Origin of the sequence: Pseudomonas sp. DD1 (genome assembly GCF_044510355.1) — a bacterium.
Classification (GTDB): domain Bacteria; phylum Pseudomonadota; class Gammaproteobacteria; order Pseudomonadales; family Pseudomonadaceae; genus Aquipseudomonas; species Aquipseudomonas shahriarae.
In genome coordinates this window covers 575,971-622,100 of the sequence record NZ_MSAJ01000029.1, presented here as the reverse complement: position 1 = coordinate 622,100, position 46,130 = coordinate 575,971, and the positions used below count along the sequence as shown (strand labels likewise).

The following is a 46,130-nucleotide window of genomic DNA, read 5'->3' as shown; positions in this document are numbered from 1 at the left end:
AGCGTTACACGCTGCTGTCAACACCTCTTTTTCTCCGCTTTCGACCGAGAGGATCGAAACGTTAATAGAGCCAAACAACACTGCTCTACCAACTCCTTCTGGGCTTCGATGAACTGAAGCAACTCGCTGTCGAATTCTGCGTAACTCTTTGTTTACCAAGGAGTTTTCCGTTTCGACTGCGCCGGAAGTGGGGCAAATTATAGACTTCCAGAATCTGCCGTCAACCCCTATTTTCACAATTCTGTCATATCGGTCAAAAAAGCCCCGAAAACGCGAAAGCCGGCCCCCAAGGGCCGGCTTTCTATTCATGCAACCTTACAAACTAGGGAACGCGAACTGCGACGCTTCATGGCTGGCACGCTGCGGCCAACGCTGAGTGATCGCCTTGCGACGGGTATAGAACCGCACCCCATCCGGCCCGTAGGCGTGCAAGTCGCCAAACAGCGAACGCTTCCAGCCACCAAAGCTGTGATACGCCACCGGCACCGGCAATGGAACGTTGACCCCCACCATGCCCACTTCAATCTCGTCACAGAACAACCGCGCCGCTTCACCGTCACGGGTAAAGATGCAGGTGCCGTTGCCATATTCATGGTCATTGATCAGTTGCATCGCCGCTTCCAGGCTATTCACCCGGACGATGCACAGCACTGGGCCAAAGATCTCTTCTTTATAGATGCGCATTTCAGGCGTCACGCGATCAAACAGGCAGCCACCGAGGAAGAAACCGTCCTCATGACCACTGACGCTCAGGCCACGCCCATCGACCACCAGCTCAGCACCCGAAGACACACCGTCTTCTATATAGCCACTGACCTTGTCCCGCGCCTGCGCAGAAACCAGCGGCCCCATGTCCAGGCCACAGGAAGTACCCGCACCAATTTTCAGCGCCTTGACCTGCGGCACCAGCTTGGCGATCAGAGCATCCGCCACCTGGTCACCCACACACACTGCCACCGAGATCGCCATGCAACGCTCGCCGCAGGAACCGTAGGCTGCGCCCATCAAGGCACTGACCGCGTTATCCAGATCCGCATCCGGCATCAGCACCGCGTGGTTTTTCGCCCCGCCCAGCGCCTGTACACGCTTGCCGCGCTTAGTCGCTTCGGAATAGATGTACTCGGCAATCGGCGTCGAACCGACAAAACTCAAGGCCTTGACCTCAGGCGCCTCGATCAGCGCATCCACCGCACCCTTATCACCATGCACCACGCTCAGTACGCCTTTGGGCAAACCGGCTTCCTGCAGCAACTGGGCGATCAGCAGCGTCGAGCTTGGGTCGCGCTCTGATGGCTTGAGGATGAAGCAGTTACCGCAGACGATGGCCAGCGGATACATCCACAGCGGCACCATGGCCGGGAAGTTGAACGGCGTAATACCTGCCACCACGCCCAACGGCTGGAAATCGGACCATGCATCAATGTTCGGGCCGACGTTGCGGCTGTATTCGCCCTTGAGGATTTCCGGTGCCGAGCACGCGTACTCGACGTTCTCAATCCCGCGCTTCAGTTCGCCGGCAGCGTCTTCCAGGGTCTTGCCATGCTCTTCGCTGATCAACTGGGAGATGCGTGCTTCGTTCTGCTCCAGCAATTGCTTGAAACGAAACATCACCTGGGCACGCTTGGCCGGTGGTGTGTTGCGCCAGGCCGGGAACGCCGCCTTGGCCGAGTCGATGGCTTGTTGAATGGTTTCACGGCTGGCCAATGGCACCTGGTGAATCACCTGGCCGGTGGACGGGTTGTACACATCGGCACTACGACCGCTGTCGTTGACCAATTCGCCGTTGATCAAATGCTGGATAAGGCTCATGCAAGGCTCCTGAAAAGTTGTCCACAGGCGCGACACGTGTCGCGCCCGACAGTTGTTCTATATAGAAGAAGAAATCAGTCGATCTTGTTCAGCACTTCGCCGACCGCATCGAACAAGCGATCCAGGTCCTGCGGCTTGCTGTTGAAGGTTGGGCCGAACTGCAGGGTGTCGCCGCCAAAGCGCACATAGAACCCCGCCTTCCACAACGCCATGCCCGCCTCGAATGGACGCACGATGGCATCCCCATCACGCGGTGCAATCTGGATCGCACCGGCCAGGCCGTAGTTACGGATGTCGATTACGTTCTTGCTGCCCTTGAGGCCATGCAGCGCATTCTCAAAGTGCGGCGCGACTTCAGCCACGCTCTGCACCAGGTTTTCCTTCTGCAACAGATCCAATGCCGCCAGCCCCGCTGCGCACGCTACCGGGTGCGCCGAGTAGGTATAGCCGTGTGGGAATTCCACCGCATACTCAGGCGTCGCCTGGTTCATGAAGGTCTGATAAATCTCGCTGCTGGCAATCACTGCCCCCATCGGGATCGCACCGTTGGTGACTTGCTTGGCGATGCACATCAGGTCTGGGGTCACGCCGAAGCTGTCTGCGCCGAACATCGAGCCGGTACGACCAAAGCCGGTAATCACTTCGTCGAACACCAGCAGGATATTGTGCTGATCACAAATTTCACGCAGGCGCTTGAGATAACCCTGCGGCGGCACGAGCACGCCAGCGGAGCCCGCCATCGGCTCAACGAACACCGCAGCGATATTCGACGCATCATGCAACTCGATCAGCTTGAGCAACTCGTCAGCCAAGGCAATACCGCCCTGCTCCGGCATACCGCGGGAGAAGGCATTGCTCGCCAGCAGGGTGTGCGGCAGGTGATCGACATCCATCATCGCCTGGCCAAAAATCTTGCGGTTACCGTTGACGCCGCCCAGGCTGGTGCCGGCGATGTTTACCCCGTGATACCCACGGGCACGACCAATCATCTTGGTCTTGGTCGCCTGGCCCTTTAGGCGCCAGTACGCACGCACCATCTTCACCGCCGTATCGGCGCACTCGGAGCCGGAGTCGGTGAAGAACACGTGATTCAGGTTACCTGGGGTCAGGTCGGTAATCTTTTCTGCCAACTGGAAGGACAAAGGATGACCGTATTGGAAGCCCGGCGAGTAGTCCAGGGTGCCCAATTGCTTGGCGACCGCTTCCTGGATTTCCTTGCGCGTGTGCCCTGCGCCGCAGGTCCACAGGCCCGACAACGAGTCATAGACCCGGCGCCCCTTGTCATCGATCAACCAACTGCCTTCGGCCCCCACGATCAGGCGCGGGTCGCGCTGGAAGTTACGGTTGGCGGTGTAAGGCATCCAGTGGGCATCCAGTTTCAATTGGCTGGCCAGGGTGGATGGGGCGTTTTCGGGCATGTTCATCAGCAAAACCTCGCAGGGCAAAAGGCAGCGTCGGGATTGAAAAGCGTTGTTGCAGCTAAATTGCCACGGAGATAAAGTCTAAGAAATGCAACTCTTCTAACCTTCAGTCAGGCCTTTACTAAACTATGAGCAGCCGCCGACCCGATCCACTGGCACAAGTCAGCGACTTCGATATCCGTTTGCTGCGCATCTTCCGCAGCGTGGTGGAGTGCGGCGGCTTCTCGGCGGCAGAAACCGTGCTGGGCATCGGCCGTTCCGCCATCAGCCAGCAAATGAGCGACCTGGAACAACGCCTGGGCCTGCGCCTGTGCCAACGCGGGCGCGCCGGCTTCTCCCTGACGGAAGAAGGCCGCGAGGTCTACCAATCGGCACTGCAACTATTAAGCGCGCTGGAAAGTTTCCGCACCGAGGTCAACGGCCTGCACCAACACCTGCGCGGCGAACTGACCATCGGCCTGACCGATAACCTGGTGACCCTGCCCCATATGCGCATCACCCATGCATTGGCGCAGTTGAAAGAGCGCGGTCCCGACGTGCAGATCCAGATCCGCATGATCGCCCCCAACGAAGTGGAACAAGGCGTGCTCGATGGGCGCCTGCATGTCGGCGTGGTGCCCCAGGCCAGCGCGCTGTCGGGCCTGGAATACCAACCGCTGTATAGCGAGCGCTCGCTGCTCTACTGCGCGGTGGGTCATCCGCTGTTCTACGCCGAAAACAAACAACTGGACGACCTGCGCATCAATAGCCAGGACGCCATCGCGCCGACCTTCCGCCTGCCCGCCGATATCCAGGCCCACTATCAAGCGCTCAACTGCACCGCCAGCGCTTCCGACCGCGAAGGCATGGCCTTCCTGATCCTCACCGGGCGCTTCATCGGCTACCTGCCCGACCACTACGCCAGCCTATGGGTGCAACAAGGCCGACTACGCGCGCTGAAACCGGCTACACGCTTTTACGATTTAAGCCTGGCTTCGGTCACGCGCAAAGGCCGTCGCCCTCATTTGGTGCTGGAAAGCTTCCTCGAAAGCCTGGCAGCGACCCGCTGATACGGGCCCCATACAAAACCTGAGCAAGTGGACAGCTTTTTGCAAGGCACAGGGACCATGAACCGTCAGCCCTGAGTCCACATGCCATGCCACCAGAATCCTCCAGCGCCAGCGACCTGATCTACGGCCTCAACGACCGCCCCAAACCATTGCCCGCCCTGCTTGCCGCCCTGCAACATGTACTCGCCAGCTTCGTCGGCATCATCACCCCGCCGCTGATCATCGGTTCGACCCTGGGCCTGGCCGCCCACTTGCCCTACTTGATCAGCATGGCGCTGATGGTTTCCGGTGTCGGTACCTTCATCCAGGCCCGTAGGCCATTTGGGATTGGCGCAGGGATGATCTGCCTGCAAGGCACCAGCTTTGCCTTTCTCGGCGCGGTGTTGTCGGCGGGCTTCCTGGTCAAGCAGCGTGGCGGCAGCCCGGAAGACATTCTGGCAATGATCTTCGGCGTGTGTTTTTTCGGCGCGTTGGTGCAGGTCGTGTTGAGCCGGTTTATCGGCCAGTTACGCCGGGTCATCACGCCGCTGGTAACCGGGATTGTCATTACCCTGATTGGCATCAGCCTGATCAAGGTAGGTATCACCGACCTGGGCGGCGGCTTCAATGCGCCGGACTTTGGCGCGCCGACCAACCTGGCCCTGGGCCTGTTCGTGGTGCTGACGATTATCCTGCTCAACCGCTCGAACACGCCGTGGGTACGCCTGAGCGCGATCATCATCGGCCTGCTGCTGGGCAGCGTCGCCGCCTGGTTCAGCGGCAAGCTGGTGCCCCAGCTCCTGCCCGACCTGCCCTTGATCAGCCTGCCGACGCCATTCCATTTTGGTTTCAGTTTCGATTGGAGCGCCTTCCTACCGGTAGCGCTGATTTATCTGATCAGCAGTATCGAAACCGTAGGCGACCTCACTGCCAACTGCATGATCGCCCGCCAGCCCATCAGCGGCCCTTCCTATATAAGCCGGCTCAAGGGCGGCGTGCTCGGAGATGGCGTCAGTTGCATGATCGCTGCCACCTTCAGTGCCTTCCCCAACACCACCTTTGCCCAGAACAACGGGGTGATCCAGTTGACCGGCGTTGCCAGCCGCTATGTGGGCCTGTACATCGGCGTGGTGCTGTTCTGTCTCGGATTGTTTCCACTGATTGGTGCAGTCTTGCAGCAAATCCCCAAACCCGTGCTGGGTGGCGCGACCCTGGTAATGTTCGGCAGTGTTGCCGCCGCCGGCGTGCGCATCCTGGCCCAGGCCCCGCTGGATCGGCGCAGCATGCTGATCATCGCCACCTCGTTCGGGGTCGGCCTGGGCATCGCGGCGCAACCGAACCTGTTGCACCTGATGCCAACCCTGGTGCAGAACCTGTTCGATTCGGCCATCACCAGCGGCGGGCTGACGGCAATCGTGTTGTGCCTGCTCCTGCCGGAATCCAAGGCCGCAACACCTGCCGCAAATCCAGCCCTGGAAAGCGATACGCTGGAACCGCTTTGACGCTTTTATCGTATCGGGACTTGTCTGAGGCTTGAGGGTGGGTTATCTGTGCAGCAATCGCATTCATCGATCTGCACGGAAACCTCCATGAGCCTCGAAGTTCCTGCCCACAACAGCCACGCCGGAAAACCCGCCAGCCGCATTCGGCAAAAGAACGAACAAGCGATCATCCAGGCCGCCGAAGACGAATTCGCCCGGCATGGCTACAAAGGCACCAGCATGAACACCATCGCCGCGAGCGCCGGGCTGCCGAAGGCCAACCTGCATTACTACTTCACCAATAAGCTGGGGCTGTATATCGCGGTACTGAGCAATATCCTCGAGCTGTGGGACAGCACCTTCAACACCCTGACCGCCGAGGATGATCCCGCCGAAGCACTGACCCGCTACATCCGCACCAAGATGGAATACTCGCGACGCCAGCCACAGGCCTCGCGGATCTTCGCCATGGAGATCATCAGCGGCGGCGAATGCCTTACCGAATATTTCAGCCAGGACTACCGCACCTGGTTCAGCGGCCGCGCCGCCGTGTTCCAGGCCTGGATAGATGCCGGCAAGATGGACCCTGTCGATCCGGTACACTTGATCTTCCTGCTGTGGGGCAGCACCCAGCATTACGCTGACTTTGCCACCCAGATCTGCCGCGTGACCGGCCGCACCAAGCTGACCAAGCAGGATATGGAAGACGCGGGTAACAACCTTATCCACATTATTCTCAAAGGCTGTGGCATCAAGCCGGCCCTCTGAACGAAGCGACTCAATGCCTTTCACCCTTACGGGCTTTTGCGAATTTCGCGAAGAAATCCGCAAAAGCCGCTTCATCACCTATGCCGCGCCGATTAGCAGCCCGCAAGACGCCCAGGGGTTTATCGAGCAGCACAGCGACCTCAACGCCACACATAACTGCTGGGCCTGGAAACTCGGTGGGCAATACCGCAGCAACGACGACGGCGAACCCGGCGGCACTGCTGGGCGACCGATCCTGGCTGCCATCGAGGCCCAGGGGTTCGATCAGGTCGTGGTGCTGGTGGTCCGCTGGTACGGCGGCATCCAACTGGGTACCGGCGGCCTGGCCCGGGCGTATGGCGGTGGCGCGAATAAATGCCTGCAAAACGCCGAGCGTATCGAGCTGATCAGCCGTGTGCCGTTGAGCTGCGCCTGCGGCTTTGCTGAACTGCCCCTGGTCAAGCTGCGTGTCGCCGAACTGGGCGGCCTGGTGGTAGAAGAAACCTTCACCGCCAATGGCGTGGAGCTACAACTGGCACTCGGCGAAGCCCATATCGACACCTTGCAAACCCAGTTGGCCGACCTGAGCCGCGGACGAATCCTGCTGCAACGCTGAACCTGATAAGGTTGTTCACTGAACCTCGATGCCATAGGAAGCCTTCATGTCTACGCCAAAAACCGCATTGATCATCGGCGCCTCGCGCGGGCTGGGCCTTGGCCTGGTCAAGCAATTGCTGGCTGACGGCTGGCAAGTCACCGCCACCGTGCGCAACCCGCAAAAAGCCGACGCCCTCAAAGCCCTCGGCCCGGTACAGATCGAGCAACTGGACATGGACGACCAACAGGCCGTCATCGCCTTGAACCAGCGCCTGAAAGCCCAGACCTTCGACCTGCTGTTCGTCAACGCCGGCGTCAAGGGCCCGGCCAACCAGACCCCGGGCCATGCCACCCAGGCCGAAGTCGGCCAACTGTTTTTCACCAATGCTGTGGCACCGATCAACCTGGCCCAGCGCTTTGCCCCGCAGATTCGCCAGGGCAGCGGCGTGCTGGCGTTCATGAGTTCGGTACTGGGCAGTGTGACCATGCCCGATGCGCCGGACCTTGCGCTGTACAAGGCCAGCAAGGCCGCGCTGAACTCCATGACCAACAGCTTCGTGACGCAACTGGGCGAGCAGAAGCTGACCGTATTGTCGCTGCATCCGGGCTGGGTCAAGACCGATATGGGCGGCGAAGGGGCCGACCTGGACGTGGAAACCAGCGTGCGCGGCCTGATCGCCCAGGTGAACGCCTACACCGGCAAGGGCGGCCATCACTTCGTCAACTACAAGGGCCAGACCATTCCCTGGTAAGCCAGCAGATAAGCGGTGGATAGACCCCACCGCTCACTCCACGTAAACTTCCCACCTCGCCCTTACCGGCGACCCTGGATCAGCAGACAGGGCAACACTGAGCTGGCAAACCTGAACCCATCATTCAGAGGAGCCGGCCAATGCCTGCGACCCGTATCTGGTTAAAAAACCCTCTCGCGACTTTCACTGCCAACACCCTGGACGCCCGTGGCGGCCTGGTGCTGCAAGACGGTGTGATCGTCGAAGTGCTCGCCCTCGGCCAGCAACCGAGCATCGCCTGCGAACAAACCTTCGACGCCCGCGAGCACGTGGTGCTTCCCGGCCTGATCAACACCCATCATCACTTCTACCAAACCCTGACCCGCGCCTGGGCGCCGGTGGTCAACCAGCCGTTGTTCCCCTGGCTGAAAACCCTGTACCCGGTGTGGGCGCGCCTGACCCCGGAAAAACTCGCGCTGGCCAGCAAAGTCGCCCTCGCCGAGCTGCTGCTCTCCGGCTGCACCACCGCGGCCGATCACCACTACCTGTTTCCCAATGGCCTGGAACAGGCGATCGACGTGCAAGTCGACAGCGTGCGCGAACTGGGCATGCGCGCCATGCTCACCCGCGGTTCCATGAGCCTGGGCGAAGCCGACGGCGGGCTGCCACCGCAGCAGACCGTGCAGCAGGGCGAAGTGATCCTTGAAGACAGCCAGCGTCTGATCCAGCGCTACCACGAGCGCGGCGACGGTGCGCAGATCCAGATTGCCCTGGCGCCTTGCTCGCCATTTTCGGTCACCCCCGAAATCATGAGCGCCAGCGCCGAACTGGCCAACCAACTCGATGTGCGCCTGCACACCCACCTGGCCGAAACCCTCGACGAAGAAGACTTCTGCCTGCAGCGCTTCGGCCTGCGCACCGTGGACTACCTCGACAGCGTCGGCTGGCTCGGCCCCCGCACCTGGCTGGCCCATGGCATTCACTTCAACCCGGATGAAATCGCCCGCCTGGGCGCGGCCGGCACCGGTATCTGCCATTGCCCAAGCTCCAATATGCGCCTGGCCTCCGGCATCTGTCCGACCCTGGACCTGATCGCCGCCGGCGCGCCGATTGGCCTGGGCGTGGACGGTTCGGCCTCCAACGATGCGTCCAACATGATTCTCGAAGCGCGCCAGGCTTTGTACATCCAACGCCTGCGTTATGGCGCGGAGAAAATCACCCCTGAAGGCGTACTCGGCTGGGCCACCAAAGGCTCCGCCAAACTGCTGGGCCGCAGCGACATTGGCGAGCTGGCGGTGGGCAAACAGGCCGACCTGGCCCTGTTCAAGCTCGATGAGCTGCGTTTCTCCGGCAGCCACGACCCACTGTCGGCCCTGCTGCTATGCGGCGCGGACCGGGCGGACCGGGTGATGGTGGGCGGTAAGTGGCGGGTGATCGACGGGCAAATCGAGGGCATGGACCTCAAGGCCTTGATCGCCGATCACAGCCAGGCGGCGCGGCAGTTGATCAACGCGTCCTAAGACGGGCCCGGGCCCGAGCTCGAATGCCAAAGCAGCGACCTGGGTCGCTGCTTTGGCACTTGCACAAAACGCAGGGAAAACAGCGCTCTGGTTACAGGTCTTTATGTTTAAGTTTGTCCGGCAACATAAACATCAGGATCAGGCACGCCAACAAGCTGGTGGCGCTGATCACATACAACGCGGGCGTCGCACTCCCCGTAAACTCGATGATCTGACTGACCATCAATGGGCTGACGATTCCACCGAACTGCCCCAACGTGTTGATCAATGCGATACCTCCCGCCGCGGCCGCTCCCGATAGAATCATCGGCGGCAATGCCCAGAATGCGGGGATGGAGGCAATCACGCCACCGCCCAATACGCCCAGGGCAATCACCAGCAACGTCGTATCGTCATCGAAAAAGCCCGCTAACAGAAATCCGATAGACGCCAGCAACAACAGGCCTGCCACGAATTTTCGGCGCTCGCCTGAACGGTCTGACAGGCGTCCAACGGTAATCATCGCAATTGCCCCACAGACGTAAGGCACCGCAGTCAAAAGCCCCAATGTGCCTGACGACTCCACCCCAGTGGAACGAATCAAATGCGGCGCCCAGAAATTAAGGCCATGGGACCCAAGCTGAATGAGAAAGTAGAGAAACCCCAACAACAGAAGAATCGGCGATTTCAATGCGCTTCGAAAGGAGTGCTCTACAGAAGACGATTGGTTCTTTTCCGATATTTTTTGCGCCAACCATGATTTTTCGGCCCGCGTCAGCCATTTAGCGTCCTCCAAACGATCACAGAGTACATTCAAGACAACGATCCCCAGCACAACGCAGGGAACACCTCCGAATAGAAACAGCCAATGCCACCCGGGAAGACCAAGCACGTTATCCATATGCTCTAACAGGAGCCCCGCCAAGGGTGCGCCTATCAGTCCTGAAAATGCCGAAGCGAGGAACAAGTGCGACGTCGCTCGACCTCGAAATGCAGAAGGAAACCAAAGCGTCAGATAAAATACGACCCCCGGCCCAAAACCCGCTTCCATTGCGCCGATCAGGAAGCGCAGCACATAAAACTGCCATTCGGTCTGGACAAAGACCATGGCACAAGTAGCAATCCCCCAGGACATCATGATCCTGGCAATCCACCTGCGCGCCCCCACCTTGTAGAGCATCAAGTTACTGGGCACTTCGAAAATCACATACCCGACAACAAATAAACTGGCCCCCAGCCCATACACCGAATTACCGAACCCTAACTCGCTTTCCAGCTGAAACTTTACAAAACTGATATTGATCCGATCAAAAAATGCAAAAAAAAAGCAAATTATAATTAATGGCATCAAGCGCCAGGTTATTTTTCTTATCAGTGCCTGGCCCTGAACATCATCCGAGACACTGTCTTGCGCCAACTCTGCCTTTGCAGCCTGCATACTTCCCCCCATTGAGAGATGTAAACCCTCTCAAATTATTATTTTTATTATTCAACGTTTCAAGCAAGACTAACCAACCACTCATCAATCATTCCGGCCACTTGATTGCTGTTAGCATCCATCATCAACATATGACTGTTACCCGACACTCCGACCGTCGGCAACTCCAAGACCCGGGAATCTACCGATTTATTTTGCAGTTGCTCAAAGTACGCCTCACATCCGTGAAGGTAGCTCTCCCACATGACACTTTTATCGCGAATGAAATCCCCCCAAATGGCTAGATGCGGAGGAAGCGTCAGTGCACTTTTGGATAGTTCGGGAACTGCCGATGGCTCGATAGCAACCACCCCTTTCACCGTTCCTGCAAACTCCTGCGCCAGTTGCAGGGCGTAGTAAGCGCCCTGGCTATGCCCGATCAATACACAAGGTCCAATTTTTTCCAGCAAGGCTCTATAGCCGGCAAGTGCCCGGTGATCGGTACCTGCCCAGCGAGGCACGAACTGTTGGCCAAAAACATCCAGGTGCTCCACCGGGAACTGCTGCCCGGGGTAAGCCTGCTCTTCACGGGCCTCAGCGCAGTAACTGGACGCCGGACCGAAGCGGAAATGATGCCATACCGCATCCAGCGTCCGGTGTTCAGGCTTGCCTGCGAGGATCTCGGGATAGGCAGGCCAGGATGCACGTCCACGCTCAAACGCATCGCATAAGCAGGCGTCGTATCGGGCCTTCAGAAAAAACGTCAACCACCCCGGCCGGCCATCCGGTGTGTTTTCCCAACAGGCGCCCGTCAGGCCGCCGCCATGCAGGAAAACCAGTGGATAGGGGGAGCGCGGGTTGCTTTGTGTATACCGCTGGCAATACATCTGGCCAACCATGTGATGCCCATTCATGGACACCCGGATAGGCGCGGCGCCGGGAACCTTGGTCATCAGTTGTTCCGGAAAGCCGTCCATATACACGCGCTCTCCGCCAACATGAAAACCCTCGATAGACTTCAATGCAATGTCCTGGATCGTCATTGTGATTACCTCTGCTTTTTTTAATACACAGCTTGTTTAATCACTTGAGATTGATCCTACTCAGGCTATATTGGAAATACCGTTTTTTGATTGACCCATATATAAGATATATACCCCATGACAGGCTAACCCATGAAAAATGCCCGAAAGCTTGATATAGGCAGGCTCATTGCATTTGTGACTGTATGCGAAGAAGGCAGTGTGACGGCCGCATCGCGCAAACTGGGCATTGCACAACCTGCTCTTACTGTAACGTTGACCAAACTCGAACAAGCTATTGGTGTGCAATTGTTAACGAGAGATGCCAGAGGGGCTTCGCCGACTGCATTGGGCCAACGTTTTTTAAGCAGCGCTTATGAACTACTGGGCATGGCCGAAATGGCCTACAAAAAAATACATGAAGATTCTGATTTTCCCGAAGGAGAAGTCGTCATAGGCGTGCCCTACTCTTGCGCCAATGTATTGGTCGTCCCACTCCTGACCCGACTGGCAGCCGCCTACCCGGGAATCCGCTTGCGCGTCGTAGAGTCCCCGTCCGCTTATCTTTGGGATTGGCTGAGCGACGGGAAACTGGACATCGCGCTGCTGTTCGACCGCAAATCCTCCACCGAGGTGGTCTGCGAAGACTTCGCCCAGGAAGATCTCTACTTGGTGGGCAGTCACAGCCTGCTCAATCTGCAGGAGATCAACGTCAAAAGACTCTCGGAGTTTCCGCTGGTCATGGCCTCGCGCCTCAACCGTATTCGCACCCTGTTGGACAATCATTTGGCGGGCCACGACCTCACCCTCAATGTGAGCATTGAAATAGATTCCGGCGAATTCCAGGTGCGCTTGATAGAAACCGGCAACTGGTTCGGTATCCAGGCCGCCAGTTCCGTTGCGGAAAAACTACGCACCCGGCAATTGCAGGCCGCGCTGATAGTCCCTCGGGTTACCCGCACCATCTGCATCGCCCGCCACCGGGGAAAGTTGACGGACCCTTGCGTCGCACGTGTGATTACCGAGTTGAAACAGGAAAGCGAGAGGATGTTTGAAAACGGGCTCTGGCCCGCGCGCAAAATCACCTAGCCAGGCCTATACCCCCAGCAGCGACAGCATGATAAAGGTCGCAAACAATACAAAATGGGTCATCCCTTCGATGGCGTTGGTTTCGCCATCGTTGAGGTTGATCGCACTGACAATCAGCGTGATAAACACCATCACCGTTTGCACCGGGGTCATCGCCATCTGAAACGGCTGGCCGGTGTACAGCGCCATGGCTTCCATCACCGGCACCGTCAGAATCACCGTCGACAACGAAGCCCCCAGCGCGATGTTGACCACCGACTGCATGCGGTTGGCCAAGGCTGCGCGCAAGGCGGTCAGAATCTCCGGGGCGGCGGAAATCGCCGCCACCAGGATCGCCGTGATCACCGGCGGCGCCCCCGTGCCCTCCAGGCCAAGGTCCAGGGTCTTGGACATCACCTCGGCCAATGCGCCAATCACCACCACACCAAACACCAGGGTCGCGATGGAGAACGTCAGGTTGACCGGCGAGGCGTGCTCTTGCGGCGATGGCTTGCGACGTTTTTCCGGATAGCTGTAGCTGAAGAAGTAACTGTGTGGCCCCACCTGCATACGCAGGAACAAGGCATACAACACCACCATCGCACCGATGGTGAAGGCCGAGTAGATTTTCCAGTCGGCCTCGGGGATAAATTCCGGCACCACCATGGACACGCCCATGGCAGTCAAGATCATCACGCTGTAGGTCCGCGCCGAATCATCATTGTAGGACTGCTCCCCATGCTTGATGCCGCCCATCAACGCAGCCAGGCCAAGGATGCCGTTGATATCCAGCATTACGGCTGAGTAGATCGTGTCACGCACCAGGGTCGGCGATGCCTCGTTGCTCATCATGATCGCCAGGATCACCACTTCCACCAGCACCGCCGCCAGGGTCAGGATCATGGTGCCGTAGGGGTCGCCGACCTTTTCGGCGAGCAGCTCGGCATGGTGGGCCACGCGCATCGAGGCCATGACGATAAAACCGATCAGCACCAGGCCGCCGAGCAGGGCCGTCATCTGTCCACTGTGCAACAGCCAGTGCTCCAGAGGGTAGGCTGCGAGGGCGGCGATCAGCGCCAGCCACATGAACTTTTCTTGCTTGAGGGATGCGAGCATTACGGGCCTTTTCGAGCGGCAAATCAGTCATTGATGGGGTACAGACTGCGGCGTATCGCTAACGTTTCGTTACACCTTAGTTCATTCGCCCATTGCCGCAGGCACGAACAATGCTTACCGCTCGGTCAGGTTTTACCGATTATTTGCGCCCTGGCCTGTAGAATGCCGCCATTGCACCTGATGAGAACGCACCCATGTACGACTGGCTCAATGCCCTGCCCAAGGCCGAACTGCACCTGCACCTGGAGGGCTCGCTGGAGCCCGAGTTGCTGTTCGCCCTGGCCGAACGCAACAAAATCGCGCTGCCGTGGAACGACGTCGAAACCCTGCGCAAGGCCTACGCCTTCAATAACCTGCAGGAGTTTCTCGACCTCTACTACAAGGGCGCCGATGTATTGCGCACCTCCCAGGATTTCTACGACCTGACCTGGGCCTACCTGCTGCGTTGCAAGGCGCAGAACGTGATCCATACCGAACCGTTCTTCGACCCGCAGACCCACACCGACCGGGGGATCCCGTTTGAAGTGGTGCTCAACGGCATCGCCAGCGCGCTCAAAGATGGCGAGCAGCAACTGGGCATCACCAGCGGCCTGATCCTCAGCTTCCTGCGCCACCTGAGCGAAGAGCAAGCGCAAAAAACCCTCGACCAGGCGCTGCCGTTCCGGGACGCGTTTGTCGCCGTAGGCCTGGACAGCTCGGAAATGGGCCACCCGCCAAGCAAGTTCCAGCGCGTATTCGATCGCGCCCGTGGCGAAGGTTTCCTGACCGTCGCCCATGCCGGTGAGGAAGGCCCGCCGGAGTACATCTGGGAAGCCCTCGACCTGCTGAAGATCCAGCGTATCGACCATGGTGTGCGCGCCATTGAAGACGAGCGCCTGATGCAGCGGATCATCGATGAGCAGATCCCGCTGACCGTGTGCCCGCTGTCCAACACCAAGCTGTGCGTGTTCGACGACATGGCCCAGCACAACATCCTCGACATGCTCGAGCGTGGGGTGAAGGTCACGGTGAACTCGGATGACCCGGCGTACTTCGGCGGTTATGTCACCGAGAACTTCCACGCGCTGCACACCTCGCTGGGCATGACCCAGGACCAGGCCCGCCGCCTGGCGCAAAACAGCCTGGATGCACGCCTGGTCAAGCCCTGACCAAACCCTGTAGGGGCCGGTTTTCCGGCTCCTACAAGGCCGCCATCCGGGCAATTTCCAGGCGCCCGGTCTCGGTGACCTGCAGTACGCTCGACTCATTGAGCACCGTCAGCCAGCGTGACTGCATGAACAACTGCAACAATCCCGCCCCCAATGCCCCGCCCAGATGCGGCTGCTGCTCGCTCCAGTCAAAACAATCGCAAGCCATCGTCGAGTAACTGTGTTGCGCCAGGGCCTGGGTGTAAATGCCACGCTCGGCCAATTGGCGTGCGCCCAACGGCGTCACGTGAAGCCGCTGTTCGAAGCGTTCAACCCACCTCGCCAACACCATGCGTTGATAGAGTGCTGCCGCCATTTCACCCCCCAGATGGTCATGACAAAGCCGCGCCTGACGCAACGACGACGGTGCCAGCAAGGCCGCCACCGGCAGGCCGACTACACTGCGCGCCACACTGGCCATGGTGGTACTGGCCAGCGCATCGACTGCCGCGCTCACATCGGCCGCCGCCATGCGAAAGAAGCGTTTGCGCCCCCGGGCTTCAATGCGCAGCAATCCACCCGCCGCCAATCGCGCCAGATGCGCATTGGCCGATGACGCGGATAACCCTGCCAGCATCGCCAGTTCTTCGGACGGCTTGGCCGAGCCGTCCATCAACGCCCAGATCATCGCGGCGCGTTTGGGGTCGGCCAGCAAGGTGGCGATCTGGCTGATGCAAGGTGCCTGTTCCATGTATTCACTCCCTGTAGATTCGTTGGTCTGCTCCATTTCGCGGAAAAGTATAAGTGTGTAAGCAGCAGATTCCGTGGCGTCTTACAGCCAAATCAGCGACAGCATTTGCCTGAAGTTTCCTGAATTCCCTGGGGTTATTACGTAGTCCCTTGCTGTTCAGGCAACTGCGCACTCAACTTCCCACAACGTGCCACGAGCATTTCACGCAGGAGGTTGATCGGCTTACTCAACTGCGCGCGATGGGCGCACAGCAGATTGAGCGGTGTGCGCTCACCCTGCAGCTCCGGCAAGAGCAACCGCAGGCGGCCTGCCAGTACGTCGGCACTGACATCCAGCCAGGACTTGTAGGCAATCCCCACCCCGGCCACGGCCCAGCGCCGCACCACGTCGGCATCGTCACTGAAGCGGTCACCGGTAACCGTCAGACTGATTTCCCGTTTGCCATCCTGAAAGCTCCAATGGTCATGCACGCGGCTACCGAGCATGTACAGCAGGCAGTTGTGCTGGGCCAGTTCCTCCAGGTGGCGCGGCTCGCCATGCCGGGCCAGGTAGCTGGGCGCGGCGCACAGCACCCGGCGATTGTCCGGCGCGACCGGCAAGGCCACCAGGCTCGAATCCTCGGGTTCGCCATAGCGCAAGGCGATATCCACCGGCTGGCGGAACAGGTCGGCAATCCGGTCGCCCAGTAGCAGGCGCACACTTAATTGCGGGTGCTCGCGCTGAAATTCGTCCAGCCACGGCAACAGCAGGTTGCGGCCGAAGTCCGAAGGCGCCGACAGTTGCAAAACACCACTGACATGGTCCTGGCTGCTGGCCAGCAGGCGCCGGCCTTCATCCAGTTGGCTCAAGGCACCGCGGGCGTATTGCAAGAAACCCTCGCCCTCGGCAGTCAGGCGCAGGCTGCGAGTGGAACGTGCCAGCAAGCGCGCGCCCAATTGTTGCTCAATGCGTTTCAACGCTGCGCTGGCCACCGCCGCCGACATATCCATGACCCGTGCGGCGGCCGACAAACTCCCCAAATCCGCCGCACGTACGAACAACTGCAAATCATCAAAACGCAGCATGACCACCGCCCCGAGGGATTATCAAAAAACCATTGAAAGAGACTGCTCTTTTAGCGGGTTTTATCTGCAAGAGAAATAGCTAATGATCTAACCATCCCATTCCGCCCTTCCTGGAACTTGCCATGAAAGCCATCGCCTACTACGCCGCATTGCCGATCAACGACCCAAAGTCCCTGCAGGATATCCAGTTGCCTGAGCCGGTGGCCGGTCCGCGCGACCTGCTGGTAGAAGTCAAAGCCATCTCGGTCAACCCGGTGGATACCAAGATCCGCCAGAACGTCACCCCGGAAAACGGCGCGGCCAAAGTGCTGGGCTGGGACGTGGCCGGTGTGGTCAAGGCCGTGGGCAGTGAAGTGACGCTGTTCAAGGCCGGCGACAAAGTGTTTTATGCGGGCTCCCTGACCCGCCCGGGTGGCAACAGCGAACTGCACACCGTCGATGAGCGCATCGTCGGCCATATGCCCAAGAGCCTGGGGTTTGCCGAAGCTGCCGCCCTGCCGCTGACTGCCATCACCGCCTGGGAACTGCTGTTCGAGCGCTTGCAAGTGCCTGAAGGCAAGACCGATCAAGGCCAGAGCCTGCTGATTGTCGGCGCTGCCGGTGGCGTAGGTTCGATCCTCACCCAATTGGCGGCGCAACTCACCGCACTCAAGGTGATCGGCAGCGCCTCGCGCCCGCAAACCCAGGCCTGGGCCAAGGACCTGGGCGCTGACCTGGTAGTCGACCACAGCCAGCCACTGAGCGAAGAGCTCAAGCGCGTAGGCCACCCACAGGTGACCCACGTCGCCAGCCTGACCCAGACCGACCAGCACCTGGACCAGTTGGTCGAAGCGCTCGCGCCCCAAGGCAAACTGGCACTGATTGATGACCCCAAGTCGCTGGATGTGCTCAAGCTCAAGCGCAAGAGCCTGTCGCTGCACTGGGAATTCATGTACACCCGCTCGATGTTCGAGACTGCCGACATGATCGAGCAACACAACCTGCTCAATCGAGTGGCCGAGCTGATCGATGCCGGCACCCTGAAAACCACGGTGGGCGAGCACTTCGGCGTGATCAACGCAGAGAACCTGCGCCGCGCCCATGCTTTGCTGGAAAGCGGCAAGGCCAAGGGCAAGATTGTGCTGGAAGGCTTCTAAGAAGCGGGCTCTGTCAGTGTCGTCCGTTCCACCTGTGGGCAACGGACGGCACCGCTAGTCAGACACTTGATCCTTGTCATATTTTTGAGCGTCTTCGGGTTTATATTGGCCGCCTTTGCCACGCAATCTTTTACGTGAGGAAGTCAGCAATGAAGATCCTGATAAAAGCGTTAGCAAAATCCCAAGGCAACAAATGGCAGGTCCGCCTGGACCAGGACGCCTTTACCTTCCGCAGTGAAGCCGAGGCCCGCGCCTTCGCCAACACCCTGCAAAACCGGATCCAGGCGCCCCACCGGTTTCCCGAAAACCAGCAGCGCGCTACGGGCTGAAAAGACTGTCAGACCTGCGCTTGCAAGGCTCGCTGCCGCTGCAGGCGCTGGGTCCACATGGCCACCACTACCGCCAACACCCCGCACAGGCTGATGACGATCGACATCGGCATGGCCGTGCCGTCGTGCAATGCGCCGACCAACGATGCCGCACCCGCTGCCACACCAAACTGGATGCAGCCCAGCAGTGCCGAGGCGCTGCCGGCCCGCGCGCCCTGGCCGTTCATGGCGCACGCCGAGGTATTGGGCATGATGCAGCCCAGGCTGGCGATACACAGGAACAGCGGCACCAGCAGCGGCCACAGTGCTTCGGTATGCAAGGCACTGACGGCCAACAACGCCAGCGCTGCCGCGAGGTAAACCCATACCGTACGGGTCAGGAGAAAGGCCGGCCCGCGCTTGGACAGCAGCCGCGCATTGACCTGCGCCACCAGGATAAAGCCCGCGGCATTGGTGCCGAACAGCCAGCCATAATGCTCAGCCGGCACGCCGTACAGCTTGATAAAGACGAAAGGCGAACCGGCAATGTAGGCAAACATCCCGCCAATCGCGATGCCGCCGGTCACGGCATACCCCAGGTATACGCGGTCGGCCAGCAGGCGCCCGTACTGGCGCAACGCTCCGGACAGCGGCTGCCGAGGTTGATGGGCCGGAAAACTCTCCGGCAGACCGACAGCCACTGCCACACCCGCACCGACGCTGAACAGGGTCAACGCCAGGAAGATCGACTGCCAGCCCCACAGGCTGACCATCACCCCACCGAGCATCGGCGCCAGGATCGGCGCCAGCCCGACCACCAGCATCAACTGCGAAAAGACCTTGGCCGAACCCACCGCGTCGCACTTGTCGCTGACCACCGCCCGGGAAATCACCATGCCCGCACACCCGCCCAGGGCCTGGACGAAGCGCGCACCGATCAGCCACTCCAGGGACGGCGCATAGGCGCACGCCAGGGAGGCCAAGGTGAACAGGGTGACACCACTCAATAGCGGGACGCGCCGGCCAAAACGATCCGCCAGCGGCCCATAGATCAATTGACCGACCGCAAGCCCGGTGAAGTACACCGCCAGGGTCAACTGGATATGTTTTTCGTCGGTGCCGAACGCCACCGCCATGGCCGGGAAGCCCGGCAGATAAAAGTCGATGGCCAGCGGCGCAAATGCGCTCAAGGCCCCCAGAATGAGGAGTATGCGAAGGTTCATCAGGCACCCAAAAGAGTCGGCAGCCCGACAGTCTAGCCGCGCTTGGATGCCTTGAACATTACGATAGCTCGCTAACTATTAAATAATCAGGCGAGCTTGGCGCTGTAGCCTTCATCGGTAATCACGCGGATCACTTCTTCCGGCAACAAACGACTTTCCACCCCCACTTCCTTGGCGCCCAGATCGACCTTCACACTGGCTGCCGGGTCCAGGGCCTGAACGGCTTGGGTAACGGCACGAACGCAGTGGCCGCAGGTCATTCCTTCAACGCTGAATATTTGCATGACATGACTCCTTAAGTGAGGTTGCACCCAGTTTCATCCTTGCCACGATGGCAAGGTCAAGCGCCGAAAACAACAGCCGGGCTGGTATTCCCTGGCGGCGTCGGCCAAGCTGCAACCATCCACGATTTGAAACCCGGAGAATTCACCATGCGCTGGTCGCTTTTTGGCCTTGTGAGCCTGTTGAGCCTGTTCGCCGCCGCCCCCCAGGCCAGCGCGGCCGAGGATTATGCGGTGCTGATCATTTCCAGGGAGCGCCTGGAAGTCCCCACCAATTGCGAGATTGGCCTGTACGTCAATGACCAGTTGGCCGGGCGGCTGTTCCAGGAGCAATCCACCTCGTTCAACTTCCCCGCAGGCCCGGTCTCGCTGCGCCTCAAGCTACTACCAGGCCAAGCCCCAGGCTGCCTGCCGGGATTGCTGGCGCCCAAGGCACAACACATCGAGTTGAAGGCAGGCGATGTGCGCAAACTGCGCATTGCCCAGGGTGCGGACGGCATGTACCTCAAGGCGGCAAAGCTGGGCTATTAATCCACGCCAGGCAAACAATGGAGCTTGACCTTCCCCTAAGGTCAAGGTTGATCCTACCGCTAACATTTCCCGGAAGACTGCCGCAAAGCGCAACCGCCGGCCGCGAGATCTGCGCAAAATTGGGCAGCATCCATTCGGGGCTGTTGTGTCCAACTGGTTCGGCCTGCTCGACCCGCTACGGACCCTGTCCAGCGAGGACGTGGTGAGCAATGCGCTGCTGTTGAAACCTGGAAACCCAAGGATCTGGAGGATCACCGCCCATGAACATCGGTCTGGCAGCCCGGCAAAGCGGCTTGAGCGCCAAGATGATTCGCTATTACGAATCCATCAACCTGCTTAAACCGGCCAATCGCAGCGACAGCGGCTATCGCCTATATGGCCACGACGACCTGCACACCCTGGCATTCATCAAGCGTTCGAGGGATCTGGGGTTTTCCCTGGAGGAGGTCGGCAAGTTGCTGGAACTGTGGCAGGACCGGCAACGGGCCAGTGCCGACGTCAAGGCGTTGGCTCGCCAGCATATCGAAGAGTTGAACCACAAGATCCGCGAGTTGGGGCAGCTGCGCGATACATTGCAGGACCTGATGGAGCACTGCCAGGGCGATCACCGGCCGGACTGCCCGATTCTCAAGGAGTTGGCAGCGGGCGGTTGTTGCAAGTGACGGGGTATCACTGACCGCCCACAAAACCCAATGTGGGAGCCAGCTCCCACATTTACATTGCCAGTGACCTGAAGATCACTGCATCCAAGGCGGTGGCGGTTCTTCCGCCGGTTTGCCCGGTGGCGCATCATCCGCCGCACGGATCGCCTGGCGCCGCTCTTCGTCGAGCCGTGCCGCTTCGATCTCGCGCATCACGCCGCCCACATCCGCCAACTCTTCCGGCTCGTCGAACTCGCCGGTCAGCACGCTGGCCGGGTGCAAGGTGCCGGCTTCGTACAGCGCCCACATTTCCTTGGCGTACTTGGTGGTCTTCAATTCCGGGGCAAAGCGCCCGAAATACGACGCCATGTTGCCCACGTCCCGCTCCAGCATGGTGAATGCGTGGTTGTTACCCGCAGCATCCACCGCTTGCGGCAGGTCGATGATGACGGGGCCGGTCGGCGTCAACAGCACGTTGAACTCCGAAAGGTCACCGTGCACCAGGCCGGTACACAGCATCAGCACGATCTGCGAGATCAGGAAGGCGTGATACTCACGGGCCTGATCCGGTTCCAGGACCACGTCGTTCAGACGTGGCGCCGCGTCACCGTATTCATCGGCCACCAGCTCCATCAGCAACACGCCTTCGAGGAAGTCGTAGGGCTGGGGCACACGAACGCCCGCACCGGCCAGGCGAAACAGCGCCGCTACTTCGGCGTTCTGCCACGCGTCTTCGGTTTCTTTCTTGCCGAACTTGGAGCCCTTGGCCATGGCCCGGGCCTGTCGGCTGTTACGGACCTTGCGGCCTTCCTGGTATTCGGCCGCCTGACGAAAACTTCGTTTATTCGCCTCCTTGTAGACCTTGGCGCAACGTAACTCGTTGCCGCAGCGCACCACATAAACAGCTGCTTCTTTACCACTCATAAGTGGGCGCAGCACTTCGTCGACCAGACCGTCCTCGATCAGGGGTTCAATGCGTTTAGGAGTCTTCATCAGCTTTTATTGTGGGTCCTTTATTACCAAACACGCGTATGGCACTCGTTATACGGCAATCCTCGCACAGCGGGGAGAGGGTAACGAGCTTTGATCTGCTAAAGAATGCATCCAATATGCCAGATTAATCCGACAAAGCCGTTATTGCCCAAGGCGTTCGGATGATAGCCGAGATCAGCGCTCAATGATCGCTGTCACACCCTGCCCGCCCGCCGCGCAGATCGAGATCAGCCCGCGCCCCTTGCCCGCCGCATCCAGCAGCTTGGCCAGGTTGGCGACGATACGCCCACCGGTGGCGGCAAACGGGTGCCCGGCCGCCAGGGAGCTGCCCTTGACGTTAAGGCGGCTGCGGTCGATGGCGCCCAACGGCGCGTCCAGGCCCAGGCGGGTCTTGCAGTAATCGGCATCTTCCCAGGCCTTGAGCGTGCACAACACCTGCGCAGCGAAGGCCTCGTGAATTTCGTAGTAATCAAAATCCTGCAGTGTCAGGCCATTTCTCGCCAGCAGGCGTGGCACGGCATACACCGGCGCCATCAACAGCCCTTCGGCGCCGTTGACGAAATCCACCGCCGCCGCCTCGCCATCGCGCAGGTAGGCGAGGATCGGCAGGCCACGCTCCTTGGCCCAGGCTTCGCTGCCCAACAACACCAGGGACGCGCCATCGGTCAGGGGGGTGGAGTTGCCGGCGGTGAGGGTACCCTTTTCGTTGCGTTCAAAAGCCGGTTTGAGGCTGGCGAGTTTTTCCAGGGTCAGGTCCGGGCGCAGGTTATTGTCGCGGGTCAGGCCGAGAAACGGCGTGAGCAAATCGTTGTGCCAGCCCTCGGCGTAGGACGCGGCCATCTTCTGGTGGCTTTCCAGGGCCAGTTGGTCCTGTTCGGCGCGGGGAATCTGCCAGGTCTGCGCCATCAACTCGCAGTGCTGGCCCATGGACAGGCCGGTACGCGGCTCGCCATTGCGCGGCAGTTCCGGCTTGAGGTGTTGCGGACGAAGTTGTAACAGGACTTTTAATTTATCCGCCATGGATTTGCTGCGATTGGCTTGCAGCAGGATCTTGCGCAACCCCTCATTGACGCCAATGGGCGCGTCGGAGGTGGTGTCGACGCCGCCGGCAATCCCGCATTCGATCTGCCCCAGGGCAATCTTGTTGGCCACCAGCAGCGCCGCTTCCAGCCCGGTGCCACAGGCCTGTTGAATGTCATAGGCCGGGGTTTGTGGCGACAGGCGCGAGCCCAGCACGCATTCGCGGGTCAGGTTGAAATCCCGCGAGTGCTTGAGCACTGCACCTGCGGCTACCTCGCCCATGCGCAGGCCGTGCAGGTTGTAGCGCTCGATCAAACCTTCCAGGGCGGCGGTCAACATGGCCTGGTTACTCGCTGTGGCGTAGGGGCCATTGGAACGAGCGAAGGGGATACGATTACCGCCAATGATCGCGACGCGGCGCAACTGAGTCATGTAAAGCTCCCTGAAGGTGGTAGGTGCAATCCTGAGCCTAGACTAGGAACGACTGTCACCGATTGATGGTCCACCCTTTGAACCCCAGCAGCCGGAGAGCGTTCCATGTCTGACCGTTATATCGACTTCGCCAACTCAAGCCTCGGCCACCGCCTGGTCTCGGCCATTGGCCTGCCGTCCCCGGTACGCCTGGAGCGCTGGCAGGCCGGGCGCCTGCGTCCGGTGGACGGCGCCCTGCTGTTGGGCGGCGGCCCGCTCGCGGCCCAGGTTCAGGGGTTTGCCAATAAACTCACCGAGGCCATCTACAGCTACGGCCCCGAACCGTTGCAGGCCACGCCGTGGATTCCCGGGCATGGCCCCAAGCTCAAGGCGGTGCTGTTCGACGCCAGCCACTTGCAGCACACCGACCAACTCAAGCAACTGCGCGAATTCTTTCAGCCGCTGCTGAAAAATCTCGACCACAGCGCACACCTGGTGATTCTCGGCCGCGCCCCGGAAAGCCTCGACGAGCCGTTTGCCGCCAGCGCCCAGTGCGCCCTCGAAGGCTTCAGCCGGTCCCTGGCCAAGGAGCTGCGCAACGGCGGCACCCTGCAACTGCTGTATGTCGCAGAAGGCGCCGAGGATCAGTTGGAAGGTGCGCTGCGGTTTTTCCTCTCGCCGAAAAGTGCCTATATCAGCGGCCAAGTGCTGCGCCTGAGCACCTGCCCAACCCAGGTGCACGACTGGACGCGCCCGCTGGCCGGGCGCAAGGCCCTGGTGACCGGAGCTGCCCGTGGCATCGGCGCGTCGATTGCCGAAACCCTGGCGCGCGACGGTGCCGAAATTGTGTTGCTGGATGTGCCGCAAGCCAAGGCCGATCTCGACGCCCTCGCCGCACGGTTGGGCGGGCGTGGCATTGCCCTGGATATCTGCGCCGATGACGCGGCCACGCAATTGATCGAGCAATTGCCGGACGGCATCGACATTGTGGTGCACAACGCTGGCATCACCCGCGACAAGACCCTGGCCAATATGACCCCGGAATACTGGGACGCGGTGCTGGCGGTCAATCTCAACGCCCCGCAAGTGTTGACCAAGGCCCTGCTCGACAGCGGCACCCTGCACGACAATGGCCGCGTGGTATTGCTCGCGTCCATCAGCGGCATCGCTGGCAATCGCGGGCAAACCAACTACGCCGCGAGCAAGGCCGGGCTGATCGGCCTGGCCCAAGCCTGGGCGCCGTTGCTGGCGCAACGCGGCATCAGCATCAACGCGGTGGCACCGGGCTTTATCGAGACCCAGATGACTGCGCATATTCCCTTCGCCTTGCGTGAAGCCGGGCGGCGCATGAGCTCCCTGGGCCAGGGCGGCCTGCCGCAGGACGTTGCAGAAGCAGTGGCTTGGCTAGGCCAGCCAGGCTCGGGGGCGGTCAGTGGTCAGGCGTTGCGGGTGTGCGGGCAAAGCCTGCTGGGAGCATAACGATGCTGTGGCACACATTACCCAGCAGCCCGGCGCTGCCACCGTTGTACTGGCGCGCCGCACTCAAGCGCAAAATTACCGGCACCACCCTGCCCGACTTTGGGCTGCACTGCCGGGTGCAGGTCAATCCCGAGGCAGTGGCGGCCTATCGCAAGGTCTGCGGGTTTGCCGACAGCCCAATGCTGCCGGCGACCTATCCGCACATCCTGGCGTTCGGCCTGCAGTTACAGTTGCTGACAGCCCGGGAATTTCCTTTCCCACTGTTGGGCCTGGTGCATCTGAGCAACCGTATCCGCGTATTCCGCCCCATGGGCGGGGTCAGCGAGGTGCGGGTCAGTGTGCATACGCGCAACCTGCAACCCCATGCCAAGGGTGCGACCTTTGACTTGATCACCACCGTCGAGGATTCCCTGGGCTTGCTGTGGGAAGGCGAAAGTCGAATGCTCTGTCGTGGGGTGAAACTCGAGGGGGAGACGCCGGAGCAATCCCTGCCAACAACTAATACCGTCAGCGAACTGACCCGCTGGCAGGCGCCGTCCGACATCGGTCGGCGGTACGCCCGAGTATCCGGCGACTACAACCCGATCCACTTGAGCGCCCTCACTGCCAAGCTGTTCGGCTTCCCCCAGGCGATCGCCCATGGGCTGTGGAACAAGGCGCGCACCGTCGCGGCCCTGCATGAACATCTGCCGGCGGCGAATATCGAGATCTACGTTGAGTTCAAGAAACCTGTGCGGCTGCCTGGACAGGTCATCTTGTTAAGCAGTGCCCCCGGCTCCGGCGGCGAGTTGCAACTCAAGGGCGATGGCGACATCGAACATATGCTCGGGAATTGGCAGCCGATTGCCTGAAACCGGGGTAATTTGCTGATTAATTGTATATATACACCCTAAGTTATAGCGGGTCATTGGTAGCCCGCAAGCTTATTTAAGCCATTGATTTAAAACACATCACCCCAAACAAAAAGCCGTCTTATATACCTTTGGTATTAGTCACCAAGACGAATAAACCTGCCTGTATATAAATCGTTAATACCAAGTTGAGCGTTGCGACAAAGAGTACCGAGGACTGTTATAGCCACAACGGACGCATGTATTGCTCGCTGAAGAACGGGCGAACTAGCGAAACCAACAAAGGCTGTACCAGGTGCTAAGGAACTCATCATGAAAACTCAAGTCGTGTTGTGGAAGGCAAGTACTGCATTGGCCCTTATTCTGGCGATGAGCCTGGGAGGCTGCAGCAGTGGTGGTGGCGGTCATAAGAGCAGCGTCGCATCCTCCTCCCCGGATGCCGGTGCAGGTACCGGCGGTGGTGATGGTGGTGGTACCGGTGGTGGCACTGGCGGCGGCACAGGTGGCGGTACCGGCGGTGGCACTGGCGGCGGCACAGGTGGCGGTACCGGCGGTGGCACTGGCGGCGGCACAGGTGGCGGCACAGGTGGCGGTACCGGCGGCGGCACAGGTGGCGGTACCGGCGGCGGCACTGGCGGCGGCACAGGTGGCGGTACTGGCGGCGGCACTGGCTCGACCACCAGCCCCTTGGTCACTGGGCAGATTGCAGCCAACCTGGGCGACACGCTCGGCAATGTCGGCACAGCCATTGGTGGCATCGGCACAACCGTTGGCGGCGTTCCAGTAGTCGGCACTACGGCAGGTGGCCTGGTGACCAGCGTGGGTACCGCGGTCGGCAGCATCGGCACTGGCGTCGGCGATGGCCTGGGTTCCCTGGGCACTAACAGCAACTCCCTGGGCGTTACCGTGGCCGGCGTGGCCAACGGCGTTGCCGACCTGGGCACCGGGGTTTCGAACACCGGTAAAACCCTGTCGACCACCTTGGGCGGTATCCCAGTAGTCGGCGGCCTTACTGGCGGCGTCGGTGGGGCCGCCGGTGGCCTGGTGGATAAAGTCGGCCAGGCGGTCACCATGCTCGGCGATACCTTGAGCACTGCCAGCACCACCGGTCCCCTGGGATCGGTCACCAACACCCTGGGCGGCAAAGTGCTGGTGCCTGTGGTCTCGCTGGTGGAAAACACCACGGGCAATCTGGGCAAAGCCACTGGCCTGGGCAACCCGGTCAACGGCCTGCTGGATAAAGTCGGTTCTACCGCCACCGGCCTCGGCACCCAGGTGGCAGGCGCAGGTGGCACAGGCAACCCGGTGACCGGTGCCCTGGGCACGGTACTCGGCGGTGTCGGTGCGGTAGCAGGCACTGCAGGTGGTTATGTCGCACCGTCTGCCGGAACCGGCAGTGGCAGCGCCCCAGCCTCCGGTCTGCCTGAACTGGTGGGCGGCCTGGTGGCCAACGTCGGTAACGGCCTGAATGCGGGCAACACCAACGGTACCGTCAGCGCGGGCGGTGTGGCAGGTGGCGCATTGGGCAATACGGTGGCTTCGCTCGGCACAGTGATCGGTGGCAACGGCGTCGCCAACACGGCGGCAACCGCACCGGTCGCAGGTCTTGCGAACAATGTGGGCGCGGCGCTGAACCCTGTGACTTCAGGTATCAGCAGCCTGACCCAAAACATCGGCACCACTACCGGCATCGGTGCACCGGTCAATGGCCTGGTGACTCAAGTAAGCGGCGCAGTCAGCGGCCTCGGCGGCAACATCACCGCAGCCAATGCCAACCCGATCACCAACACCGTGGGTCAGACCGTCAACGCAGTCGGTGGAGTGGTCTCCTCAGTGGGTGGCCTGGTCACCGGCGGCACCAGCGGTAGTGGCGGTGGCCTGCTCGGCGGCCTGAACATCAACGCCAACGCCACGGCGTCTGGATCGGCCACTGCAAACACCGGCGTAGGCGGCCTGCTCAAGGGCCTGACCGGCAAATAGAAGAATTGCACCTGGCCATTAGACGGCCTCCCCTACAGCGCCTACGCTTGGTTGAGACGAGAGATTCCAATGGGTCTCTCGTCTTTTTTATTGGACTCCCAACCGCGTCCAAGAGCCCGGTGGGAACCTGCGAAATGCCGCTGCAGTTTTGACCATGGAGTGTCCTATGCGCGCCTTGACCCCGTTGTTATTGCTCACCCTCAGCGCCTACGTCCACGCCGAGACCCTACCCAGCTTCCTCAACAGCAACGACACCATTCGCAATCTCCCGGTTCCCAACCTGCCGGCCGACGCCTACCGCCCAGTGACGCCGCAGACCCAGCTACCCGAGACCCCGGCCGCACAAGCGCAACCGCTGCTGATGGACACCAAAGTCACCATCCGCAAGCTGCAGATCGAAGGCGGCACGGTGTACCCGCTCAAGGACGTTGCACAGGTGTTCGAGCCGTTGATTGGCCGTGAAACCAACCTCGCGCAACTGATCGAAGCGACCCGCAGCATCACCCGCCGCTACCAGCAGGATGGCTACTTGTTGTCCTACGCGTTCCTGCCCGACCAGCGCTTCGAACAGGGCCTGGTGCGCGTGGTGCTGGTCGAGGGCTATATCAAGGACTACCAGATACAAGGCGACATTGGTTCGGTCTCGGCCTACGTCGACAAACTGGCGCAAAAACTCCAGGCCGAACGCCCGCTGACCCGCAAGACCTTTGAGCGCTATACCACCTTGATGGGGCGCATTCCGGGCGTCACGCTGCAAGCGCAAGTACCGCCACCGGGCACCACCGATGGTGCCGCGCATATGAACATCCAGGCCAGCCGCAAACCCTTTACCAGCAGCATGAGCATGACCGACGACAGCCGTGGCGGCCTGCAAGCCTTGATCGCCGGCACCAGCAATTCCCACACGGCAATGGGCGAACAAGTGAGCCTCAGCGGCCTGTTCCCGCCGGGTGAAGACAAAGAGCATTACTACCGGCTCGACTACAGCCAATTCATCAACGCCGAAGGCACACAACTGAGCCTGTATGGCGCACGCTACCGCAGCGACCCAAGCACCCATATCCGCCTCGACGGCGGCTTCTCGCTCAAGCCGCACCGCGAGAACGACCGCTTCTCCATCGGCCTGAGCCACCCACTGATCGCCTCGCCCAGCGAGTCCCTGACCCTCGGCACCCGCTTCTACGGGGTGAACGACAAGACTCGCTATCAACTGGTGGGTTACCCGCAACGCTTTGACGTAGAAACCGACTTGCGTGCGCTGGCCTTTGAAGGGGATTGGCGCAAGGCCGACAATCGCCAACTGCGCATCCTCAGCGCCGGCCTGTACCAGGGCATCGACGGCCTGGGAGCCCACACGCGCAGTGACCTGGAGGGGACAAAGTCGGACCTGGACTTCTTCCGCCTGCGCCTGTCCGGGGTGCAGAGCGACAAGTTCTTCGACAACTGGCAAGGCGTGCTCTCGGCAGCGCTGTACTGGAGCGACGACACCTTGCCCGACAGCGAACGTGCGGTGTTCGGTGGGCAAAATTTCGGCCGAGGCTACCCGGATGACCAGGGCTCGGGCGACAAGGGCTGGGGGGTGGCCTACGAGGTGAACTACAGCTACAACCGCGCCGGCGATTGGGTAAGAATCGTGCAGCCCTACGTCGTGCTCGACCGCGCCAAGGCCTGGTTCAACAACCTGCCGGTCAAGGACAGCGACATGTCATCCGCCGCCGTTGGCGTGCGCTTTGGCGATGCCAAGTACTACAACATCGCGCTGGAGGCGGCCAAGCCGATGTCCGATATGGCATTGGATAGCTTTAACCGGCGGCCGCGCTATACATTGAGTTTTAGCTATCAGCTATAGGAACCGGCTTGCCGGCGATGTAGCGACCCGAAAAGCCAGCTCCCACAGGGAACGCAGCTTCGCCCTCTGACTCTGTTGTTGTGGCTCTGCTTTTGATCTGGCTTTTGATCTTGATCTCAGGCGCCCCGTTAAACCACACTGGCCGCAGGCAGGTATTGCGCAGTGGGCACCCCGGCATGGATGCCGGGGTAGCCGCGATACGGCCATGGATGGCCGATCGCGGCGGGCCCACGGAGCAATGCCTGACTGCGGGCATGCCGAGCCTAGGCGAGGCACCGAGTGGTGGGGCAAAAGCGCTTTGGTTACTTTCGCGCTCTTCGAAGGTGACCCGCCGTAAGGGCGGAACCAACAGCCGCCGTGACCGCAGCAACGGATATGTACACAAACCCAGTGTAGATACCTATGGCCATCGCACTCAGGTCAACGCATCCCCCACCTTGCCAAAAAACGCCTCAATCTGCGGCCCCAACAACCTCCCAGCCGCCAACACCACCAACGCAATCACCACAATCAAAATCACATACTCGATAGCCGTCGCACCGTCCCGCCGGCGCCAGAACAGCATCGACCACGCATACATCCTCAGCAGCAGGGCAGGCAACATAGGGCATCTCCTCAGCAGGGCGCTACGGACAGGCCAACTGTTCCCTACGCCCGGGGAAACAGATTGTTCAGAGTGTCGATCAACCGAACCAGATAGATGGGTTTGCGAAACAGGTCCAGGACCTGCAACCGCAACATGTCACTGACATCATCCATTTCGGCATGACCGGACATGACAATCACGGGCAAGTGCTGGCGTGAGGTGTGCTCACGCAAGCGCTTGATCAGGGAAATGCCGCTTTCTTCAGGCATGCGCAGGTCGGTAATGACCAGCGCAATATCAGGATGCAGTGTCAGTTCCTGCAATGCGTCCGTAACGGAGTTGGCGCAGAAACAAACGAAGCCCTCGTCTCCCAGCGATTCCGCCAGTTCCACGAGGGCCTCTTCTTCGTCATCCACCAACAGGATCTGCTGGCGGCTCGCAACAACAGCGTTCATGAGCAATACCTTCCAAGACAATCACTGATGGGCTTGCTCAAGGCTCTATTGCCAATCAGCTCAAGGCATCCCCGATTCTTTCGAACATGTCCGCGATCTGAGGCCCAAGCAGTTGCCCGGCCGCCAGCACGACCAGCGCAATAACCGCGACAAGAATCACGTACTCAATCGCCGTCGCCCCCTCTTTGCGATGAAAGAACAGTTGGAGTTGAACGTAGAGTTTCATCATGAAGGTAAGGAACATATGACTTCTCCTTTGCGCTTGCTTGCGCTGATATCGCAGTGCTGCACGGTGATTGCCGCGTGCCACTAGAGCATTGTCAACAAAACCCACCTCAACAACTGTAAGAACGGATTAATCACAAAGTATTAGCCGCCACTTTGGCGCCATAAACCTGTGCGTCTAAGGCAATGCGCGAGGGTTCCAAAATAAATCGTGGTGGCTAATGGCATTTTGTCTTAGCTCGGCTACCGTCAAATAGCGAAATCGTTAGATGTTCATAGCTGCCTGGTTGCGAAATCAACTCGTTAGGAAAAACGGGCCCGTAGTGCAAGCAACAGGATAGGGAGAGCCTTCATGAACAGTCGTGTCAGCATGATCCTGGCCGGGTTGTTATTAATCGGTGCGTTGTTTGCAGGCTATTGGGGGCTGGTGCTAAGTCGTCCGCCTGAGCCGGCTGCAGAGCCTGCGCCCTCTGGTGTTTCTGTAGAAAAAACCGTCGCCGCCGTCGAAGACCAGACCCGCCAATCGGTGGTGGTGCTGGCCCATGATGTGCCACCGTATGTTGCCCTCACCGCCACCGACCTGACCCTGGAGAAGCTGCGCACCGCCCCCGCCGGCAGCTTGACCAGCCTCGACCAGGCCATCGGCCGCACGCCCTTGAGAGCCCTGAGCGCTGGCACTTGGCTGGACGATTCCAGCTTCAATGCCGGTGGCCCACTGGCCCGCATGATCCGCCCTGACGAACGCGCCCTGGCGGTGGCCGTCGATGAAGTCATCGGTGCCGCAGGCCAGTTGAGCCCTGGGGATTATGTGGATGTGCTGCTGTTCCTGCGCCCGGAAGGCACTAACCCGGAGCCCACCTCGCAGATCATCGTGCCAGCCCTGCGCCTGCTCAGTGTGGGCGATAACCTGGGCCCCACCAACGATGGCAAGCCCGCCGTTGCGCCGCCCACTACCGATGAAGAAAAAGCCCGCCAGGCACAACGTCAGGCAGGCCCGCCGCGGACGGTAGTGCTGGCGGTGCCGGAACAGTTGATGAGCCGCTTGATGCTGGCCACCAGCGTCGGCGCCTTGCGTCTGGCGGTGCGCAGTGCCGATGAACAATTGCTGAGCCAGTACTGGGCCGGGGACAACGAGGCCTTCGCCAAACTGCAAAGCGCCAATCGCGAGCTGTACCAGTTCACCCAACTGGCCATGCTCGGTACGCCGAAAAGAGTCGCCCAGGCCGCAGGCGCCAGCGAACCCCGGCGCTCCGGCATCGAGGTCATACGCGGTAACCAAGCGACCCAACAAAATCCCTGATTGAACAAGGACGCCTTGAATGCGCCAACGTTTTGCACCTGCGTTCACTCAAATGGCCTGGGCACTGATGCTGTCCAGCCTGCCTGTGGGCCTGGCGTTCGCCGCCACCGACAGCTGCAGCAACCTGGGCGCCTTGCCGGCCGTGGTCGAGGTCGGTGAAGGCCTGCAACAAACCCTGCAATCGCCAGTGCCTATTACCCGCCTGGCCATCGGCGACCCGAAAATCGCCGACGTGCACCTCAACGGGAATCGTGCGTTCCTGCTCACCGGCGTTGCCTCTGGCGCCACCAGTCTGATGGTCTGGACCCACTGCTCCAGCGCGCCGCGCCAGAGCATGGTGTTCGTCAAGGGCAAGGCCACCTCGACCCTGACCAGCCTGGCCCTGTCGCCCTCCGACGACCCGTCCCTGCCGAGCCAGGTGCAGACCGATATCCGCTTTGTCGAAGTCAGCCGCACCAAGCTCAAGGAGGCCAGTACGTCGATCTTTGGCGGCACCCGCAACTTCCTGTTCGGCAGCCCGCGCACAGCCGGGGGGGCCCTGCCGCTGGACAACGAAAGCTTTAACATCGGCATCGGCGGCGGGCGCTTTTCGGCGATGATCAACGCCCTGGAGCGCAGCGGTTTTGCCTATACCCTGGCGCGTCCGAGCCTGGTTGCCATGAGCGGGCACAGCGCGACCTTTCTTGCCGGCGGCGAAGTGCCGATCCCGGTGCCGAGTGCCGGCAGCGACACGATCTCCATCGAGTACAAAGAGTTCGGTATCCGCCTGACCCTGACCCCCACCGTGATCGACCGCACGCGGATTTCCCTCAAGGTCGCACCGGAAGTCAGCGAGCTGGATTACGCCAACGCCTTGGAGTTAGAAGGCATCCAGGTACCGGCCCTGACCGTGCGCCGCACCGACACCACGGTCTCCCTGGCCGATGGCGAAAGTTTTGTGATCAGTGGCCTGATCAGCAATAACAACCGCTCCACCATCAGCAAGTTTCCTGGCCTGGGCGATATCCCGATCCTTGGCGCGTTTTTCCGTGACAGCAACGTCAGCCGCGAGGAAAAAGAGCTGCTGATGATCGTCACCCCGCACCTGGTCCAACCCCTGGCCGCCAACGCCCGTTTGCCGTCCCTGCCCGGTGAAAAACTACGCAACTACGACCCCAACTGGTATCGCTTGTACTTCCTGGAAAACGGCAACTTCGACCGACACACAGGACTTTCCCAATGAGCGATAGCCTGAGCCAGACGTTCCTGGCAATTACCCGCAACACCACCGACCTGGAATGGCTGCAGGGGGCCCTGGCGCCCCTGGGCCAAGTGGTCAGTGCCGGTGGCGGCAGCCTCGACGAACTGCTGGCCCTGGTGGACGTAACCTTCGCCAACCTGGTGTTCGTCGGCCTGGACCGCGAGCATGTGGTCGCCCAGAGCGCCTTGATCGAGGGCGCGCTGGAAGCCAAGCCGATGCTGGCCATCGTCGCCCTCGGCGACGGCATGGACAATCAACTGGTGCTCAACGCGATGCGCGCCGGGGCGCGGGATTTTGTCGCCTACGGCTCACGTTCCAGTGAGGTCGCCGGCCTGGTGCGGCGCTTGAATAAACGCTTGCCGCCAGTCGCCCACAATGCGCACCTGGGTGGCCTGACGGTACTGTATGGCACCCAGGGCAATGCCGACGGCGCGCTGCTGGCCAGCCACCTGGCGATGGTGGTGCAGAAGAGCGGGCAAGAGACCCTGCTGCTGGACCTGGGCCTGCCCCGTGGCGACAGCCTGGCGCTGCTGGGCCTGGAAAGTTCGTTCAACTTTGGCGATGCCCTGCGCCATTTGCGCCGCCTGGACACCACCTTGATCAACAGCGCCTTCACCGCCACCGAAGGCGGCCTGCGCATCCTCGCCTACACCGAAAACGACGAACCGCTGGAAATGACCAGCGCCGCCGAGCTGTACATGCTGCTCAGTGCCTTGCGCCAACACTTCCAGCACATCGTGGTGAACCTCACCGGCCAGCGCGACAGCGAAGCCCTGCGCACCTTTGTCAGCCACTGCGACAAGCTTTTGTGGTGTACCGACCAGAACGTCCTCGACTGCCGGCGCAACCTGGCCGTGCTGAACCATTGGCGGGAAAAAGGCATGAAGCTTGATCATGCCAAGCTGCTGGTGGACCGCTACCTCAAAGGTGCCGCGCCGGATACCGATACATTGGAAAAGAGCTTCGCCCTGGAAGCCATCGCGGTTTTGCCGTTCAGCCCCGAGGTGCGCCTGAACGCCAAGAACCAGGGGCAAACCTTATTCAGCCTGGCGCCCAGGGAGCCCCTGACGCAAAACCTCAAGACCCTCGGTGAACGCCTGGCCAAGCGTTCCGAAGGCCTGCAAAAACCCTCCACCCGTTGGTTTGAACGGCTGTTGGGGACAACCAAATGAACAGCGAAAAACTCTTTGGCGCCCCCGCTCGCGGGCTTAACAGCGCGGTGGATCACGACGGTCTGAAACTGGTGCTGCACCGCTACATCATCGACGCCATCGAAGAGTCGGGGAAAAACCTGCTGGAAGGTTCGCGCCAATCCCTGGCGCAATTTGTCATCGACAAGGTGTCCGAATACATCACCCGCATGCACCTGGCGATTTCCCGTTATGAGATGGAGCGCCTGGCCGAAGAAATCGTCGATGAACTGACCGGCTTCGGCCCGCTGGAAGTGCTGTTGCGTGACCCGTCGGTGACCGAGATTCTGGTCAATGGCCCGCACCGGGTGTTTGTCGAGCGGGACGGCCTGTTGCACCAGAGCGACCTGCGTTTTATCGACGCCCACCATGTGGAGCGGGTTATGCAACGCATCCTCGCCCCCCTGGGCCGGCGCCTGGATGAGTCATCGCCGATGGTCGATGCCCGGTTGCCCGACGGCAGCCGGGTCAATGCGATCATCCCGCCGATTGCCCTGGACGGGCCGTGCCTGTCGATTCGAAAGTTTCGCAAAGACATGCTCAAGAGCAGCGACCTGGTGGCGATGCAGACCATCGACCAGTCGATCTTCGAGTTCTTCCAGGAAGCGGTGGGCAAGCGCTGCAATATCCTGATCAGCGGTGGTACCGGCACCGGCAAGACCACCTTGCTCAATATTCTCAGCCAGTTGATCAACCCCCACGAACGCCTGGTGACCATCGAAGACGTCGCCGAACTGCAACTGGGCCACCCTCACGTGGTGCGCCTGGAAACCCGCCCGCCGAATGCCGAAGGGCACGGCGAGGTGAAGGCCAGCGACCTGATCCGCAACGCCCTGCGGATGCGCCCGGACCGCATCATCCTCGGCGAGATCCGTGGTGTGGAAGTGCTGGATGTGATGACCGCGATGAACACCGGCCACGACGGTTCCATGAGCACCGTGCACGCCAACAATGCCCAGGACGCCCTGTTGCGCCTGGAAACCCTGGTGGGCCTGACCGGTCGCGTGGTTGCCGAAAAAACCCTGCGCCAGATGATCTGCGCGGCCCTGGATGTGGTGATCCAACTGACCCGCCTGCCCGATGGCCGGCGTTGCGTCAGCGAAGTGGTGGAAGTGGTGGGTGTGCGCGATGACGTGTATGTCACCAACACCCTGTTCCGTCATGACCGGCGCACCGGCTTTGGCTTCCTGCGCGAGGCCCTCAACCCGGCGGGTGACAAGCTGCGCCGCGAATCCGCCCTGCCGCTATAGGAGCGTCACCATGACCGGCGCCATCCTGATGTTCAGTTGCGTGATTCTGATTGGCGTGTCGCTGCACCTGTTCCTCAGTGGCCTGCACCAGGCGGAAACCGACCGCGTGCTGGAACGGCTCGCCGCAGGCCAGCCACTGCTGGCCGAAGAACGCGGGCGCTGGGTCGGCCTGGAGCGCATGTTCCTGCGCGCGGGCCTGGGCAAACCCACCGACAGCCTGGGCCTGTGGCTGACCTGTTGGGTGTTGGGCGCAGTCCTCGGGTTTCTGGTATGGAGCTGGGTCGGCCTGCTCGCCATGCTTCTGTTGCCGCCACTGATACTGCGGCTGTACATCGCCTGGCGCTATCGGCGGCGGGTGAAGCGGATGATCGAACAACTGCCCCAGGTGCTCGACCATACCGTGCGCAGCCTGAAGTCCGGGCGCACCCTAGCCGATGCCTTGCTGGGGGCCATCGACAGTACCGAGGAACCCTTGAAGCCCGCCATGGGGCGCATTCAGCGCAACGTGCAACTGGGGGTCAGCCTGCCCGAGGCCGCCAGTGATTTCGCCGAATTCTACGAACAGGACGAGTTCCGCATGCTCGCCCTGGGACTCAAGGTCAACCATCGCTATGGCGGCAACGCCAGCGACTTGCTGGAGAACCTGATCAAGGTCATTCGCGAGCGAGAACAAGGCGCCCGGCAATTGCGCGCCATGACCGGCGAAACACGCGTCACCGCGTTCGTGCTGGCCGGCATGCCGATTGCGATGGTGGGCTATTTCATGCTGATCAACCCCGGCTACCTGATGACCATGTGGAATGACGACAGCGGCCGCTACATGCTGCTGGCCGCGCTGAGCATGCAGGTGCTGGGCTGCCTGACGATGTGGCGCATGTTGCGGAGTATTTGAGATGGTCCTGCTGATCAGTGCCTTATTATTTCTGGCTGCGCTCGTGCTGATCGCCGGCCAGTTGCTGAACCAGCGCCGCCGCGAACGCCTGGTCAACCAACGCCTGCAAGGCCAACTGGTGCGCGGTGACCGTCTCGGCAACCTGCTCAGCCAGTTTGGCAGCAGCCAGTTGGCCCAACGCTCAGTGAGCATGGATAACGAAACCCAGCTCCTGCTCAACCGCGTGGGCTGGCGCAAAGCCAATCAGCGCTCGATCTTCGCTGCCTGCCAGATTGGCGTGCCGCTGTTGCTGGCCGGGGTGATGCTGGTGGGACAAAGCCTGATCTTTCCCAATGCCGACTCCCCGTGGATCGCCCCCCTGCTCGGCCTGGGCGTGGGCTACCTGATCCCCAAGCGCATCCTCGCCAGTGCCGCCAAGGCCCGGCAGCAGCAAATCTCCCGCGAGGTGTCGACCTTTATCCCGCTGCTGCGCATTCTGTTCGAGTCGGGCATGGCGGTTGAGCAGTCGCTGCGTGTGTTGAGCGTTGAAGCGCAGCGCCTGCTGCCCGCCCTGACCCAGGAATTGCGCTTGATCCTGGCACGGGTCGACTCGGGCCTGGAACTGGGCGAGGAACTGGGCAAGACCGCCAGGCTCTTGGCCGTGGATGAGTTCACCGACACCTGCATCATTCTTCAGCAACTGATCCAGCAGGGTGGCGGTGCCATGAAGTCGCTGCTGGCCCTCAAGCAACTGCTCGATGATCGCCGCTTGACCCGTTTGCAGGAATTCATCTCGAAGATGTCGGCCAAGATGTCGGTGGTGATGATGGTCTTCCTGTTTCCCGCTTTATTGATTGTGCTGGGGGGGCCGGCGTTTATTGCGATCTCCCGGGCCCTGAGCAGCTTTTGAGGAGCACTCGATGAAAGCACTGATTGCAGGCCTGAGCCTGCTGATGCTCGGCGGTTGTGCCAGTAACGGCCAGACGCCGTGGTCGGCATTGATGACCCCGGGCAGTTGCGCCAAGCCCAGCGCCGAACAGGAGCTGTCGCTGAACCTGGCTGACGACATGGCCAACGAAGGGAAGATGCACGCCAGCCTGGCCAACCTGCAAAGCCTGCCGGACTCGTTGCCGCAAGTGCGCCAGCGCAAGGCCAAGGTTTATCGCCTGCTCGGGCGCAGCGAAGCGCAACCGCTGTACCGCAGCCTGTTGGGCACCTGCATGGCCGCCGAAGGGGAACACGGCCTGGGGCAATTGGCGGCGACCCAGGGCGACAACGCCCAAGCCCTGGCCCATATGCAGCGGGCGGCGCAACTGGCGCCCACCAACGAGAAAATCCGCAATGACCTGGGCGTGGTCTACCTCAATCAACGGCGCCTGGAAGAGGCGCGTTTTGAGTTCATGACGGCCATGGAGCTCAAGCAAAGCGACCAATTGGCGGCGGTCAACCTGGTGACGCTGTTGATCTACCAGGACCACTGGGGGCAGGCCGCGCAACTGGCCAGCCAGGTGGGCTTGAGCGCCGAGCAGGTCAGCGAGGCCCAGGCCCGCGCCGAGAAACTCAAGGCTGCCGGCATACCTGCGGCCAAGGACCAGGTCGCGGCGGCCAGCGATGCACCGCCTGTACTAATCAAGTAAGCGCTTGAAGGAGCCGATGATGAAATTCCATTACCTCGCCAGCCTGACGCTGCTGGCCCTGCCCCTGACGGCAATGGCCATCGAACCGGGGCCCTCGTCCAAGGCCCAGGAGGAAACGGAAAACTGGCTGGGGCTGCAAGTCAACGGGCAAGCCGCCTCGCCCACGGTGCAGAGAGCAACGCCCGCCGAACGCGAACTGGCGATGCAGCGTTTGCTGGAAAGCAAAAGATACGCGATCCCCGAAAAGTTCGGCGAAAGCAGCGAAGGCGGGAGCTCGGGTGGCAGCAAATAAACCACAGCCACTGGAGAAATGTGGGAGCGGGCTTGCCCGCGATGGCGGTATGTCAGCCGATACATGCCCTGGCTGATCCGACGCTATCGCGGGCAAGCCCGCTCCTACATGGCTGTACGCAAAGCGTCAGTGCGCCGTCACCCGCTGGCGCAATGCCGAGTTGCTCGGCGACAGTGCCAACGCCAGTTGGGTGCGGTTGTGCATATGGGTCAAGCGCAACACCTGGGACACGTACAGCTTGACCGTGTTCTCGGTAATACCCAGCTCGCAGGCAATCTGGTAGTTGGTCTGGCCCTTGCCCACCAGCCGGGCAACATCCAGTTGCCGGGGTGACAGTTGATTGAAGATCGCCGGCACTTCCAGGACCTCCTCGCTTACCCCTTCGCCCTCGGTTTGCGGCGCCGGGCCGCGACGGACCTTGTCCAGGTCCTGGTACAAATCGTCGATGGACTCGGAAAGATACTGCAGCTTCTGGTTCAGCTTCCCCAAATGCAGATTCTTGTGGCGTTCTTCCAGCGCGGCTTCCTGGCGCTGCAACCCCTCCAGCAACTCATTGAGGTTGATGGGCTTCTGGTAGTAATCGGAGATGCCCACGCGCAAGGCCTTGATCACGTCCTGCTTGTCGGCCCGACCGGTCAACATAATGGCTTCGAAGGCACGCTGCTTGCCGGCGATTTTCTGCAGGGCCTGCACCAGTTCGATACCGTCCATGTCCGGCATATGCAGATCACACAGCACCAGGCCGATCTGCGGATCGTCACTGAAGCGTTGCACGGCCTGCTGGCTGGACTCACAAGGAACACAGCGATAACCGCTGCTTTCAAGAAATTCGCAAAGCTCCTCCACAATCAGCGGCTGATCGTCGACCACGAGCACTTTTACTGCAGATGTAACTTTGTCCACACGCTACTCCATGCCTGGCAAGCCAAAGATTGACCTATCGGTTGCGAAGAACCTTCCTACTTGCTTGTATAAATAAACGTAGACGTACTTTCCGACTATGTACATAGCGATACAGAGCGCCCACGACTAATGGAGCCACGCCCAGGCCAGGCTAAAACCCACTAAAAGAAACGGTGCGAAAGGCAGCTTTTTTGACGGGTCCACCACTAGGTAACCCAGGCGCGCTCTAACACCTTGACTGGCAAGGGGCAGCAGCCGCGGCCCATAGACCAGCCAGGCGACATTGGCTACGCCAGCACCGATCAGCGACCACAACAGGTAGGTCGAATTCGACGCCAGCGCCAACGCCGCCAGCATCTTCACATCGCCCGCGCCCAGGCGCCCGAGGGCGTAGCCGGGCAGGGTCAACAGCAGGGCCAGGCAGAACGCCCACAGCCCTTGCGCCCTGGAAGTACCCAGCCACGTGCTGCCGCTCCACAGCAGATAGAACAGTGCCAGCAGCAGCGCGCCCAGGGTCAGGCGATTGGCAATCTGCCGCTGGCGAATATCCTGCTGCGCACACACCACCAACCAGACAAATACCACGAGGCCTTGGATCACGTAAAAACCGTCCCTTTTTGCTGATTGATTCTATGCTGATAGCAGGTAGTAGCAGTCAGGGTAGTCGCAGTGATGAAAACCAGCCTCCCTAGAAAGCAAAAAGGCGCCGTCGCTATCGAATTTGCCGCGGTGTTCGTGATTTTTTTTGCCGTGTTCTATGCCATGGTCAGCTACAGCCTGCCACTGTTGCTGCTGCAGTCGTTCAACCAGGCCACCGCCGAGGCCGTGCGCCGCAGCGTGGCACTGGACCCCAGCACCCCCAACTACAATGCAGCGCTCATCCTGCGGGCGACCCAGACCGTGCAAAGCCAATTGCAGTGGATTCCAGCGACCTTCCAGTTCCAGACGGCCCATATCAATCCGACCTACACCGCAGGCGTGCTGACCGTCGAGATCAACTACCCCTCGGCCAACCTGAAGAACGTCCTGCCGTTTATTGTGCTGCCGGGCATTGGCACGGTGCCTCGGCTGCCGACCACGTTGCACGCCCAGTCGAGCCTGCAATTTTGAACTCCGGTGACAAAATCTTCGGCAGGCTGCTCGGCCGCAACAGCGCCCAGGCCCTGGAGACGCCCGCCAGCCCACCCGCACAAGGCTTGCACCTGCGCCTGGATCATCAAGGTCATGTGCTGGATATCAGCCGCGCGCTGCACCCACAGTTAGCCCGTCACCTTAATGCCCAGGCTCACCCGCTGTTGCGCGACCTGCTGTGCCTGCCTGGCGCCCTGAGCATCGAAGGCACCCCCGCCGACTGGCAGCGGCACAGCCTGGACCTGGATTTCCAGGGCGCCGCCGAGACCATCCTGCATACCCGTGGCTGGATCGAACCGGATGGCGACGGCTGGATCCTGCGCCTGCTGGATATCAGCGACCTGCTGAGGGGCCGGCAATTGGCCCAGCAGCGCGAGCAGAACCATCTGCTCGCCAGCCAGATGAGCGAACAACTGCGCGTGTGCAGCCTGTCGCGCCTGCCGCAAGTGTTCAGCGAGCACCTGCGCAGCCTGACCCAGCGCTGGCGTATCCCTTGCGCGGCGATGGTGCTGCTCGACCAGCAGGATCAGGACTGGCTGGTCTACAGCAGCTACAGCGCCCATGACGCGCCGCAACTGTGGACGCCTGGGCAGCGCCTGGGCACCTGCCTGGACAGCCTCAACGGCAACACCCCGCTAAGCCTGAAAACCCTCCAGGGCCGTAGCGAGCACCCGCGCCTGCACAGCGTGTTTGGCAATGCCGAGGGCCTGCTGGTGCCGTACCGCGATAGCCAGGGGGTCGCCGCGTGGTTGCTGTGCGGCTTCTACAGCGGCCACGCCGACGTCAGCGAGCGTGACTGGCTGAACCTCACCGCCGCCCTCGCCGCGCCCTTGCTCAGCCGCCTGCGCGAGCAGCGCCATCACCAACAACTGGAGCGGGTGGAAGCCCTGCAAGGCCTGCTCGGCACCGGCTGGTGGGAACTGCTGGCCAACGGTGAAGAGATTCTGCTGGCCCCCCAACTGATGCGCAGCCTGAGCCCGGAAGATGCACCGACCAAACAGGTGCTGGCCAACTGGCTGGAACTGATCCACCCCGCCGACCGCCAGGAACTCAACAGCCGCCTGCAAGACCTGCAAAGCCTGGGCAAACCTTTGCTCGCCAGCGTGCGCCTGCTGCGCAGCGACGCCAAACAGAACCCCATCTGGTACCGCGTCCAGGGCCAGGTGCTGGGCGCCGGCGAGCAGCGGCGCTGGATCGGCTTCATGCTCGATATCAGCGACATCAAGAACCAGCAACTGCAGGCCGCCGCCGCCCATGCCCGCCTGGACAACCTGATCGCCAGCTCACCGGCGGTGATCTACGTGCAGCGCTATGTCAACGGCGCGCTGCACCCGGCATTTTTCAGCGACAGTCTGCTGCCGCTGCTGGGCTGGACCCTGGCCGAATGCACCCACGACACCTCCGTGGAATGGGTGCACCCCGAAGACCGCGACCTGTACTTCGAACGCACCCGGCAATTGCTACGCGAAGGCAACGTGCGCAGCCGCTACCGCGTACGCGATCGCCAGGGCAACTACCACTGGCTGCTGGACGAAGCCAAGCTGCTGCGCGACGACCTGGGCTTGCCGGTGGAAGCCGTCGGCCTGTGGCTGGACGTCACCGAAGCCACCCTGGCGGCGCAACAGATCAAGGACAGCGAAGAGCGCTACCGCCTCCTCGTCGAAGACTCGCCGGCGATGATCTGCCGCTACCGCCCGGACCTGACCCTGACCTTCGGCAACACGCCCCTGGCCAACTACCTGGAATGCACGCCAGCCCAATTGCCAGGGATCAACCTGGGCCACTGGTTATCGGACGAACAGCGCAACGCCTTTGTAAAACGCATCGGCCAACTGAGCCCGGAATTCCCGGTCAGCACCGCCGAAATCAGCCTGCAACTGCCGGGACGCGAACATGCGTGGTGGGTCTGGTCCGACCGTGGTGTGTTCGACGAGCACGGCCAGTTGCAGGAAGTCCAGGCCGTGGGCCGCGACAACACCGAAGTGCGCCGCTCCCAGCAACAACTGACCCAAAGCGCGAAAATGGCCACCCTCGGCGAGATGGCCACCGGCCTGGCCCATGAGATCAACCAGCCGCTGAACGTCATGCGTATGGCCATCGCCAACGTGCTCAAGCGCCTGGGCAACGGCGACGTGCAACTCGACTACCTGACGGAAAAACTCCAGCGCATCGATGCACAGGTCCAGCGTGCGGCCAGGGTGGTGGACCACATGCGCGTGTTCGGCCGCCGCTCGGAGGTCGAGCAACAGCCCTTCGACCCGGCACAGGCGGTGGAAGGTACGCAATCACTGCTGGGCGAAGGCCTGCGCGGTAAAGGTGTGGATCTGCGCATCACGCCCATGGACTTCAAGGTGCAGGTCAACGGCCATGTCGACCAACTGGAGCAAGTACTGATCAACCTGATGGTCAACGCCCGCGATGCGCTGATGGCGCGACACGAAAAAAACCACGATTTTCGCCCATGGATCGCCCTGTATAGCGAACACGACAGCCGCCATGTGCGCATCTGGGTCGAAGACAATGGCGGCGGCATTGATGCACGGCTGCTGGAGCGGATTTTCGAGCCCTTTTTCACCACCAAGCCGATTGGCGTCGGCACCGGGCTGGGGTTATCGGTGAGCTACGGCATTGTGGAAAACATGGGCGGACGCCTGAGCGTCGCCAACAGTGAACATGGGGCGCGGTTTTGCGTGGAGTTGCCGGTGGTGGGTGGGGGGTTAGATGACTAGGTAGGCGCGGCCTGATTGACAACTCAGGTTGGCACCTACATCCACTTTGTTCAGGTCGACGCCCAAGGCTAGTAATAGGGTGTTGATCAGCGAGTCCAGCAACGGTGTCAGTGTGGTTTTGATGGTATTGATCAACAGGGAAGTTACGCTGTTAAACACGGTTCCAAGACCACCAATGATATTACCTAGTAAGTTTTCATTTCCGGGCTGTGGGCCGTACATATTTAGAACAAGACCTGCTGCCGTCCCCTTGGCCGGGTCTGTGAGCCCGCTGACGATATTGCTAGTGGTGTAAGCGTAATAAAACGGTGGCTGCGAAATTTCCGGCAAATTGGGAGACAGGTATGTATGGGCAAGGTTTTTACTCCCACCCACATCAATGTTGGCAGATAACCCAATACCCCCCCCCACGGAGGGAACACGGGCGTTGCAGTCGTTGAATATCAAAAAGCGGCGGCATGACTCGGTACCGATATCCACGACCTTCAATGGTTTCACAACCATCTGGGGCGGAGTTTGACTGCTGCCGAAAATGCTGGACAAGCCATCAACCTGACCCAGTTTCAAATTGACCAGCGAGGTATTGGTGCTGGTTGTCAGGCTTTTATTGGTAGGACTTGCGCAGCTGTAGGCTGTCACCCAACTACTGGCACTGGCGGCTTCCACCGCAATATCCACACGGACAGGCGGAGGCAGAATCTGCAGGTTGGGCGAAGTACACAGTGCTCCCAAGCTACACGTCAGCGCATTGATCGCGCCCACAACATTCAGCTGTAGCAGTGCACCCACCGTATTTGCCAGTGGCCCTGCCAATCCAGTCACCCCGTTCACCAGATCCAGGACTGTGTTCATTACGGGCAAGTTGACCGAGAGTAGAACCCGCAATTGAGACGTGCGCACATAGATACGATTCGGACCGGTTTCAGGATTATGCCCCGCTGCTACAGCTTTGGCTGGATTGCCGACCGCAGATAATTGAGGCGGCTGTAAAACCTGAACGGTCGCAGTGATTTGCGCCACTCCAGGCACGTTGATCGGAACATTAGCCAGCAGGCCATTTTTCTTGTTGGCCAGTTGCACAAAACCTTCGATCAGATCAAACACCCGCATGTTCACTGCCAGAGACGCCACATCCGTGCCACTCGCAATCTGCAGAATATCGCCCAACACCACTTGAGTGGCACCCGCCGCCGTCTTGAGCGCGTTCAAGCCGACAATCGTCACATCTGCGGCCAATGTATTGGTGGGGTCCAATACATTGATTGCACTTTGAATGAGCTGACCAACACCGACGGTATTGCCAAGAACTTCTGTATAGCCGACCGCTGTCAGGCCCAGGTCGAGCTTTAGCCGGTCCAGGTAACTCAGTAGAGAGATGTTGGTATTAACTAAACCATTCCACCCGGCCACCGACAGGTTCAGGCCACCGCCCAACAACCCTCCGAACAGAGCATTGAGAGTGGAAGCCTTGTTGGCTGTATCGACAACGACTGCCGTGCTGCGGATTGTGAGTGCGGCCACCGGAGTCGCCAGCGCCGCAACTGCCGTCGCGGTCAATGTCGTATTAGCGTTATACGTACCGCTGAACAACCTCCAGACCCCGTTGGCGATACCGGTAGTCACCGTGCGGGTAGCAACGACGCGGATGGCTTCATTCTTGGTGGCATCTGCAGTAAAGACACGGACATTGGCCGCATTGGTCAGCAACGTCCCACACGTCACCGCCAATGCGCGGCTGCTGTCGTTGGCGACAACGGTGAAGCCATTACGGGTGGCATTCTGCTTGGCGTAATCGACGGCGGTGGTGCTGCCTGAACACTGCCCGCCACGATTGGCGGCTTCCAGGGCGGCGGTGTCGGCGACGGCCTGCAGCTTGCGCTTTTCCAGGTACAGGCGGCCGCTATCGACCACCAGCAACAGAAACACCAGGGCCAAGGCCAGGGTGCCGGCGAACACCAGACCGATTGCGCCACGCTGGCCAGAACGAAGTCGGGGAGACATCGAGCACTCCTTTGCCGGCGAACTGCCGAGCGCTTACTCTCCTGTAGTCAACAGCAGTGTAGACAAGGCTTGGCAGGTGCGCTGGCAAGTCGCCACTTTGGCGACTGACGGAAATAAACAGCGCTCGACGCGGGCTTGTCGGGCCGCCGCATTGCAGCGATGCGGGCACCTCAGTGGATCGGGTGTACGGAGGCGATCCCATCGCAGCCTCGCCGGGGCTCGACAGCTCCCACAGGGGAGGCGCGGCACCTCTGTCTTGGAAACACAGATCGAATGTGGGAGCTGTCGAGCCCCGGCGAGGCTGCGAAGGGATCGCCTCGGTGTACCTGTTAAACCGCAGCGCCCGCATCGCAGTGATGCAGCGGCCCTACACGGACCGAGTACAACTTAGCGTGGCGGGTAGTTGGACAACACCTTGGTCACTGTCGCCCGGATCGCTGCACTGCGGTCCTGGGGGCTGGGCGAGTTGCTCATCATCTGTTCGTCGCTGCCGCGCCATACCAGCTTGCCGTCCTTGCCGTCGAGCAAGTCGATCTGGAGGGTCGCGACCTTGTAGGTGACGTTGCGGGTTTCGTTGTACATCGGTGCGCCCCAGTAGCCATTCCACGGGCCGCCCCAGGCGCCGCCGTAGTTGGTGGTGACTTGCTGCTGGCGGTCTTCGACGATCAGGTAGGCCTGCACGTTCAGGTCTGCCTTGGCCCCGGGGGCTGCCGGGCGCAAGCCGCGCTGATCGAGCTGA

44 protein-coding genes (1 of these 44 running past the window's edge) are annotated in these 46,130 nt (G+C 60.8%); 26 read left to right on the top strand and 18 right to left on the bottom strand.

Going from position 1 to position 46,130, the window contains the following annotated elements:
• Positions 1-315 precede the first annotated feature (315 nt).
• Both PSFL_RS19060 and PSFL_RS19055 read right to left on the bottom strand, forming a co-directional pair.
• Positions 316-1,809 (bottom strand): CoA-acylating methylmalonate-semialdehyde dehydrogenase, encoded by a 1,494-nt coding sequence (locus tag PSFL_RS19060; RefSeq protein ID WP_057958254.1) that lies wholly within the window; start codon positions 1,807-1,809, stop codon positions 316-318.
• 74 nt (positions 1,810-1,883) lie between these two features.
• On the bottom strand, positions 1,884-3,233 hold the full coding sequence (locus tag PSFL_RS19055; protein ID WP_128593780.1) for an aspartate aminotransferase family protein: 1,350 nt from the start codon (positions 3,231-3,233) through the stop codon (positions 1,884-1,886).
• A gap of 125 nt (positions 3,234-3,358) precedes the next feature.
• Between PSFL_RS19055 and PSFL_RS19050 the strand changes: the two genes are divergently transcribed.
• The 6 genes from PSFL_RS19050 to PSFL_RS19025 all read left to right on the top strand — a co-directional run bounded on the left by PSFL_RS19050 (position 3,359) and on the right by PSFL_RS19025 (position 9,334).
• Positions 3,359-4,279: a LysR family transcriptional regulator gene (locus tag PSFL_RS19050; protein ID WP_057437664.1), complete on the top strand. Its 921-nt coding sequence runs from the start codon at positions 3,359-3,361 to the stop codon at positions 4,277-4,279.
• Positions 4,280-4,365: 86 nt separating this feature from the next.
• Complete coding sequence (locus PSFL_RS19045; protein ID WP_170060017.1) at positions 4,366-5,760, top strand: uracil-xanthine permease family protein; 1,395 nt, start codon at positions 4,366-4,368, stop codon at positions 5,758-5,760.
• 87 nt (positions 5,761-5,847) lie between these two features.
• The gene (locus tag PSFL_RS19040; protein WP_057437660.1) at positions 5,848-6,507 is read left to right on the top strand and encodes a TetR/AcrR family transcriptional regulator; all 660 of its coding nucleotides are present in this window, start codon (positions 5,848-5,850) and stop codon (positions 6,505-6,507) included.
• 13 nt (positions 6,508-6,520) lie between these two features.
• Positions 6,521-7,102 (top strand): YigZ family protein, encoded by a 582-nt coding sequence (locus PSFL_RS19035; RefSeq protein ID WP_057437658.1) that lies wholly within the window; start codon positions 6,521-6,523, stop codon positions 7,100-7,102.
• Positions 7,103-7,148: 46 nt separating this feature from the next.
• Positions 7,149-7,835 carry an SDR family oxidoreductase gene (locus tag PSFL_RS19030; RefSeq protein WP_057437656.1) on the top strand — a complete coding sequence of 229 codons (687 nt, stop codon included), beginning with the start codon at positions 7,149-7,151 and terminating at the stop codon, positions 7,833-7,835.
• A 140-nt stretch (positions 7,836-7,975) separates the two neighbouring features.
• Complete coding sequence (locus PSFL_RS19025) at positions 7,976-9,334, top strand: 8-oxoguanine deaminase (protein ID WP_397470374.1); 1,359 nt, start codon at positions 7,976-7,978, stop codon at positions 9,332-9,334.
• 91 nt (positions 9,335-9,425) lie between these two features.
• Here PSFL_RS19025 and PSFL_RS19020 read toward each other — a convergent pair whose 3' ends face one another.
• Together PSFL_RS19020 and PSFL_RS19015 are read right to left on the bottom strand one after the other, a co-directional pair.
• Positions 9,426-10,751: an MFS transporter gene (locus tag PSFL_RS19020; protein WP_397470373.1), complete on the bottom strand. Its 1,326-nt coding sequence runs from the start codon at positions 10,749-10,751 to the stop codon at positions 9,426-9,428.
• Between the two features lie 59 nt (positions 10,752-10,810).
• A complete protein-coding gene (locus PSFL_RS19015; RefSeq protein ID WP_397470372.1) occupies positions 10,811-11,773 on the bottom strand; it encodes an alpha/beta fold hydrolase in 963 nt (320 codons plus the stop codon).
• Between the two features lie 132 nt (positions 11,774-11,905).
• On the opposite strand from PSFL_RS19015, the gene PSFL_RS19010 reads away from it, so the two are divergent.
• Positions 11,906-12,841: a LysR family transcriptional regulator gene (locus tag PSFL_RS19010; protein ID WP_128593777.1), complete on the top strand. Its 936-nt coding sequence runs from the start codon at positions 11,906-11,908 to the stop codon at positions 12,839-12,841.
• A gap of 6 nt (positions 12,842-12,847) precedes the next feature.
• Here the strand turns inward: PSFL_RS19010 and PSFL_RS19005 are convergent, their stop codons facing one another.
• The gene (locus PSFL_RS19005) at positions 12,848-13,936 is read right to left on the bottom strand and encodes a calcium:proton antiporter (RefSeq protein WP_198791903.1); all 1,089 of its coding nucleotides are present in this window, start codon (positions 13,934-13,936) and stop codon (positions 12,848-12,850) included.
• Between the two features lie 194 nt (positions 13,937-14,130).
• On the opposite strand from PSFL_RS19005, the gene PSFL_RS19000 reads away from it, so the two are divergent.
• Entirely contained in the window at positions 14,131-15,084 is a 954-nt protein-coding gene (locus PSFL_RS19000) for an adenosine deaminase (RefSeq protein WP_032859755.1), read from the top strand.
• Between the two features lie 31 nt (positions 15,085-15,115).
• Here the strand turns inward: PSFL_RS19000 and PSFL_RS18995 are convergent, their stop codons facing one another.
• Together PSFL_RS18995 and PSFL_RS18990 are read right to left on the bottom strand one after the other, a co-directional pair.
• Positions 15,116-15,814, bottom strand: coding sequence for an ArsR/SmtB family transcription factor (locus PSFL_RS18995; RefSeq protein WP_397470371.1), 699 nt, complete (start codon positions 15,812-15,814; stop codon positions 15,116-15,118).
• Positions 15,815-15,951: 137 nt separating this feature from the next.
• Positions 15,952-16,878, bottom strand: coding sequence for a LysR family transcriptional regulator (locus tag PSFL_RS18990; protein ID WP_057958244.1), 927 nt, complete (start codon positions 16,876-16,878; stop codon positions 15,952-15,954).
• A gap of 122 nt (positions 16,879-17,000) precedes the next feature.
• Here PSFL_RS18990 and PSFL_RS18985 point away from each other — a divergent pair, with 122 nt between their 5' ends.
• Entirely contained in the window at positions 17,001-18,014 is a 1,014-nt protein-coding gene (locus PSFL_RS18985) for a zinc-binding alcohol dehydrogenase family protein (protein WP_057437646.1), read from the top strand.
• Between the two features lie 149 nt (positions 18,015-18,163).
• Entirely contained in the window at positions 18,164-18,343 is a 180-nt protein-coding gene (locus PSFL_RS18980) for a hypothetical protein (RefSeq protein WP_057437642.1), read from the top strand.
• Positions 18,344-18,351: 8 nt separating this feature from the next.
• Here the strand turns inward: PSFL_RS18980 and PSFL_RS18975 are convergent, their stop codons facing one another.
• Positions 18,352-19,545, bottom strand: a complete 1,194-nt coding sequence (locus tag PSFL_RS18975; RefSeq protein ID WP_057437641.1) for a multidrug effflux MFS transporter — start codon at positions 19,543-19,545, stop codon at positions 18,352-18,354.
• An 86-nt stretch (positions 19,546-19,631) separates the two neighbouring features.
• On the bottom strand, positions 19,632-19,829 hold the full coding sequence (locus tag PSFL_RS18970; protein ID WP_057437639.1) for a heavy-metal-associated domain-containing protein: 198 nt from the start codon (positions 19,827-19,829) through the stop codon (positions 19,632-19,634).
• Between the two features lie 147 nt (positions 19,830-19,976).
• Between PSFL_RS18970 and PSFL_RS18965 the strand changes: the two genes are divergently transcribed.
• Entirely contained in the window at positions 19,977-20,357 is a 381-nt protein-coding gene (locus PSFL_RS18965) for a hypothetical protein (protein ID WP_057437637.1), read from the top strand.
• A gap of 260 nt (positions 20,358-20,617) precedes the next feature.
• Positions 20,618-21,019, top strand: a complete 402-nt coding sequence (gene cueR, locus PSFL_RS18960; RefSeq protein WP_057437636.1) for a Cu(I)-responsive transcriptional regulator — start codon at positions 20,618-20,620, stop codon at positions 21,017-21,019.
• A 75-nt stretch (positions 21,020-21,094) separates the two neighbouring features.
• On the opposite strand, the gene PSFL_RS18955 is transcribed toward cueR, so the two are convergent.
• Together PSFL_RS18955 and PSFL_RS18950 are read right to left on the bottom strand one after the other, a co-directional pair.
• Complete coding sequence (locus PSFL_RS18955; protein ID WP_029297573.1) at positions 21,095-21,991, bottom strand: PA4780 family RIO1-like protein kinase; 897 nt, start codon at positions 21,989-21,991, stop codon at positions 21,095-21,097.
• 174 nt (positions 21,992-22,165) lie between these two features.
• Positions 22,166-23,443: an acetyl-CoA C-acetyltransferase gene (locus PSFL_RS18950; RefSeq protein ID WP_397470370.1), complete on the bottom strand. Its 1,278-nt coding sequence runs from the start codon at positions 23,441-23,443 to the stop codon at positions 22,166-22,168.
• A gap of 105 nt (positions 23,444-23,548) precedes the next feature.
• Between PSFL_RS18950 and PSFL_RS18945 the strand changes: the two genes are divergently transcribed.
• The 4 genes from PSFL_RS18945 (at position 23,549) to PSFL_RS18930 (ending at position 29,581) form a co-directional block, all read left to right on the top strand.
• Positions 23,549-24,901 (top strand): 3-oxoacyl-ACP reductase, encoded by a 1,353-nt coding sequence (locus PSFL_RS18945; RefSeq protein ID WP_397470369.1) that lies wholly within the window; start codon positions 23,549-23,551, stop codon positions 24,899-24,901.
• Between the two features lie 2 nt (positions 24,902-24,903).
• Positions 24,904-25,752, top strand: coding sequence for a MaoC family dehydratase (locus PSFL_RS18940; RefSeq protein ID WP_120731480.1), 849 nt, complete (start codon positions 24,904-24,906; stop codon positions 25,750-25,752).
• 312 nt (positions 25,753-26,064) lie between these two features.
• Positions 26,065-27,732, top strand: coding sequence for a collagen-like triple helix repeat-containing protein (locus PSFL_RS18935; RefSeq protein ID WP_315493099.1), 1,668 nt, complete (start codon positions 26,065-26,067; stop codon positions 27,730-27,732).
• A gap of 166 nt (positions 27,733-27,898) precedes the next feature.
• Positions 27,899-29,581, top strand: coding sequence for a ShlB/FhaC/HecB family hemolysin secretion/activation protein (locus tag PSFL_RS18930; RefSeq protein WP_397470368.1), 1,683 nt, complete (start codon positions 27,899-27,901; stop codon positions 29,579-29,581).
• Between the two features lie 415 nt (positions 29,582-29,996).
• Here PSFL_RS18930 and PSFL_RS18925 read toward each other — a convergent pair whose 3' ends face one another.
• From PSFL_RS18925 to PSFL_RS18915, 3 genes are read right to left on the bottom strand one after another with little or no spacing between them, the layout of a single operon-like run.
• Entirely contained in the window at positions 29,997-30,185 is a 189-nt protein-coding gene (locus PSFL_RS18925; RefSeq protein ID WP_057958236.1) for a Flp family type IVb pilin, read from the bottom strand.
• A 44-nt stretch (positions 30,186-30,229) separates the two neighbouring features.
• On the bottom strand, positions 30,230-30,622 hold the full coding sequence (locus tag PSFL_RS18920; protein WP_057437620.1) for a response regulator: 393 nt from the start codon (positions 30,620-30,622) through the stop codon (positions 30,230-30,232).
• A 55-nt stretch (positions 30,623-30,677) separates the two neighbouring features.
• Complete coding sequence (locus PSFL_RS18915; protein ID WP_057437618.1) at positions 30,678-30,866, bottom strand: Flp family type IVb pilin; 189 nt, start codon at positions 30,864-30,866, stop codon at positions 30,678-30,680.
• 333 nt (positions 30,867-31,199) lie between these two features.
• Between PSFL_RS18915 and cpaB the strand changes: the two genes are divergently transcribed.
• Genes cpaB through PSFL_RS18875 form a run of 8 tightly spaced genes read left to right on the top strand, consistent with a single transcriptional unit; the run spans position 31,200 to position 38,627 of the window.
• A complete protein-coding gene (gene cpaB, locus PSFL_RS18910; RefSeq protein ID WP_273869860.1) occupies positions 31,200-32,147 on the top strand; it encodes a Flp pilus assembly protein CpaB in 948 nt (315 codons plus the stop codon).
• Between the two features lie 19 nt (positions 32,148-32,166).
• The gene (locus PSFL_RS18905; protein WP_170044506.1) at positions 32,167-33,369 is read left to right on the top strand and encodes a type II and III secretion system protein family protein; all 1,203 of its coding nucleotides are present in this window, start codon (positions 32,167-32,169) and stop codon (positions 33,367-33,369) included.
• Positions 33,366-34,559, top strand: coding sequence for a pilus assembly protein (locus tag PSFL_RS18900; RefSeq protein ID WP_057437617.1), 1,194 nt, complete (start codon positions 33,366-33,368; stop codon positions 34,557-34,559). The genes PSFL_RS18905 and PSFL_RS18900 overlap by 4 nt, the downstream gene beginning before the upstream one ends.
• On the top strand, positions 34,556-35,827 hold the full coding sequence (locus PSFL_RS18895; RefSeq protein ID WP_115127309.1) for a CpaF family protein: 1,272 nt from the start codon (positions 34,556-34,558) through the stop codon (positions 35,825-35,827). The genes PSFL_RS18900 and PSFL_RS18895 overlap by 4 nt, the downstream gene beginning before the upstream one ends.
• A gap of 10 nt (positions 35,828-35,837) precedes the next feature.
• A complete protein-coding gene (locus PSFL_RS18890; RefSeq protein WP_170044504.1) occupies positions 35,838-36,719 on the top strand; it encodes a type II secretion system F family protein in 882 nt (293 codons plus the stop codon).
• A 1-nt stretch (position 36,720) separates the two neighbouring features.
• Positions 36,721-37,608, top strand: a complete 888-nt coding sequence (locus tag PSFL_RS18885) for a type II secretion system F family protein (protein WP_397470367.1) — start codon at positions 36,721-36,723, stop codon at positions 37,606-37,608.
• 10 nt (positions 37,609-37,618) lie between these two features.
• The gene (locus PSFL_RS18880; protein WP_397470366.1) at positions 37,619-38,335 is read left to right on the top strand and encodes a tetratricopeptide repeat protein; all 717 of its coding nucleotides are present in this window, start codon (positions 37,619-37,621) and stop codon (positions 38,333-38,335) included.
• A 19-nt stretch (positions 38,336-38,354) separates the two neighbouring features.
• Positions 38,355-38,627: a DUF3613 domain-containing protein gene (locus tag PSFL_RS18875; RefSeq protein ID WP_057437609.1), complete on the top strand. Its 273-nt coding sequence runs from the start codon at positions 38,355-38,357 to the stop codon at positions 38,625-38,627.
• 126 nt (positions 38,628-38,753) lie between these two features.
• Here the strand turns inward: PSFL_RS18875 and PSFL_RS18870 are convergent, their stop codons facing one another.
• On the bottom strand, positions 38,754-39,530 hold the full coding sequence (locus tag PSFL_RS18870; protein ID WP_057437606.1) for a response regulator transcription factor: 777 nt from the start codon (positions 39,528-39,530) through the stop codon (positions 38,754-38,756).
• A 126-nt stretch (positions 39,531-39,656) separates the two neighbouring features.
• Positions 39,657-40,130 (bottom strand): prepilin peptidase, encoded by a 474-nt coding sequence (locus tag PSFL_RS18865; RefSeq protein WP_057437604.1) that lies wholly within the window; start codon positions 40,128-40,130, stop codon positions 39,657-39,659.
• A gap of 72 nt (positions 40,131-40,202) precedes the next feature.
• Between PSFL_RS18865 and PSFL_RS18860 the strand changes: the two genes are divergently transcribed.
• Both PSFL_RS18860 and PSFL_RS18855 read left to right on the top strand, forming a co-directional pair.
• On the top strand, positions 40,203-40,640 hold the full coding sequence (locus tag PSFL_RS18860; RefSeq protein WP_057437602.1) for a TadE/TadG family type IV pilus assembly protein: 438 nt from the start codon (positions 40,203-40,205) through the stop codon (positions 40,638-40,640).
• Positions 40,637-43,390, top strand: coding sequence for an ATP-binding protein (locus PSFL_RS18855; RefSeq protein ID WP_397470365.1), 2,754 nt, complete (start codon positions 40,637-40,639; stop codon positions 43,388-43,390). Before PSFL_RS18860 ends, PSFL_RS18855 begins: the two co-directional genes overlap by 4 nt.
• Here PSFL_RS18855 and PSFL_RS18850 read toward each other — a convergent pair.
• Positions 43,379-45,391 carry a pilus assembly protein TadG-related protein gene (locus tag PSFL_RS18850; protein ID WP_397470364.1) on the bottom strand — a complete coding sequence of 671 codons (2,013 nt, stop codon included), beginning with the start codon at positions 45,389-45,391 and terminating at the stop codon, positions 43,379-43,381. The genes PSFL_RS18855 and PSFL_RS18850 overlap by 12 nt on opposite strands.
• A 387-nt stretch (positions 45,392-45,778) precedes the next feature.
• A protein-coding gene (locus PSFL_RS18845) for a DUF4136 domain-containing protein (RefSeq protein ID WP_057437600.1) crosses the window boundary here: on the bottom strand, positions 45,779-46,130 show its 3' portion. Its footprint extends 206 nt past the window's final position; 352 of the gene's 558 nt are visible here — the last part of the coding sequence; its start codon lies off the right edge, out of view; the stop codon is at positions 45,779-45,781.

Coding starts and splice junctions, on each gene's coding strand:
- PSFL_RS19060 (WP_057958254.1), bottom strand. CDS start 1,809: ATGAGCCTTATCCAGCATTTGATCAACGGCGAATTGGTCAACGACAGC.
- PSFL_RS19055 (WP_128593780.1), bottom strand. CDS start 3,233: ATGAACATGCCCGAAAACGCCCCATCCACCCTGGCCAGCCAATTGAAA.
- PSFL_RS19050 (WP_057437664.1), top strand. CDS start 3,359: ATGAGCAGCCGCCGACCCGATCCACTGGCACAAGTCAGCGACTTCGAT.
- PSFL_RS19045 (WP_170060017.1), top strand. CDS start 4,366: ATGCCACCAGAATCCTCCAGCGCCAGCGACCTGATCTACGGCCTCAAC.
- PSFL_RS19040 (WP_057437660.1), top strand. CDS start 5,848: ATGAGCCTCGAAGTTCCTGCCCACAACAGCCACGCCGGAAAACCCGCC.
- PSFL_RS19035 (WP_057437658.1), top strand. CDS start 6,521: ATGCCTTTCACCCTTACGGGCTTTTGCGAATTTCGCGAAGAAATCCGC.
- PSFL_RS19030 (WP_057437656.1), top strand. CDS start 7,149: ATGTCTACGCCAAAAACCGCATTGATCATCGGCGCCTCGCGCGGGCTG.
- PSFL_RS19025 (WP_397470374.1), top strand. CDS start 7,976: ATGCCTGCGACCCGTATCTGGTTAAAAAACCCTCTCGCGACTTTCACT.
- PSFL_RS19020 (WP_397470373.1), bottom strand. CDS start 10,751: ATGCAGGCTGCAAAGGCAGAGTTGGCGCAAGACAGTGTCTCGGATGAT.
- PSFL_RS19015 (WP_397470372.1), bottom strand. CDS start 11,773: ATGACGATCCAGGACATTGCATTGAAGTCTATCGAGGGTTTTCATGTT.
- PSFL_RS19010 (WP_128593777.1), top strand. CDS start 11,906: ATGAAAAATGCCCGAAAGCTTGATATAGGCAGGCTCATTGCATTTGTG.
- PSFL_RS19005 (WP_198791903.1), bottom strand. CDS start 13,936: ATGCTCGCATCCCTCAAGCAAGAAAAGTTCATGTGGCTGGCGCTGATC.
- PSFL_RS19000 (WP_032859755.1), top strand. CDS start 14,131: ATGTACGACTGGCTCAATGCCCTGCCCAAGGCCGAACTGCACCTGCAC.
- PSFL_RS18995 (WP_397470371.1), bottom strand. CDS start 15,814: ATGGAACAGGCACCTTGCATCAGCCAGATCGCCACCTTGCTGGCCGAC.
- PSFL_RS18990 (WP_057958244.1), bottom strand. CDS start 16,878: ATGCTGCGTTTTGATGATTTGCAGTTGTTCGTACGTGCGGCGGATTTG.
- PSFL_RS18985 (WP_057437646.1), top strand. CDS start 17,001: ATGAAAGCCATCGCCTACTACGCCGCATTGCCGATCAACGACCCAAAG.
- PSFL_RS18980 (WP_057437642.1), top strand. CDS start 18,164: ATGAAGATCCTGATAAAAGCGTTAGCAAAATCCCAAGGCAACAAATGG.
- PSFL_RS18975 (WP_057437641.1), bottom strand. CDS start 19,545: ATGAACCTTCGCATACTCCTCATTCTGGGGGCCTTGAGCGCATTTGCG.
- PSFL_RS18970 (WP_057437639.1), bottom strand. CDS start 19,829: ATGCAAATATTCAGCGTTGAAGGAATGACCTGCGGCCACTGCGTTCGT.
- PSFL_RS18965 (WP_057437637.1), top strand. CDS start 19,977: ATGCGCTGGTCGCTTTTTGGCCTTGTGAGCCTGTTGAGCCTGTTCGCC.
- cueR (WP_057437636.1), top strand. CDS start 20,618: ATGAACATCGGTCTGGCAGCCCGGCAAAGCGGCTTGAGCGCCAAGATG.
- PSFL_RS18955 (WP_029297573.1), bottom strand. CDS start 21,991: ATGAAGACTCCTAAACGCATTGAACCCCTGATCGAGGACGGTCTGGTC.
- PSFL_RS18950 (WP_397470370.1), bottom strand. CDS start 23,443: ATGACTCAGTTGCGCCGCGTCGCGATCATTGGCGGTAATCGTATCCCC.
- PSFL_RS18945 (WP_397470369.1), top strand. CDS start 23,549: ATGTCTGACCGTTATATCGACTTCGCCAACTCAAGCCTCGGCCACCGC.
- PSFL_RS18940 (WP_120731480.1), top strand. CDS start 24,904: ATGCTGTGGCACACATTACCCAGCAGCCCGGCGCTGCCACCGTTGTAC.
- PSFL_RS18935 (WP_315493099.1), top strand. CDS start 26,065: ATGAAAACTCAAGTCGTGTTGTGGAAGGCAAGTACTGCATTGGCCCTT.
- PSFL_RS18930 (WP_397470368.1), top strand. CDS start 27,899: ATGCGCGCCTTGACCCCGTTGTTATTGCTCACCCTCAGCGCCTACGTC.
- PSFL_RS18925 (WP_057958236.1), bottom strand. CDS start 30,185: ATGTTGCCTGCCCTGCTGCTGAGGATGTATGCGTGGTCGATGCTGTTC.
- PSFL_RS18920 (WP_057437620.1), bottom strand. CDS start 30,622: ATGAACGCTGTTGTTGCGAGCCGCCAGCAGATCCTGTTGGTGGATGAC.
- PSFL_RS18915 (WP_057437618.1), bottom strand. CDS start 30,866: ATGTTCCTTACCTTCATGATGAAACTCTACGTTCAACTCCAACTGTTC.
- cpaB (WP_273869860.1), top strand. CDS start 31,200: ATGAACAGTCGTGTCAGCATGATCCTGGCCGGGTTGTTATTAATCGGT.
- PSFL_RS18905 (WP_170044506.1), top strand. CDS start 32,167: ATGCGCCAACGTTTTGCACCTGCGTTCACTCAAATGGCCTGGGCACTG.
- PSFL_RS18900 (WP_057437617.1), top strand. CDS start 33,366: ATGAGCGATAGCCTGAGCCAGACGTTCCTGGCAATTACCCGCAACACC.
- PSFL_RS18895 (WP_115127309.1), top strand. CDS start 34,556: ATGAACAGCGAAAAACTCTTTGGCGCCCCCGCTCGCGGGCTTAACAGC.
- PSFL_RS18890 (WP_170044504.1), top strand. CDS start 35,838: ATGACCGGCGCCATCCTGATGTTCAGTTGCGTGATTCTGATTGGCGTG.
- PSFL_RS18885 (WP_397470367.1), top strand. CDS start 36,721: ATGGTCCTGCTGATCAGTGCCTTATTATTTCTGGCTGCGCTCGTGCTG.
- PSFL_RS18880 (WP_397470366.1), top strand. CDS start 37,619: ATGAAAGCACTGATTGCAGGCCTGAGCCTGCTGATGCTCGGCGGTTGT.
- PSFL_RS18875 (WP_057437609.1), top strand. CDS start 38,355: ATGAAATTCCATTACCTCGCCAGCCTGACGCTGCTGGCCCTGCCCCTG.
- PSFL_RS18860 (WP_057437602.1), top strand. CDS start 40,203: ATGAAAACCAGCCTCCCTAGAAAGCAAAAAGGCGCCGTCGCTATCGAA.
- PSFL_RS18850 (WP_397470364.1), bottom strand. CDS start 45,391: ATGTCTCCCCGACTTCGTTCTGGCCAGCGTGGCGCAATCGGTCTGGTG.